The sequence below is a fragment of the Halomonas sp. LC1 genome (assembly GCF_030247125.1).
Lineage (GTDB): Bacteria > Pseudomonadota > Gammaproteobacteria > Pseudomonadales > Halomonadaceae > Vreelandella.
Genome location: NZ_JASSPG010000003.1, coordinates 288,358 through 344,613, shown reverse-complemented (window position 1 = coordinate 344,613; position 56,256 = coordinate 288,358). Strand labels below are relative to the sequence as shown.

Genomic DNA, 56,256 nt, shown 5'->3' with positions numbered 1-56,256 from the left:
TATGCAAATGAGCCAGTTGGCCTGTTAATCGAGAGACTTCGCCTGTAGGGAGAGCGAGTAAAAGTAGGCGTGTGAGCACAAAAGAAAACGAGCTGCCTATTGGAAAGGGGCAGCTCGTTGCGGGCCAGTAGCTTTAACCAGCGAACCTACAAATCATACTGCTCCCTGGCATAATCCCCCAGCCCTACCTCATCCAGCTTCGCGAGCGGCGCTAAAAACGTTACTTGGATCACCCCCGGTGCCCGGCCAATTTCAATTGCGCCGTTAACGGTGGCTCGGTTGCGGATCTCCGCCACGCTCACCTTCAGCAGTTTGGCTGCCCGTTCCAGGCCGTTTTCGATGGCGTCGTTCAGGTTGGCGGCGGTGCCGACTACTGAAATGGGCGCTAGCGGTTCAATATGAGAAACGCCCCATTTTTCCGCAAGCCGCTGCCCTTTGGCCTTTTCCGAGGCGCTGAACGGTTTGGCTAGGGGTGGCAAATCTTCCAGTAGGGGAAAGAGTACCGGGCCATCTAGCGGGTAGTGTTTGACGACTTCTACCTGCAGGGTAACGCTGCCAGCCACGTCCATGGTGTGCCCGGCAATTTCACCATCGCCTTGGCCTGCGTGCATATCGCCCATATAGACGCCCGCGCCTCGCACTTTGACTGGCGCAATCAGAATGGCGCCTGCCCGTACGGCATCAATGTCCATATGGCCATCGGTTTTGTGCTCCGCTAACTGCTCGGGCGTGATCGCGTATTCATGGGGCGCGCCTACCAAAAACGCGCCGAAATCTCCGGCGTTGTGGCTATCCGGCATCGGCATGGAAGGGCACGTGCCTAGCTGGCCCATAAACGGGCGTGTGCGAATGAGCGTGCCCGGCATATCAGAAGGCGCATAGTTAAGAATCGAGTGCTGCTTGCTGCCGTCGGGTAGCGCCGAATAGTGATCAGCACGCTGTGCAAACGTGGAAGCAACATCGCTGGGCACGGTGAGGCCAACGGTGCGCGTGTCGTCAAACGTGACGGTATAGCCATGCACAATCTCGAAGGGTTTGACGGGGTTGTTGCATACATCACATCTCACCGCGTCTTGCCCGATACCTTCAATGTGCGTTTCAGGCCACACGGTATCGCAGGTAGGGCAGCGCGCTGCCACGTAGGGGTCGCCCAGGCAAAAGCCTTCCGGTGAGCTGTCGTGCCCGGAGGCCGTCGCAATCGAGGTGATGGTAATCTCGCGTATCCGTATTGCCACGCCATCGCCTACTTCTGCACCCTCGATAAACACAGGCGTAGTCACTTCATGCCCGCCACGCAAACGGGGCGTAATCATCGGCCCCCAGCAGCCGGGAGCCGTGTTCGCGATGATGGTGCCGCCACTCTCCACTGGCCCCAGCATCGGGGCGTTGGGGTCTAACACGCTGTTGGTGAACTCTTGAACAACAACGCTTCTGCGTACAGGGGTTGAGCTTTGATCATGTTGCATGTTGCTTATCCTTTTGTTTTTAATGCAATTAATGCGCTCTGGAGTGAAGCGTGCCCCGGCAAAGCCCGCCATGTAGAGATAGGAAGTTAGCTTGATTATTAACTATTAACTCAAAGTGGGTGGTGTGTACAAGGACTGTCTATAGAGACTGCGTTTTAATCCCGGAGCCTTGTGCCAGCTTAGCTCCGTCCAAGAGAAGTTTTGCCGCCTGATAGAAGGGCTAAAGAGCACTGCCCAACTGGTGGAATGGCTGGCAGGCGAAATGCTCAAGTACAACGTGAAGCCTGAAATTGCGGCGTTTGATCTCTCGCACATCCATCAGGCGGTAGCGCTTTCAAAGCAGGGCAAGTTAAAAGCGCCGCTTTACGTTCAGTTCGTCATGGGGGTTAAAAACTCAATGCCCGCCGACAAACACAGCTTTGACTTCTTTATTGAAACGCTCAAGCGACTAGCCCCCGACGCTCAGTGGTGCGGCGCAGGCATAGGAGCCAACCAATACCGGCTGAACGAATGGTCGATTGCAGCAGGCGGCCATACCCGCACCGGGCTTTAAGATAACGTGCGGATAGATCGCGATACGCTAGCCGCCTCTAATGCAGCGCTGGTCGAGAGAACCGTCGCGCTGCGCCCAGTCGCCACCTAGCAGCAAGCCCGCGACAGGCTGGGGCTGCCAATGGTGTAAGGATATGGGTAGGTGCTGCTTTAGAGGCGAAACAATGGCAGTAAGAGTAGTGTGCCGGTTTTATCTATCTCGAAAAGTCCATTCACGAAGGGCTTTTTCTTTTTTGCCTTATTTCTTCCAGCTAGCAGTGCTTAAGGCAGCGGACAAATGCGCGCGGCGGGCGTTTGCCCATTGGATTACACAATAAGCGTGACAGAGGCTGCTGACTTCGCTAATGTTGGTTAAGAATGGTGAGGCTTGAGTGTTTTGGCTGCTTGCGACCCTTAGCGGACATTTCGGAAAATGCAGCAGGCGCGCGAATTTTGATTATACAGCCTAATGGGAATTAATGTTCATAATAATCATAGGATTAGGGTAGTATGGCAGGCTGCATTTGCCGGAAGAAAGTGCCAACACGCTAATTCAATCATAGAACGCGCCGTCTAATACACTGTTAACTGTTTCAGGAAAGATTATGTACAAAGGTAGCTGTTTATGTGGAGCAGTGGTTTTTGATCTTCTATCGGAGCTAAAAGCTACAACTCACTGTCATTGCAAAATGTGCCAGAAGCAACATGGTGCTGCTTTTGCAACTTATGCAAGTCTACCGAAAGCAGATTTAAGATATGTTTCGGGTGAAGAGCATCTTTCCTCATACAACTCATCCGGAAACATTGTCCGCAAGTTTTGTAGTGTGTGTGGTTCCAGCATAGAATGGAGCGGTAGTGAAAAATTTCCAGACTGGGTATCTATTGCAGTCGCAACACTTGATACTTCGTTTTTCCCTAAGAATATCCAGCAAGCTCACCAAGAGTCCAGAGCCTGCTGGCTAGAAATCAGTTAACAAACCAAGGCAGCGGGACAAATTTTGTTTCGCTGCGCTCAAAACGCAAAATTTGCCCCTACTTGGGGTGTTATGCAGGTCGTGCATGAGCAGAGCTTTGAGTATCTCATTGTTGGTTCAGCTGCTCTTGGTCGTGGGGTTTCTGGGGCTTGCATGGCAAGCGGATCAAGTAATAGACAAATCCGGTATCGGGGACTTAGAAGCTTGGGGTCGCTTTAATACTTTCGCCGGCATTGCGTTCTATAGCTTCGCGTTTGTATGGTTGGCTACGATTATTCTGTCGCTTGCTGGGAGAGTGTTTCGAACAACAAAGGCGCAGCTCGCCATTAGGTTGCCGCCGTTGGCTCTGATTCTGGGCTGGTGCCTCTCGTGGGTGATCTAGCAATGCATAACAATCGCAGGCACAGCGACGGCTTTTCATTGCGGCTGTGCCTCCATTACAAAGCCGCGCGTGCTGCGGGCGTTATATCAGCACCACCTCAAAGTCCGCTCCTGGCCGAATGGGGTAGCTTCAGGCTATGCTGATGTAACGGCCGCAGCATCGGTCGCTGGAGCCGATCGGCCACCGATTATCGTCAGACCAAAGGATATTGGTGCCTGTGATATTTGAAACATTAGCAACTCGATTGGGTGGGTCCGCTTTCTTAGCGGGAGTCAAGTATCTTTACGGCCGACTCGTTCCCCATAGAATCAAAGCTAAGAAGACTCCGCGGAATTTTTTCGAGCACATAGGCCCTGGGGTTTCCAAAGAGTTCGTGGTTACATCACTAGGTCCGCCGCACCGGCAGTGCGAGGAGATATGGCAATATAATTTTGGGGACGCGCTAGCGCAGATCGAATTCTATGTGGATGGGGCTGCTCGCTCAGTGGCCCTTGCCATCACTAATGACAGCCCGAAGCAGGGCTTCAAGCTGCCGACTCTTGAGGTTCCACTCGGGAAGCTGACATTTAACGAATTTCTTGTTTGCCCAGAAGGACACTTTAGGTACCGATCGACATTGAGAACGTGTGAACTTCTATATGAAGTAAAGTTTCCACCTTCATGGACGAGCAACCATTACACTTTTGGAGCACTTTGCCTACTCACACCAGGAGCACTAGCGGAATCCGCTTTCAATACCCAACTGGCCGAGGCGAATGCGAGCTCTGCCGCGAAAGATGTCCGGGTAAACTGGATCGGTCTTTCTAGTAGCTCCGAGGAGCTTTGGTTTGATTGGTCTATTGCATTGCCGGTGTCGGCTTAACGATCGACTATGTTTAGATTAGGCTATGCTCAACGCTTGCTTTTGGCCGAAAAAAAAGCCAGATTAATTAAACTTTGAAGCTCAGAGAAATATATGACATATGGATACAGGCTCAATGTTGAGCAGCTCATGCTAAGGAGAGCAAACAATAGTTTTGATGAAGCTAAGAAGAAGATGGTTGAGGTTCCTGATTCTGTGCCAGAGTCTGGAAAACCTTATTCCTTTAAAGGTCCAGGGTTTGAAGATGATGAAACTATTGCTCTCTGCATTGAAGCTATTCTTGGCTGGGCAATTTCATTTGAGGCATTTGTAAATTTAGTTTGGCATGCTCATCCAATAGCTAAAGAAGAGAATGAGAGAAGCTATGGAAGCACAACAGCCAAGCTAAAAAAATTGTACAAAATCTCTCGATTACCTTATGGCGATTCAAGTTGGAGAGCTGGCATCCAGGATCTTTTTGATATGCGAAACTATCTTGTTCATTATAAGGATCCGGTAGTTTATATAGGTTTCAGTTTTGCAGCTAAGTTTCAACACGATTTCTCAGAAAGAAGCATGCAGAAGATTCAACGAGACGTTCTCTGTGCGATAAAAGAAATTGGAGTCCTGTTTGGTGTTGAATCTGGATTTATTGATGGTGATTATGATCACTTGGTGTATAGATATTAATTCAGTTTGGTAGCATGGCTGCGCAGGCCAAGATCGGCTATAGCGGGCGAGCAGCCTAGTGAACGACTGCGATTTAGCCCTAGCTTACAATTGCAGATAACGGTTTCGCTGTGGCTGTATTACTTGTTATTTCAGTTGTGCTGAATGTCTGCTCCTGGCCGTTAGCTGACTCAAATACAGCAGCTAACGGCTCGCCCCATATCCAACCACCCTAAAACCCACCCAACTAAGCTATCCTCCCAACCCTAACCCACCACCGAGACCTCTTCATGCACACAACACGCATCGCCATCGTGGGCGCTGGTTTGGCGGGGCTGTATGCCGCTTATTTGTTGGAACAGCGGGGCATCACCGATTACGTGGTGCTGGAAGCGCGGGAGCGGGTGGGTGGGCGGATTTCGTCGCTGGTGCCGGAGGCGGCCCGTGCTTCTGAGGCGTTTGATCTGGGGCCTTCGTGGTTTTGGCCGGGGTTTCAGCACGCGCTGGGGGCGCTGGTGGAGTCGCTGGGACTGCCGTCGTTTGCCCAGCATGAAACCGGCGATATGGTGGTGGAGCGCTCTCACCAGATGCCGCCTGTGCGTATGCAGGGCTTTGCGAATCAGCCGCCTTCGATGCGGCTACAGGGCGGCATGCAGGCATTGATAGATGCGTTGCGCCAGCGTGTTGAATCTTCGCGACTTCACACCGGGCAGGTGGTTAAGTCGATGTCGCTTACCGGCAGTGGCAATGTGGCACTGGAGTGTGCGAGCGGGCAGCGTTACAGCGCGCAGCACGTGCTGCTGGCGTTGCCGCCCAGGTTGGCGGCGCAGTCGATAGCCTTTACGCCGCCGCTGCCGGAGCGGCTTGCCCACCAGTGGGCCAATACCGCTACCTGGATGGCACCCCACGGTAAATACGTGGCGCTGTATGCCACGCCTTTTTGGAGAGAAGTACAGCTCTCAGGAGAGGCACGTAGCTTGATCGGCCCGCTGGGTGAAATTCATGATGCGTCCCACCCAGATGGCCACGCAGCGCTGTTTGGCTTTTTTAGCTTACCTGCCAGCGCACGGGCGCAGATAGGCGATGAGGCGTTGCGCCAGCACTGCCGCGCACAGCTAGCCAGGCTGTTTGGCCCGGAAGCGGCTAACCCAACGCGGGATGTGATTAAAGATTGGGCACAGGAGCCGTTCACCGCTACCCACGCCGATCAACAACCTAGCCAGCATCATGGCATGGCACCGCCCGTTCGCGCTGCTGATGGGCCTTGGCAGCCTTGCTTAACCGGCATTGGCAGCGAGTGGGGCGAGCAGTATGCCGGTTACTTGGCAGGTGCCATTGAAGCCGCCGAGCGCGGCGTGGCGGATGTGTTGGCGAAGTAGGGCGCTTGTGCGAAGCGCTAATCCAGCAGCGATTCGCCAGAGCGTGTGAGCAGCGCTTTTAGGCTGGGGGATTCAAACCGGCGCTGAATGGTAATGGCGTAGAACTCCTCCCATACGCCGGGCAGCGCGCCGTAATCTTTGAGCGTGCCGTTGTGCAGCTCGTCGCGCACAACCACAGGGGGCATAACGGCGATGTGCTGGGTATCCCGCGCCAGCAGACGCATCATGGCCATGTCGTCCACTTCGGCAGCGATCTTGGGCGTGAGGCGGTAGTGGCCGCATAGCTGATCGAAAGCGTGACGCGTGGCGTTTTCCACTCCGGGCAGAATGAAGGCGTGCCCGTTCAACGCGCTGGGAAATACCGGCGGTGGCGTGAGGTGCGGTGTTGCGATCAAACTCACCGGCTGGCGCGCCAAACGCTGTGAGCGCCAAGGATGCTCACTGTCTCCGCGAACGGGCTGGTTCGAGAGCACGACATCAAGCTTATGGGCTGACAGGCGTCTTAGCAGGTCGTCCAGCCCACCGCTTTGTAATATCAAATCTAGATCGTCTCGGCCTAGCAGCGGCCGCACGAACCCCTCCTGAAAGTTACGCGACAGCGTGGCGACGGCACCTACGCGCACCACCTCGCGGTGGGCGTGGCCACCTTCGGCAAACAGTGCGCTAAGCTCCTCGCCTTGAGTGAAAATGGCTTCTGCGTAGTCGAACGCGAGCCTGCCCGCTTCAGAAAGATGCAGCTGACGCCCCTCACGGATGAACAGCGCCTGGCCCAGGCGCTCCTCCAACTGACGAATTTGTTGCGAAAGCGACGACTGCGACACGTGCAGCGCCTCGGCCGTGCGGGTCAGGTGGCCCGATTTTGCCACCTGCCAAAAGTAGTAAAGATGGTGGTAGTTAAGCTTCATGGCAGCGTCGTCTCAGTAGCGATTGGGCTCTTCGTTCTGTTTTAGCGAACGTTTTATCAGATATAAACTATTTTTTATATGGTGGCGAGAACGGCATAGTCCCTGGCATACGACCAAGGGAGAACGGTTATGCCACATGTTATCGAGATCGCAGTGCTGTCACTGCTGGCGCTCTGGTTATTGATTCCGGTATCGCTGCTGGTAATGGCGGGTGCCAGCGCTCGCGCCAGCTCGCCTGCATCGCTTCAGCGCGCGTGGAAAGTCGGCCGCGTACTCACCGCCAGTGCGCTAACGGCCAGCCTGGCCGTAGGCGGCCTGCTGGTGCTGGATGCGCTGGGTTTGCCCACCGGCCTGCCTGAAGCGGCTCAGCCGCTGGGGCTATACCCCGATGGTTTGGCCGTGTGGATGGCACTGCTCATCAGTTTATTAGGCACCGTCTTGCTGCGCTTTGCCGAGGGGTACTTGCAAGGTGACCGTGGTGAACGTCGCTTTTTACCCTGGTGCTTGGTCGTACTCGCCAGTGTCATGCTGCTGGTGTTCACCCACCACTTGGTCGTCATGCTGATTGCATGGGTGGGCGTGAGCGTGGCGCTCCATCATCTTTTGACGCTCTACCCCGAGCGTGTCGAAGCCCAGCGGGCGGCGTGGCAGAAATTCGTCGTAAGCCGCATTGGCGATGCCGCCTTGATCGCAGCAGTGGCGCTGCTGTATGCCCGTTTTGGCACGTTCGAACTCCCCGAACTGTTCGCAGCGGCGGCGGTGGCAAGCGGTGGCTGGCAATTGGAAGCCGCCTCGGTGGCGCTGGCAGTGGCGGCGCTGTGCAAGTGTGCCCAGGTGCCGATGCATGGCTGGCTGATTAAAGTGATGGAAGCGCCCACACCGGTGTCTGCGCTGCTGCATGCTGGCGTGATCAACCTGGGTGGTTTCGTGTGGCTGCGCCTGTTTCCGGTCTTCGATGGCTTGACGTTGGGGCACTACCTGCTGATTGCCGTCGGCGGCTTTACAGCACTTGTAGCGGTGATGACGATGCTCACGCAAACGTCCGTCAAACACGCTCTGGCGTGGTCTACCTGTGCGCAAATGGGCTTCATGCTGTTTGAAATCGGCGTAGGCGCTTATACGCTGGCGCTGGCGCATTTGTTGGCGCACTCGCTCTACAAAGCGCACTCGTTCCTGGCATCTGGCCGTACCGTTCGCGCGGCACGCTGCGAACGCTTGCCACTGGCCCCGCTGCGTCAGCGCCTCTCCCTTGCGCTACCCGCAACAGCGTTGGCCGCTGTGCTGCTGGCCATCTTCCCGGTACTGGTGAGCCACAATCCACTGTTAGGCGCGCTATTGAGCTTGGCGGTTGGCAGTACGCTGCTGGGAATGCCGGTGGGCACGGCTAAACCCAAGCGTGTGGCGCTGTTCGCCATGGCGCTGGCACTGGTACCGCTGTATGCCTTGCTGCACAGCGTGTTGGCGCCTGCGTTGCCGAGTGCGTACGCACCTCTGACCCTCACGGCAGCCTTGCTGGGTACCTTGATGTTGGCAAGCCTCGTGCTCGCTGCCGGTGCCGTAACGCTCTTCCCTCAGGCAAGCTGTGTGGCGCGCTGGCGCGTTCACTTTAGCCAAGGCCTGTATCTGGCGCTGCCGTTCCAACGCGCGGTGGATGCGGTGGCCCCCATTCGCCCCTGGTCGCGCCCAGCCTCCTTGGCGCCTGGTTTGAAAGGAGAGTGGTCATGAATCAGTCACCGGTGTCAGAAACCGCGATGTCTTCCGCTCAGCAAACGGCGCCTTACCATGATGCGGTGACACGAGCGACCGATGCCATCGCCCCGGTATGGCCGTTGGATCAGTGGATTGCGGTCAACCCGTGGTGGGGAGTGAAGCATCAGCCTATCGAGCGGGTAAGCCACGCACTGAGCCGTCGCGCCGGGCAGCCGATGACCATGCCTGCCGAGTTCTATCGTCATGCCTGGGAAACGGGCCGAATCACGCGGCAAGATGTGCAGCAGGCGCTACGTCAGGGTGGATACGCCTACAGTGAGCAGAGCGTGATCGGTTATTTGACAGCGCCCCCGAAAGTGATCGCTTCGCTGCATAGCGCCTGGGATCGTCTGGAGGACCATACCGGGTTCGATCCGCTCGCGGAGAGTTGCGCCAGCTACTTCGATCAGCATCAGCAGCGCTGGTCGACGCCTGCTGGAGAGTCGCTGTATCACTACTGGAAAAGTATGGCGCAGCACGATCTACGCTGGCCCAAGGCCCTGCGCCAAGCGATGCAAACGCTGCCCGATGAGCCGAAGGCTGCAATCGAGCAGGTGGCGGTGGACTGGGCGCTTACGCCGGAAGCCTTCGAAGTGTTGACCCATACGCTCTTGCTGAGGGTGAATGGCTGGGCATCCTGGTGTCAGGGCATGGGTTGGCACAGCGCCCATCAGCAGGAGGCGGCCGGTATTCACCAACTGGCAGCGATGGCGCTGGCTTGGGAGTGGCTTGGTGTCAATCAACTCACCAGTATTCAGCAGAGTGAATGGCTTGCCCAATGGCAAGCCGATGAGGCGTCCACGCCTACCCAGCATGAAGCGCTGTGGTGCTGGCAGCACGCGTACGAGCTAGGCTATCAGCGGGTATTGGCGGCTTCGTTGGCAGCTCTAAGTACGACGCACACCACCACACCCGACGTTCAAGCTGCGTTTTGTATCGACGTTCGCTCCGAGCGCTTCCGTCGTCATTTAGAACATGCTGCTCCTACGGTCGCCACGCTGGGTGTGGCGGGCTTTTTCGCCATGCCGGTAGCCGATGCGGCCACGGGTCCAGAGCGTGCTCAGCCCCGCGTGCCCGGTTTGTTGAAACCGACCTATCGCGTGGGCTCACCAGATCCGACAACCCGGGGCGTGCAGCGCTATCAAAAAGAGAGCCAACGGCAAAGCGTACGCCACGCCAAGTACGCGCCGCTCTCCACCTTTACACTGGTCGAGACCACCGGCATTGCCTGGGGCTGGAAGTTGATCAAAGACAGCCTGCGTAAGTCGGCATCGGTGCCGCAATGCGAGGCGCCTGCCGGATTGTTCCACACCTACGACGGTGAGCCGATTGCCCGCCATGAAAAGGTGGCGTTGGCCAAGAACCTGCTCACGCTGTTGGGCAACCCGAGCGCGTCGCTATTGGTGCTGGTGGGCCACGATTCACAAAGTGACAATAATCCGCACCATGCCGGGCTCACCTGCGGTGCCTGTGGCGGGCAGGGCGGTGGTATGAACGCCCGGGTCGCGGCTGCGTTATTGAACGACCGAGACGTTCAGCAATCGTTGCAGCAGGCGGGCGTCGCGCTGCCCACCCCGTTCTTTGCGCTGGCGGCAACGCATTGCACGCTGACCGATCGGGTGCATGTTTACCGGGATGATCAAATGCCCAAGGCGCTGGAAAGCGCGTTGACCGCTTTCGAGAACGGCGCGCAGCGCGCTGGGGAGGCGACTCGGTTAGAGCGCGCATCTGATTTGGGCGTCAAAAGTGAGAGCGCGATCGATCGTTTGAAGGCCTTGGCCATGCGCGGTGCAGACTGGTCTCAGCCGCGGCCAGAATGGGGATTGGTCAATAACGCTGCGCTGGTGTTAGCCCCTAGGTCGCGCACGCAAGGCAAAGCGCTGGATGGCCGGGTCTTCCTGCATGAGTACCACCCTGACCAAGATCCGGAAGGCAGCGTGCTGGAAGGGTTGATGATGGCGCCGATGCTGGTCGCCAGCTGGATCAATCTGCAGTATTACGCATCCACCGTGGTGCCAGGACTTTACGGCGCGGGCAACAAGCTGCTGCACTCGGTCGTGGGAGGCCATGTAGGCGTCATTGAAGGTAACTCTCCTCAACTCCGCATTGGGTTACCGGAGCAGTCGCTGCGCGATGGCGACAAGCTTCATCACGAGCCGCTGCGTTTGACCGTGGTGATCGACGCACCCAGAGAGCGCATTGAGGCGATCATCGAGCGTCAGCCAGTGGTAGCGGATTTGATTCACCATCGTTGGCTGTGGCTGACGCGGCTGGGGGAAAGTGGTTTGGAGCGCTATTCACCCGAAGGGTGGCAGCCCATCCTAGAGGAGTACGATTAGTCGTTTACCTCGTAGCCGGTCATTTCGAGATAGCCCACCCCCAGAGCCTCTTGTGTGGCGGTGTCTCGCACCGTGACGTCGCCTTCCCAGTAGGGCACGGTGGTGGGCATCCAGCGATTAGGGTGGCGGGCCTCGATGGTGAGGTCCAAGCCCGCGTCAGGCAGCGTTAGCTGCCACGTGGTTGGAATATCCCGCCGTGCCACGCGCTGAATCTCAAGGGGTGTCAGGACAACGCCGTCGGTCCCTCGTTGCTGGGTCGTGCCCCGTGCGTCCATGAGGTGGGTGAACAGGTAGTCCCCGCCGTCCTCACCGCCGCCACGCAGCCGATACGCCATCAGCTTGCGTCCGTCGTTCAAATGCAGTGAAAACCAGTCCCAGCCGGTCTGCTCGGCGGTCAGCAGTTGGCTGCTCCACTCTCGGTCTAGCCAGCCCCTTCCCGTCACGGCTTTTTGCTCGCCGTGGAGCGTGACGCTTCCTTCGATACGTAAATAGGGCTGTGAGTAGTAGCGCGATCCCTGGCCTTGAACGGTTTTTGCGTTGAAACCATTGTCGCCGTGCCACACCAGTGGCCCGTCTGCGGTCAGAGAAAGTTCGTAGCCAAAGCGCTCCTCGCCGTCACCACTGTAGGCGCGAAGGGTGAATCGTTCGAAATTGTCGCTACCGGGGCTTTGAAGGTCCCAATCGTCGATCCACGCATGAAAGGGGAAGGCCGTGACCCCCGCTTGCCCCGGTGGCGGCTGGCTGTGGCTACGGGCAAACCGCTCGGCCGCAAGGTGAGTTTCCCCTTGCGAGAGCCCTAAGTGCGCCATCCATACCTGGTCGATAGTCCAAGGAGCAGGTGCTGGGCGTTCATCCGGTGGCATGAGCGCTTGACGAAACAGCGTCCATTGAAGCCCCAGCGGCTGGCCAGCACTGTCTTCCAGGTTGGCAGTGAGGTACCACCACTCGATGCGGTAATCGGGATGGGGGCCGTGATCGGTTGGAAAGGTTAGCGGCACGTCGGCGCTGGCCTGGGCGTAGCCCTCCGCCTGTGCTCCTAGCCCAGCGAAGCCCTCTTGCGATGGCGTAGTGCGTGGCTCGTCGCTGCATCCCGTTAAGATGCCGACTAGCCACCCGACGAGCATGGCGCGTTTCGCGTATTGGTTCATGTGTTTCCCTCACTCAGCAAAGCGCTTGGCCTGCTGCGCCACAGCCGCCAGCAAGGCAGAGCGGCTGCCAACAGGGCGACACCGACGGCGGTGATCATTAGGGTGGCGATCTCGCTGGGAAACAGCTGAAGCGGTAACCGCCAACCAAACGCTGCCACGTTGATGACGGCGACCAGCAGCCAGGTAATCGCGATGCCTAGCGGCAGGGCAAACAGCCCGGTTAACAAGGCGAGTCCGCCGAGCTGGATCAGCGGAAGAGCGACCAGCGTTTTGCGTGGCACCCCCAGCGCCCAGAGCGTGGCGAGGTGGCGTTGGCGCTGCTGGGCTTGGGCCAACAGCGTGGTCAGCAGAGCCAAGGCAGCCACGCCCAGAGTGAGGCCGTTCAGGGCGCGCGTGATGCTAAACGTGCGCTCGAAGATGGTCGTCGCTACCTGTTTGACCTCTTGCTGATCGACCAGCGCGTCACTGGAAAGGTTGAACCTCTCCATGAGCAGACGACGAAACAGGGCGACGTCGGCGCCTTCTCGCAAAGCGACGCCCACGGTGGCCAACTCGCCTCCATAGCGTTGGGTCAGCGTGTCGACGGTCATGACGATCTGCGGTTGGGGATTTCCGTAGTCGGGGTAGATCGCGGCGATGGTGGCTTCTTGGCTGCCCTGTGGACGAACGAGCGTCAGGGTGTCGCCGGGGGTGAGGTCGTGTGCGAACGCCATCTGCTCGTTGATGAACACGCCGTCGCGTGTGAGCGCCTGCCACGCGGTGGTGTTGCCGCTTTGGGTCTCTGAGAGAGGCCAGTGCTCGGTCAGGCGCGGTACAGGCTGAATGCCGAAAAGCGGGATGCTGCCCGGTGGTACGTCCTGGCTGCCCGATGCTCTGCGAACATTCACTACCTCGGTACTGCCTCTCGCGGTGGGTAACAGCGCCAGCACGCTCTCTTGGTCGCGTAGCCAGTCGTTGAGAGGCCCCAGAGTAGCCGGGGCCGCGTTGATGTAGAGTGGCGCACTCAGCCGCTGGTCCAGCCACTCCAGGAAGGTCAGCCGAAAGCCACCGACCATACTGCTCACGCCAAGATTCGTTGCGAGGGCAATCAGCAGCGCCATCATCGCCAGCGATAGGCGAGGAAGCTGTAGCTGTATATCCGCCACCGCCCACTGTAGCAGCGCCACGCGGCGAAAGACGGCCTGCAAACCGCGTAAGATGGCATCGAGCAACGGGGGTAAACAGAGCGCACAGGTGAGCAGCAGCGCAGCGACGAGCGTGAAACTCAGCATCAAACCACTGCCGGTGGGGAGCCTGCTAAGCCACAGTGCCAACCCAAGCGTCGATAGCACCGCTACCCCGCCCGCGATTCGCATGCGACGTAGCTGGCGCTGATAGGCACTGCGCCAGGCATGGGCATGCCCTAACGCGAGGACATCGAGAGTTGCGGCGCGCCATAGCGTGCCACTCGCGGCCAGCAATAACCCTCCTAACGTTATGGCAACGCTCCCCAGCCAGTAGTGCCACGGTAAGCTCAGCGCGTGTTGTACCTCGGCGCGATAGAGCGAATTGAGCGTGCTGGCAACGTCTGGTAGGAGGTTGCTCGCCAGCCACAGCCCACTGACCACGCCGGCGGCAGCCCCTAAGCCACCCAATATCAATAGCTCTATCGACATGGCCAGGGTGAGGCTGGCGGCCGGTACGCCCAGGGCACGAAGCGTGCGCATGGTCGACAGTCGCTGCTCCATGGCCAAGCCCAGGGCGGCCTGCACGATGAACAAGCCTACGACCAGCGAGAGAAACGCCAGTGCAGTGAGATTGAGGTGGAAACTGTCGGTCAACTGCTCGGGGGATGCCACACTGGCGGCCCGGGTCATCCGATAGCCGTTGGGCGGCCGCTCGATGGCATCGGGTTCGGTCACCAAGCGTAGCGTCGTCTGTTCCCCCATGAGCGCAGAGAGGGCGCCAATATCCATCACAAGCGTATCGGGCGGCAAGTCACTGCGCAGTTGAATCGGCGGCAGGGTGTAATCGCCAAGGGTGGGCCTCGTACCAGGGCCATCACCACGATTCAGCCCGAGGGAGGGCAACGTATCCGGGGCGAGCTGTGTTCGCCAAGGGGGTGTGATGAAGTCGATGAGCGAGCCGCTGCCTTCACCCGTGGGCAGCGTGAGGGGGTCGATACCCAACAGCGTCAGCGATACTCCTTCATGGGATATCGTGGCTTCCAACAGTGGGGAGACGGGTAGCCCAGCCCGGCGCAGAGCCAGGTAGTCATCCATGCGTAGCGGCTGACCATCCAAGCGGTCGAGCTGGTCGGTATCGGCGCTGAAGAGAGCGTTAGCGCGGGCATAACTCTCCTTTGCCGTGGCGTTAATCGCTTGAACGCTGCTCCATAGGGCGCTGGCGACCCACAGCCCCACCAGCAGCATCGCCAGTTGCGCAGGGTGGCGCGTGTAGTGGCTGAGTAGCGTGAGGAGGGCGCGCCCGATCATGAATGGGGATCCTGTAACTGCCCTCGGTGCAGGCGTAAGGTACGGTCCAGCGGAGCAGCAACGCGGGCGCTGTGCGTCACCACGAGCAGCGCACAGCGAGTTTCTTTGACCAGAGAGAGCAGCAACGTCAGGACGCCATCGGCGGTTTGCTCGTCTAAATTTCCGGTCGGTTCATCCGCCAGCAGTAACGCTGGGCGAACGGCGAGGGCCCGTCCGATCGACAGCCGCTGCTGCTGGCCGCCGGAGAGCTGTTCGGGGAAGTGCGCTTCCCTACCGGTTAGCCCTAATCGATCGATCAGATGGTGGCTCCACGCGGGGTCCTCCCTGCCCGCCAGCCGTGCTTGCAGGCGTAGGTTATCGGCCACATTCAGGCTAGGCACCAGATGAAACTGCTGAAAGACTAATCCTAACTGCTGTCGCCGCACCCGGGCGCGCTCGGCTTCGTTGAGCTGGGAGAGAGGTTGGTCGTTGATGATGACTTGACCGGTATCCGGGGTATCCAATCCGGCGGCTAAATGCAGCAAAGTCGATTTGCCGCTACCGGATTCGCCCATCAATGCCAGGCTACTACCAGGAGTGAGAGTGACGCTCACGCCATCGAGTACCTGAAGTTTGCCCTGTGGCGTGTGAAAGGCTTTGCTAAGCTGGTGTAGGGCAAGCATCGGCGTCTCCTGAGCGTGGCTAGGCCTCACTATAGCAAAACCAACCAGCAGAGAGGCATCCCCACGCCTGACGGGGGCGATGACAGATGTGTTAACAACCTCCACCAAGCGGGCCAACGAGGAGAGCACATGGAAAGGATTTACGCGTGGGATCATCGACACGAGCAGGTGGTGTATCGCATTCCTGGGCATACTCACAAGGATGGTCGAGAAGATAGTGATCTCTCACCGGTCTGGTTGCCGGCATCGCCCGACGAGTTACCTGAGGGCGTAGCCATCGACGATTTGCGCAAGGTCGATGTGAAAGAGGAGTGAGAGGTGCAAGCGCCTCAGGCACTGCGTTTTGTTAAAAGTTTGCTAAGCTAGCCTGCGATTTTCTTGGCGGGTACTCTTGGCATGCGCTTTTCAGACGTCCCTTTTCGACCGACGCGTTGGTTGCCCGGTGGGCACTTGCAAACGCTCTTTAGCCCACTGTTTCGTGCGAAGCCCTCCCTTGAGCGTCAACGTGAGCGGCTGACGCTAGACGATGGCGACTTCATCGATGTGGATTGGTACGGCCCTAAGGGGGACACGACGCGTTGCGCCGTTTTACTGCATGGCCTGACGGGCAGTTCTAATTCACTCTACATCCTTGGCCAACAGCGGGCGCTGGCGGCGCAGGGGTGGCAGAGCGTGGCGGTCAACTGGCGGGGGTGTTCCGGCGAACCCAATCATCGGGCGCGGGGCTATCATTCCGGCGCCAGTGAAGACCTTGCAGATATTCTCAAGCAGCTTGCCTCGCGCTACCCGCACAAGCTCCTGGTGGCCGTGGGTTACTCCTTGGGCGGTAACGTACTGCTGAAATATCTCGGGGAGACGGGGCAACACAGCCCGCTGCAGGCAGCGGTCGCGGTGTCGGTGCCGTTTCGTTTGGATCACTGCGCCGACCGTATTAGTCAGGGGTTCTCGAGGGTGTATCAGGCGCGTTTTCTGCGTGACTTGCGCCGCTATGTCGAATCCAAACAGCGCGCCTTTCAAGCACAGGGCCGTGCTGACGAGCTTGCGCGGCTGACGTCGCTGGAAACACTGGACGGCATGAAGTCCTTCTGGGATTTCGATGGGCGTGTCACGGCCCCTTTGCACGGCTTTGCCAATGCCGACGAGTATTACCAGCGCAGCAGTAGTGCTTTCTTCGTGCCCGCCATTCAGGTGCCAACGCTCATCGTCCATGCCAAGGACGACCCTTTTATTTACCCCCACAGCGTGCCAACAGCCGATGCGTTACCGGACTGCGTGACGCTGGAGCTTTGGGAAAGCGGCGGGCATGTCGGGTTTATCGAAGGCGCTCCCTGGCGGCCCCGCTATTATCTCGAGCATCGTTTGCCCGCTTGGCTGGGCGAGCAGGTGACCCCGACGGCGTTGGCGCACCCCGCGCAGGCGATAGCGTCGTAATCATGGTTGAGAGGTGTTGTATGTCAGGGTTCTATGAACGTTTGAAGGAAGTCGACTCGCCGCGTATCGGTCTCGGCTGTATGAATTTATCCCATGGCTACGGACACGTCGTGCCCGAAGATGCGGGTATACGCGCGCTAAACGATGCCTTCGAGATGGGCTATCGCCATTTCGATACGGCCACGCTGTACGGAGGGACGGCGAATGAACGCTTGCTGGGCAAGGCGCTCGCTTCCAAGCGCCAGGTATTTTTACTGGCCAGTAAGTGCGGCATGGCCATGGACCCAGAGAGCGGCAAACGCGTGATCGACGGGCGCCCTGAGACCCTCAAGCGCCAGTGCGAAGAGAGTCTTACGCGCCTGAAGACCGATCATCTGGATCTTTACTACCTGCACCGCATGGACCGTCAAGTTCCTATCCAGGAGAGCGTGGGAGCACTTGGGCGGCTGGTAGAGGAGGGCAAGGTGCGTGCCGTGGGCCTATCAGAAATTTCGGCCGATACCCTGCGTCAGGCGCATGCCGAGTACCCGATTGCGGCTGTGCAGTCGGAATACTCGCTATGGACGCGCAATCCCGAAATTGCCCTTAGTCAAGCATGCCAAGCGTTAGGAACGGCACTGGTCGCGTTTAGCCCGCTCGGGCGCGGCTTTCTGTCCGGTGCGATTCATGCCGCTACTGCGTTTGCAGAGGGGGACATGCGAGCGGGAATGCCGCGCTTCCAGAGTGAAAACCTTCGCCATAACCTGACGCTGCTGGCGCAGTTCCGGTCGGTGGCGCAGCGTTTGGAGATCACGCCAGCCCAACTGGCGCTGGCTTGGGTAAAGGCGCAGGGCAGCCATGTGATTCCGATTCCCGGGACACGCTCCGCCGCGCATATGCGTGAAAATCTCCAGGCCGAGCAGGTCGTACTGAGCGCGCCGGACGTAGCCCTGCTGAACGATATGATGCGTCCCCATGAGGTGGCCGGTGCCCGCTACAATGAGGCCCAGCAGACGGATATCGACACTGAGGAGTTCGTCTAGCAGGCCAAGCCGTTTATTTTGAGCGCTGCGTTGCTTTCTGGTAGCCCTGCGCTACTATTCGAGACATTCAGGCGAGCGTTTCGCCTGTCAAAGGAACGTGATCATGTTAAAAGGTTTAATCATCTGTTTTGCGGTGCTGTTTGCTCAGTTGACCGTGCTGAACATCATCGATGCCCGGCTCTACAATGCTCAGGATGCTCGCCAAGTCACCTCGACGGTCGCCACCCCGCACAAAGATGAGGATGAGGACGACACCGAAGCCCCGCCACTGTAAGCGCTACGTGTCATACAGGATGTGCCTGTGGGCAACGATAAAGGGTAGCGTCGGCTACCCTTTTTGATACAGGCTCCGTCTGCCGTGTGGTTACAACATCTCTTCGAGCCACTGATTGAAAGTGGCCCAGGATTGCTCATCGGCACGCTGGTGGTAACGGTCGCTGCCAAAGACACTGAACGCGTGCGGCGCACCCGAATAGATGCCGACTTCATAAGTCACTCCCGCCGCTTCCAGCTCTTCTGCCAACGTCGCCACAGCGTCTAGGCTGACGGCCTCATCGGCACCGCCGTGGGCAATGAAGATGGGAGGTGTATCGCTGGAGTAGGACTGGCCTTCGGGTGTGTCCAGCCCGCCATGGAAGCTCGTATAGGCGGCAACGTCGCTGGCTTCCCCAGAACGTGCGATCTCTAACGCGACCGTCCCTCCAAAACAGTAGCCCATGATGACCGTTTCGGTAGCGGCTCCCGATGCTCGGGCTTGCTCCAGCCCAGCCAGCGTGAGCGTGCGCATGCGGTCGCGGTCCTGGTAAAGCGCTTGCGTAGCGGCTTGCTTGTCTTCGACGGCTTGTGGGCGATTGCCTGCACCAAACAGGTCGACAGCAAACGCATCGTATCCTTGCTCTGCCAGCATATCGGCGCGCTGGCGCTCGTAGTCATCCACGCCGTCCCAATCGTGGACGATGATGACGCTGCCTTTGGCATTGTCGCCCCCGGAGACGAAGTAACCCTCGAAGCGCTCGCCGTTCACTTCGTAGGAAATATCGTCACCGCTGGGTGTGAAACCGTAAGCCACCGTTGAAAGGGCTAGTGTAGAGAAGGTAAAAATACTCACACGAGAGAGTAAGGTAGGGATCTTATGATGCATGGCTCTGTCCAAGTCGTTGTGGAAGTTAAAGCATAGTCAACTTGTCCGTAGGAGGGGCACAAACGCATCTGGGGAACGTGGAAGACTAACACTTGCGTCTGGAACTAGGTAACGGCATGCTTGTCCGTTGATAGTATGACCACTAGGGAGCATAGATACATGGCTTTTAACGATTCGAATACGGCTAGAACGCAAGCTCACAGTACGGTGAGCGGTGTCAGTGCCAACAAAGTGTTACGTAATACTTACGCACTACTGGCCATGACGCTGCTATTTTCTGCCGTCACGGCTGGTGCGTCCGTGGCCATGGGTATCCAACAGATGAACATCTTCGTGTTCTTCATTGGGGCCTACGGCTTGATGTTCCTGGTCCACAAAACCGCTAACTCTGCTGCGGGCCTATTGGCCACGTTTGCCTTCACGGGCTTCATGGGGTTCACCTTAGGCCCGATCATCTCGGCTTACCTGACGCTGCCTAACGGCGGGGCGCTGATCATGAACGCGCTGGCCATGACGGGTCTGACGTTCATCGGTCTGTCCGCAGTCGCGTTGACCACCAAGAAAGATTTCAGCTTCTTGAGCAACTTCTTGATGGCCGGTGCCATCGTACTGATTCTGGCTATGGTGGCGGGCATCTTCTTCAATATTCCCGCGCTGTCACTGATGGTGTCGGCAGGCTTCGTGCTGTTTGCGTCTGCTGCGATTCTCTATCAAACGAGCGAAATCGTGCACCGTGCTGGCGAGACCAACTATATCCTTGCAACGGTGACGCTGTACGTTTCCATCTACAACCTGTTCGTCAGCCTGCTGTCTATCCTGGGCATCATGAGCAACGACTGATCGACATAAAGCAGGTGGTCACTTGACGTGACATCCATGACAGACCCTACTTGGTAGGGTCTGTTTTTTTTCGCGGATTCAGCACGAGACGACGCTATGGAGTACGGCTTATTGGTGATGGGCGCACCTTATGCAAGTGCGGCCCCACACTCTGCGCTTCGTTTTGCCAAAGCGGTCATTAGCAGCGGCCACCAAGTGGCGGGGGTCTTCTTTTATCGAGAGGGCATCCATAATGCCTCTCAGTTAATGACGCCTCCTCAAGACGAACTCAACATGCGAGAGGCCTGGGTCGCTCTGCACCAAGAGCATGGTGTGGCGCTGGATGTGTGTATTGCCGCGGCGCTGCGCCGTGGCGTGATGAGCGAGACCGAGGCCAAGCGCCATGGTCAAACGCACTTCAACCTGCAAGCGCCCTTCGAATTGACCGGCTTGGGGCAACTGCTGACACTTCAGCAGCGGTGCGACCGTTTGATCACGTTTGCTTAGGGAGCAATGCAGATGAGTCATGAACACGAGCGGCTGGTGATCATTCGTCATGCGCCGTATAGCTCCAATGCACTGCGAGAAGGGCTAGACGTTGCCCTGGTGGCTGCCGCGTTTGGCCAAGCGGTCAATCTACTGTTTCTTGGTCAGGGCGTGCTGGCGCTGGTCAAAGAGCAAGCCGTTGGAGCGCCAGGGCAGAAAGCAACGTTACCGACTATCGATATGCTGGACATGTATGACATCGACCAGTTGCTAGTGCCGCAAAGTGCGCTGGAGGCGTTGCATTTGCAGTTAGACCAGCTAGTGGACGGGGTAACGATGATGGCCGACGAACGATTGCCCGAACTGATCCAATGCCACTCTTATGTCATGAATTTTTAAACGGGCAGCGACATGTTACATATTCTGAACAAGCCCCCACACAGCGAAGCGGCTGCGCAAATGCTCTCTACGGTAACGGAGGGCGATAGCATTCTGCTGATTGAAGATGGCGTTCAGGCGTTATTGTACGTCGATTGGCCAGGCTGGAATGCTAAGGCTGATGTGAACGTATGTGTGCTAAAAGAGGATGCTGTGGCGCGCGGCCTAAGCGAGGTGGTCTTCCGTCATCACGCAACGCTGGTGGATATGAAAGGCTTTGTCGAACTGACCGAGCAGCATACTAAGATCCTGTCGTGGTACTGATCAATGAGTGATGAAAGTTTATACCGTTATCTTGATTATGATGAAAAAATTAAACTCGATCCCGAAGGCTATCTAGTAAAGCAGGAGGACTGGAACGAGCACGTAGCCGATTTGTTAGCCAAGGATGAGGAGCTAACACTGACAGAGGAGCATTGGGAACTCATTCGCGTGGTGCGTGATTTTTATGCGCGTTATGAAATGGCACCCGCGATGCGGCCGCTCGTCAAAGCCACCAAACAGGCATTAGGCGAGGAAAAAGGGCGCTCGGTCTACTTGATGCGCCTTTTTCCCGGCAGCCCGCCGAAGCGTTTGGCGAGGATTGCCGGGTTACCGAAACCGACGAACTGTTTATAGTCGGCCTCCGTCGCGTTAAACCAAATCCCCTCGAGTACACACCGAAAGTACGACAGCATCGTCTTGGCTGGTAGAGACTAGGGCGTGGCCCATGTCACTATCGAAGTAGATGCTGTCGCCTTCGGCCAGTACCAGCGGCGCATAGAACTCTGTATAGAGCATGATATCGCCGTACAGCACCATTAAAAACTCTTCGCCATCGTGACGCACCCACTGATGATACTCTTCAAAACTGCGTGCCCGGACGATGGTTTTGAACGGGATCATGCGTTTTTGGGCGAGCTGATGGCCCAGCAGCTCGTGTTCGTAGGTAGGGGTCGGGTGTAGCTGGCCTTTTCCTTTACGCGTGAGATCGCGGCGACCCATGGTGTAGCGTTCACGTTTGGGGGGTGTAAAGAGCTGGGGGAGGTCGATGTTGAGCCCGCTGATCAGTTTTTGCACCACGCTAAACGTCGGCGACACCTGGTCGTTCTCGATTTTGGAAAGCGTTGAGCGAGCAATGCCAGTACGCTGGCTGACATCTTCCAGCGTCCATTGGTTGGCCAAGCGAATTTGTTTGAGCCGCTCGCCCAAGCGTAACGGTTCGACAAAGGGTTTACGCCCTGACGCGATGCGCAGCGCTGCGTGCTCTTCAGAAGTAGCGGTCATAACGGTCACGTAAAATGGAGGGCAACATGGTGGCTGAATAGTACCACAGCTCCCTCCCTACCAGGGCCGCTAAGGCGCATTGGTGAAGGGCAGCCCCAAGAGGGCTTTCAGATGAGCCTCGGCACTGCTAGCCAGTGACGTTGGGTTGTAACCGCCTTCTAACACCGACACGACGCGGTTATCGGCGTAGAGTGCCGCAATTTCCATGGCAAGATGGGTCACCCAGTAGAAGTCTTCGTCTTCCAGGCAAATATCACCCATCGGGTCGTCTTTGTGGGCGTCAAAGCCTGCTGACAGCATCACGAGATCAGGTTTGAAGGCGTGTAGCGCTGGCAGCCAGTGGCGCTCGATGACGCGTCGATACTCTTCACTGCCGGTACCCGCCTCCAGCGGTGTATTCACTACGTTTTGCCACTCGCTGCGTAAGTATCGCCAGGGGTAAAACGGGTATTGAAAACTGGTGCAAATCAGCACGTCTGGGTCGTTTTTGAAAATGTCGATGGTGCCATTGCACTGATGAACGTCGAAATCGAGAATGGCGATGCGCTTAGCGCCATATGTGGCTCTGGCGTGGGCGGCCCCCACGGCAATGTTGTTGTAAAAGCAGAAGCCCATGGCATCGGATGCTTCGGCATGATGGCCAGGGGGGCGCACTGCACAGAAAACATTGTCTGCCTGACGTTTGAATACCTGATCCACACCGCGAACGACGGCACCGGCAGCCACGCGGGCAGCCTTTAGGCTGTCGGGGTTCATCATGGTGTCGCTGTCCAGCGTCACGATCCCTTCGCTGGGTAAGCACTTTTCCAATGCGTGGAGATGGCGCAGCGGATGGACTCTTGCCAGCGCTTCATCACACGCCTCTTTGGCATCCCCCTGCATGGTTTGTTGCAACAGCCCAGACAATGACAGCCGCGCGCGAATGGCCTCCAAGCGCAGAGGGCTTTCGGGGTGCTCTGGCCCCATGTGGTGCAATGCGCAGTCGGGGTGGGTAAGGTAGGCAGTGATCATTCAAGCGCTCCGGTAACGTTAGAGCCACCTTAATCGCCCCGGGGGCTTGCGCGACAGTGTCAATAAGTCGTACACAGTAGTCATTCATGTCAGGGGAGACGCATCCGTGAGCACACGCTTTTTGCATCATTTTTTCGAACCTCGCTCGGTTGCAGTGTTCGGTGCCTCTGAAAAACCGGCGTCTCTAGGTGGCTTGGTCTTGAGCAATCTCCAAGAGGGCGGCTTTCGAGGCAAACTCTGGGCCGTGAACTTGAAGGGATACGTATCGGTATTCGGTGTGGACTGCGTGCGCACCGTAGACGAATTACCCGAAATACCCGATCTCGCGGTGGTGTGTTCACCCATCGAAGGCGTCCCCAAGCTCATCAAAAAGCTCGGTAGGTATGGTGTGAAGGCCGCCTTGGTGCTCTCCGGAGGTGCCTACCTGGACCGAGAGGAGGGTAACAAAGGGTCGATTCGTCAGCGTATGCTCCAGGCCGCTCGTGAATCGGGGATTCGCGTGCTTGGGCCGGAGTGTATGGGGCTGATCGTGCCGGGTAAAAAGCTCAATGCCTCGTATGCGAGTCAGCCGGTCAAGGCGGGTCGCGTCGCGTATTTAGGCCAGTCGGGGATGCTGGCCAACGCGATGATCGACTGGGCTGCAGGCCGAGATGTGGGCTTCTCCCATTTGATTACCGTCGGGGACAGCGTGGATGTGCTGCTCCCTGATTTGATCGACTACGTGAATCAGTTTTCTCCTGCCCAAGCCATCTTATTGCACTTAGAGCGAGTCACGGACGCCCAGCACTTCATGACGTCCGTGCGGGATGCCTCCCGCAATCGCTTGGTCGTGGCGATCAAAAGCGGCCGCACGCCGCAGTCGGATATCTCCGGCATGCCCCCAACGCCAGGCATCGCTAACCGCGATGTCGTTTTCGATGCGGCCTTCGCCCGGGCGGGTGTCGTGCGGGTCAACGATTCAGATGAAATGCTCGATGCGCTGGAAACGCTATCCCGCATGAAGCCGCTGCGCGGCGACCGCTTGGCGATCGTTTCCAACGGCCTTGGGCCTGCCATGCTGGCTATCGATAAGTTGGTGAGCGCAGGAGGCAAACTAGCGGAATTTAGCCCGGAGACCCAGGCGGCGCTGCATAAAAGCCAGGTGGATATGAGTAAGCCGGGTGAGAACCCTGTGGACTTAGGCGGAAACGCAACGCCAGAGCGCTTTGTAGAGGCGCTGCAAATCGTCACCGCCGACCCTAACGTCGATGCCGTATTGGTCGTGCACGCCCCCACACGACTGGCGCCTTCCCAAGTCACGGCTCAGGCACTCATCGATCACCGCAAAACCTTCAAACGCAATTTACTCACCAGCTGGATGGGGTTGAAAGAGGCGCTCAATGCCCGCCATGTCTGCAACTTGGCCGGGATTCCCACCTACACCTCGCCCGAAAAAGCAGTGAAGGCGTTTATGCACATGGTGGATTACCAGCGCGTTCAGGCGCTGCTGCACGAAATTCCGCCCAGCCTGCCGTTTTCTACCAGCCCGGACATTCGCGCTGAGTGTCGCGCGCTGATCAAACAGGCAAAAGAGCAGGGCAGGCAGACGCTGACACACTCTGAAACGGCCCGAGTGCTGGAGGCCTACGGTATTCCCACTGCCACCAGCGCCTACGTGCACTCGCCCGAAGAAGCCTTGGTGGTCGCCGAACGCTTTCCTGGGCCAAAGGCGCTGAAAGTCGTCCACGAGGGAAACTGCCGGCCGTATCGCTACCGCAAGCATCCGCATAAGATTTCCGCTGGGCTGCTCCAAGACTTGGAAACGCCGGAGCAAGTCGCTGAGGGCGTTCGGCGGTTGGGCGATAAAGTGCAGGAGAAGTTTCCCGAACATGCCATTCGTGAGTACTGCCTCCAGCCCATGCAGCGTGGCAAACACTCGATGCAAATTTGTGCAGGCATCACACGGGACCCCGTGTTTGGGCCGCTGATCGTGTTCGGTATTGGGGGCTACAAGGTCAACGTACTGGCAGACCGCCAGGTGGCGCTGCCGCCACTCAACATGAGCCTCGCCTCGGATGTGGTAGGGCGCACCCACGCGGCGTCGTTGATCCGCGAGCACTCTGCCGACCCCGAACGTGATATCCAGCATCTGTGCCAATTATTGGTCAAACTTTCACAGATGGCCTCGGATTTGACCGACCTGCGCGGCCTGGAGCTCAATCCCTTGCTGCTAAATCGCGATGGCATGTTGGCCGTGGATTTTGCCATGGACTTAGGACACCCCGCTCGTTTTGCGATCATGCCGTACCCAGAAGAGCTTCGACAGTGGGTGACGTTGAAAAATGGCTGGCAGGTAGAAGTGCGGCCCATTCGCGCAGAGGATGCGCCACTGATCACGACCTTTCACCGGCAGCTCTCAGAGGAGAGCATTCGGTTTCGCTACTTCCATAACAAGTCGAACCTTACCCAGCGCGACCTATCGATTCTGTCGCACATCAACTATGACCGTCAGATGGCCTTTATTGCCGAGCATCAGCACGATGATGGCAGTAAGGAGATGCTGGGAGTGGTGAGGGTTTGGAACGATCCAGACAATATTCGTACCGAGTTCTCGATCATCATTCGCGATGATTTGCAGGGCCTGGGGATCGGTAGCCTGCTGATGAAGAAGATGATCGATTACTGCACCAGCATCGGCACGCTCGAAATGATCGGCAAAATCATGGTGGATAACCACCCGATGCGGGCACTGATGAAGCATCTTGGCTTCCGATGCCGTTACAACATGGAAGAGCAGGTGATTGATGCCGTGCTACGGCTAAACGAACCCGACAGCGAGTGGCAGCGGCACCGCTTGGAGAGTCAGCCGGATTAACCCTGTTCAACACCATGTCCAATAAAATGGCCTGCTGGTCAACACCGGCAGGCCACTTGCTGGATGCCGTCTTGCGCGGGATGATTAAGGCGCTAAACGGAAGCGGCTCCACTCACCGCCATCACGTCGCTCATAGCGCAAGCGGTCGTGCAAGCGGCTGGGTTGCCCTTGCCAAAACTCGATCATTTCTGGATGGACACGGTAGCCGCCCCAATGGATGGGGCGCGGAATATCCTGACCCTCATAGGCTTGTTCAAAACGTTTTTGACGCTCTTCGATCCAGTTGCGATCAGGAATCACCACGCTCTGGGTCGCAATCCAAGCCCCCAGTTGGCTACCACGCGGGCGGCTGGCAAAGTACTCGTCCGACTCCTCGGCAGATACTTGCTCCACCGCGCCTTCGATACGTACTTGGCGGGAGAGGGAGGGCCACCAGAACGTGAGGGCGGCGAAGGGGACGTTGTTCAGTTCGCTGCCTTTATGGCTGTGGTAGTTGGTGAAAAACACCATGCCGCGCTCATCGAACCCTTTGAGCAGCACCACGCGGGCATGGGGACGGCCTTGGCTATCCACGGTGGCAAGTGTCATGGCATTACCATCTTTACCTTCGCTTTCGAGCGCCAGGCTGAACCACTCATCGAACATCACGAACGGATCGTCAGGAGTGTGCGTTTCATCCAAACGCCCACCCTCGTAGTCACGCCTGACGTCGGCAATATTACGTGTCATCGGTGAAGCTCCCTTGCGGTGATAAGTTGCATTAGTGTCATGTTCGCTGGTCTACCGATAAAGCTCAAGTGTTGTTCGGTGGATGACCCAAAACGGTTGGTGCAGTGACACAGCGTTGGTGAGTGGGTGGAATCCTCCTAGGAGAACCCGTCAATAAATGAGAAACTCTACCAGTACGAGGATTGAGGATCGTCAGATGCAGAGCCGCACGACACGCATAGCCGTATGGGATACGTTCATTCGTTTGTTTCACTGGTCCCTGTTGGCAGCCGTGGTGATTTCGTTCTACACCACCAAAACGTCGGGCCAGCCGTTTCTATTTCCGCTGGAAGTGCATGCCCAGTCGGGCTATTTGATCATTGGGTTATTGGTGTTTCGCGTGATCTGGGGCCTGGTGGGCACGACGTATGCCCGCTTTGGCACGTTCTTGTACGGGCCAACTGTCACCGCACGTTATACCAAAGCGCTGATGACACGACGCGCACCACACTATGCTAGCCATAATCCGCTTGGCGGCTGGATGGTCGTATTGCTACTGGCGTCGTTGGGGTTTCAAGCGCTCAGTGGCTTGTTCTTGAGCGATGATATTTTCTTTCAAGCGCCGCTGTATGGGCTGTTAGGGGCAGGGGTAGGCGATTTATTGGGCCAACTGCATGCGCTGAATAGCGACTTACTGTTGGTATTGATCGGTGTGCACGTTCTGGGGCTGATGTGGCATACGCTTCAAGGCGAGCGGTTAGTCACTGCCATGCTTACGGGCGTCAAAAAATTTGACCGCCCCCCCGCGGATACCACTCCTGCCGCGTCTCGTGCGCAAACCCGCTATGCCATAGGTGCACTGCTGATCGCGGCAGGTGTGAGTGGCTGGTTGTGGTTCTACTGATACACTCAGCCTTTGAGGCGCTGTTGGCGGCTGCGAAAACGGGCATACCCCATGCAGCCTGTAAATAGCGCCAGCGATACCAGCGCTTCCAACACTCCGCGCATGCCCTGGCCGGGCAGCGTCGCCAGCATGACGCCTTGTGTGAAGTAGAGCAAGCTGACGAAGGCAAGCCATGCGTGCCCACGGGCACGTTGGCCAATGATCGATGGCAAGAACAGCACCAGGGGTAGGACGAACGCGACGACGGGGCGCCAATTGAACGTCTCGCCTTGCACGAAGAACCCACGATAAATTACCAACAGCAGCAGCACGCCAAAGCTAACGAGCACCAGCAGGCGTGCTTGTCGCGTCAACGTATCGAGCCCGTGTTTCTCTTCCAGCGTCTCTAACCACTGTCTCATGAAGACACCTCCTGGCGCATTTTATGTAATGCCAGCGCGAGTTTGGCGAGCCGCCTGCCTTGTGCTTTGCATAACGCTCGTTCGTGCTCGTCCACCGGGCGATCGCTGCGCGCGCCAGCCATGTGGCTGGCCCCGTAAGGCGTGCCGCCATGCTGCGTGCTCAATAACGCGGGCTCGCTGTAGGGGATGCCCGCATAGACCATACCGTGATGTAGCAAGGGCACTAGCATGGTCAATAAGGTGCTCTCTTGGCCGCCATGCAAGCTAGAGGTCGAGGTGAACGCGCAAGCGGGCTTATCGATGAGCGCGCCATTCATCCAAAGGCTGCTGGTCGTGTCGAGAAAATACTTGAGCGGCGCAGCCATATTGCCAAAGCGCGTTGGGCTACCCAACGCCAGCCCGCTGCAGTGACGCAAATCGTCCAGATCGGCGTACACCGCTCCTTCGGCGGGAATCTCGGGGTCGACGGCTTCACAGGTGGGGGAGACCGCAGGCACCGTGCGCAGTCGCGCTTCGATACCGGGAAGGCTCTCGACACCCGCCGCTAATTGGCGGGCCATGTCTGCCGTGGCTCCTGAGCGGGAGTAGTACAGTATCAAGACAAAGGGCGTGGCTTCACTCATGGCGTATCCTAAGTGGTGGGCAGGGCGACCAGGCGTTGAGCGGTCACTGGCAACGTGTCATATGGTACCAGAGCTATCCCCTGGGCAGGAGCGCTATCGAGCAAGCTGACCTCTGGAAGCCGAACGTAGATCCAGGCAGTGCTGCCATCGGCCAGCGTCTGCGTCACGCGCTCATAGCGAACGCCAAGCCGTTCATAACGATCGAGGCGCGCCAGCACACGGGGCGAAACGGTTAGCAGGAGCCCATCGACGTGGCTATCCGCACGGGCCGCAAGATCCAACCCCTGACGCTCGAATCCTTCTAGTCGCGCAGGCTCAGGGGAACCTGACGTCCCCATGACGATCCAGCGGATAGGCCAGTAGCGCAGCGTGCCGTACACGAACACTTGGTGGGTGCGCTGTTCGATGTCGGGTAGTTCTTCGGGGCGCTCATAGAACCAAGGGCTGAGCATGGTCAGCCAGAGCCAAGCGGCAATGCCCATCAATCCAGCCAACAGTGACCATACCAATCGCTTTGCCCAAATCATGCGTCATTCCTAGGTAACGTGTGGCTGTGTAGAGTGAAGAACGTCATGCCACAAGACAAGTCTTAAGCAGTGTCGGTGATTTTGCTACGATACGTAGCGTTGTCTAGGCCTTAGACCCTATCGGAGGAGCCTGTTATGAGCCAGTCACTTCGTGATGATATGGACTTCCGCGCGTTAGTGGGCGATGTGAAGCCATTGCCCAAGCGCAACCGCGCAGATACAGGTCCCCACCGTCAACGGCCATCAGAAGCCCAATTGGCCCGGCGTGAGAGCGCAGAAGAGCGTTTGGATGAGCGTAACTTTCTCTCGGACGATTTCGTCGATTTACTGCCCCCCTTCGACCCTATCGAGTTCCGCCGTGAAGGCATTCAACAAGGCGTGGTCGATAAGTTGAAGCATGGCGGATACAGCGTGCAAGCACAGCTCCATTTGTTACGGCGCCCGTTGGTGGAATGTCGGCGTATGCTGTTCCCCTTCATTCAAGAAGCCTATGCCCATGACTTACGCTCAGTGCTGATCGTTCATGGACGTGGGCGGGAGCTGGATAGTCCGGCCAACGTGTTGCGCTCTTATATCGCCAAGTGGCTCACCCAGTTCGACGAGGTGCAGGCCTACGTCTCCGCACAACCTTCAGAGGGCGGTCTGGGTGCGACCTGGGTGATGTTGCGCAAAAGCGACCGCGCCAAAGCCAATAACCGCGAGCGTCAGCAGAAACGGCGCGGTTAAACGCAAAAACGCCGACAAGGGCAAATCCTTGTCGGCGTTGTCGATATGCTAGCGGGGTTACTGGCTAGCAGCTAGGCGCTTTTCGAACAGAGCTTGGCGCTCTTCCACGTCGGTCTGATAACGGACGCTGAACGCATTGAGGGCGCGCAGTGCATCCTCAGGGTGCTGATCGTCTCGTAACGCCATGGTCGAGAAGCCGCAGCGACGCATGTAATCCAACTGATCGACCAGCACGTCGCCGACCGCACGAATCTCTCCCGTGAACCCATAACGCTCTCTCAGCAAACGCGCAATGGTGTAACCACGCCCGTCGGTAAAGGCCGGGAAATCTACGGCGACGGCAGGGGCCATCTTGAGTTCGCTGGCCAGTTCGGCGTTGAGTTCGGTGTCGCTCGCCAGTAGCGGTGCCAGCTCTGCATCATCCTGATGGCTTTGCCACAGTGCGAGTGGCACGAACGCAGGGCGCTGCTCGGGCAGTGTTTGCGCATCGTAGGAGACGCACCAAGCATTTTCAGCAGCCAGCTCACCGTTGTCGATCAAGTGATCGACATGAACCGGCGTCTGTTCTACGGCCTCGGTTTGGGTATCATTGCTGGGCATAAACACGCTCCTTAAAGGGTTTTAGGCCAATACGGCGATACGTATCCAGGAAGCGCTCATCTTCGTGACGTTCAGCCACATACACTTCGAGCACCTTCTCGACCACGCCCGGCACGTCTTCGCGGAAGAAAGAGGGGCCTAGAATTTTACCCAGCGAGGCGTCGTCCGTTGAATTACCGCCAATCGAGACTTGGTAATACTCTTCGCCTTTTTTATCGACGCCAAGGATGCCGATATGGCCGACATGGTGGTGGCCGCAGGCATTCATGCAGCCTGAAATATTCAGGTCGAGCGGACCCAAATCGTATAGGAAATCCAGGTCTTCAAAGCGCTCTTGCAACGCCTGGGCAATGGGAATAGAGACCGCATTGGCAAGGCTGCAGTAATCGCCACCGGGGCAGCAGATGATATCGTTCAATGTGCCAACGGTGGGGTTGGCCATTCCCAGCGCATCCAGTTCTTTCCAAAGCGCTTCGAGCTCGTCGACCGGCACGTCTGACAGCACCAAGTTCTGCTCGTGAGTCACCCGCACTTCACCAAAGCTGTAGCGGTCCGCCAGATCGGCCACGGCTTCCATTTGGTCGGCAGTGACGTCTCCCGGAGCATGCTCGCGGCGCTTCAATGACAGCGTGACCGCTTTGTAGCCCGGCACTTTGTGGTCGGTCACGTTATTGGTGACGAAACGCGCGAAGCTGCGGTTTTCGCTACGTAGTTGGTCGAACGCTGCCACCGCGTTGTCGGCCACCGGGCGGCGCTCCGGCTCGGGGAAGTGCGCTTTGGCGGCATCGACGGCGGCTTGATTCAACGTCTGAGGTCCATCTTTCAGATGCGCCCACTCTTCGTCGACTCGACGGCGGAACTCGTCGATACCTAGCGCCTTCACCAAAATCTTGATGCGCGCCTTGAACTTGTTATCACGGCGACCGAACTGGTTATACACCCGTACGCACGCTTCGAGATAGGTCAGCAGGTGCTGCCAGGGCAGGTCTTCGCGTACCACGTCGCCAATCATCGGCGTGCGGCCCAAACCGCCACCTGCCAATACCTTGACGCGCAGCTCACCGTCAGCATTGCGCCACAGACGCAGGCCAATGTCGTGAACCTGAATCGCAGCGCGGTCTTGGGCGGCCCCGCTTACCGCAATTTTGAATTTGCGCGGCAGGTAAGCAAACTCCGGGTGCAAGGTAGACCACTGACGAATGAGCTCGCACCAAGGGCGCGGGTCTTCGACTTCGTCATTGGCAATGCCAGCAAACTGGTCACTAGTGGTGTTACGGATGCAGTTACCGCTGGTTTGGATTGCGTGCATCTGTACCTTGGCCAACTCGGCCAAGATATCCGGCACGTCTTCGAGTGCAGGCCAGTTGAGCTGCAGGTTTTGGCGCGTCGTGAAGTGGCCATAGCCGCGGTCGTAGCGGCGCGTAATCTCGGCCAGGGCACGCAATTGCTGGCCTGCCAGCATGCCGTAAGGAATGGCGATGCGCAGCATAGGCGCGTGTTTCTGGATATACAGGCCGTTTTGCAGCCGCAGGGGGCGGAACTCTTCCTCTCCCAAGCGTCCGGCTTGGTAGCGCTCCATCTGATCGCGGAACTGAGCTACGCGCTCGTCAACCAGCGTTTGGTCGTGAATATCATAACGGTACATGTGGCACGATCCTGCTAAAAGCGAAATGGTCACGTCGAGACGGATGGTAATGTGCCGTCACCTTAACGCGGGCGTCATATTCTACAAAAGAATATATAATTATCTTTTTATCGTTAAATGCTATTTCAAACGACTATCGAAACCCTTGGGCGAGCCAGCGTCGCCGCTGCCATACCCACAAAAAACCAGTAGAGCTGAGCAGTCGGTAAAAGAGCTGTGTCAACCAGACCCCGACCAACCCGTAACCCAGCCAAATACCCACCCACCAAGCCAGTGGTAAAAAGAGTAGCCACTGCATCCCTAAGGTGAGCAGCATGACGGTGCGCTGCGCACCAGCGCCCATCAGGGCCTGTGCCAATACCAGCGCAGCGGCGTCGAGCACGATCATTAGGCCGGTAATTTGCAGGGGCAGTCTCCCTAACTGCACCAGCGCCTCATCGGTAAAGAAAATGCCCAAAATCGGCTCGGGGATGACGAGCATGGGTAACGCTAGAACAGTCAGCAGCATACCGGCAACGCTCAAGGCGTCAATGCCCCAGCGGTGGGCGGCCTGCTGATCGTCGCGGCCCAAGGCTTCGCCGACAAGGCTCATAGCAGCGACTCCCACACCGACGCCCGGCAAAATCAGTAGCAAGGAAAGATTCACCAAGACGTGACCGACCGCCACGCTCGACGTGCCGAGTTGACCCAGCAGCCAAAAAAGCACCACGTAACCGGCGGCAAACCAAAGCTGTTGCAGCGAATGCGGACACGCAAGCGTCAGCGTCGATCTAACGTCTTCCCAGGAAGGCATTGAGGAAGTGCTGGGATGACACTGCCGCCAAGTGATGCTTCCCCAGATCCCCAGCCCCAGCAGAAGTGACAGCGTGGTGCCGATCGCAGCGCCGTTCACTCCCAACGCAGGCAACCCCGCGACCCCGTAGATGAGTGCCGCACTGAGCGCCACGTTAGCCGCATGGACCACGACGATGATACGTAGATAGAGATGCGTTTGCTGCCGTCCGTTCCAGTAGCCACGTAAGCAAAGGGTCAGCGCGATGGCGGTTAGCGCGATGACGCGCCAGCGGAAGTAATCGATAGCAAGCTGCGTGACGTCGTCTGCGGGGGATATCAGATGGATCAGCGCCGGGGCTTGCCACCATGCCATACAAGAGAGCGGCAACCCTACGGCCAAACCAATGACCATGCCTGCGCGCAGGGGTTGGGTAGGGCACATGTGATTAGCGCCCGTTGCATGGGCGGTTTGCGACTGCACGCTGGAGGATAGGCCAAACACCAGCGCCGTCATCATGAACATGGCATACCCACCCATACCCACGGCGGCCAGTGCCTCCTGGCCTAAATGGCCTATCAAGGCAGCGTCGATCAAATTGAGCACGCTCTGCGAGAGCATGCCCAGCATGATAGGAAAGGCCAAACGCATGACCTTACCTTGGCGGCGAACCACTGGCGACATCCGTTCGGACGAATCAGCTAGGGTCGTAGGAGAGCACCGGCGAGAGCCAACGCTCCATCTCGGCAAGCGACATCTGCTTTCGCTCGGCCAGTACCTCGACCTGATCACGAGTGATTTTGCCCGTGGAGAAGTACTTCGACTGCGGGTGGGCAAAGTACCAGCCCGACACGGCTGCCGCTGGCCACATGGCGAAGTTCTCCGTCAGCGTCAGGCCGGTATTCTCTGGGGCGTTCAGCAAACGGAACAGCGTGGCTTTTTCAGTGTGATCCGGGCAGGCCGGATAGCCTGGGGCAGGGCGAATGCCCTGATACTTTTCGGCAATCAGCGCGTCGTTGTCTAACGTTTCTTCAGGCACGTAGCCCCAAAACTCTTTGCGCACCCGCTCGTGCATGCGCTCGGCAAACGCTTCGGCCAAGCGGTCGGTCAGCGCCTGCACCATGATGGCGTTATAGTCGTCACCGGCAGCTTCGTAGGCTTTGGAGAGCTCGTCCACACCGTGCCCCGTGGTCACCGCAAAGCCGCCGATCCAGTCGGGTTTGCCGCTCTCTTTAGGGGCGATGAAGTCAGCGAGGCTGTAGCAGATACCGTCACGGCCTTTGGTGGTTTGCTGGCGAATATGGTTTAGACGCTCGACCACCTCGGTGCGGCTCTCGTCGGCGTAGACTTCGATCACGTCATCATCCACGCTATTCGCAGGCCACAGGCCAATCACGCCGCGCGCTGTCACGTGCTTTTCATCGATCAACTTGCGCAGCATCACTTGCGCGTCAGCAAACAGGCTCTGGGCGGCTTCACCCACGACCTCGTCGTTGAGAATCTTCGGGTACTTGCCAGCGAGCTGCCAGCTCATAAAGAAGGGGGTCCAGTCGATCCGCTCGACGAGTTCTTCCAAGTCGTAATCGTCGAAGGTCATCAATCCCAGCGTGTTTGGTTTGGCAGGGGTATGAGTCGCCCAATCGGTGCGAAAGCGCCGCTTACGCGCCTGGGTGTAATCCAGGTCGGCGGCTTTGGGGCGGCGCTTGGCATTACGCTCGCGCACTTTTTCGTACTCTTCGCGAATCTCGGCCACGTAAGCCGGTTTCAAGTTGGGGGCCAGCAGCTTACCGGCAACCCCCACCGCCCGAGACGCATCGGTGACGTAAATCACCGGATGATCGTACTGCGGTTCGATTTTGACCGCCGTGTGCGCTTTGGAGGTGGTGGCACCGCCAATCAGCAGCGGCAGGTCCATGCCGCGGCGCTGCATCTCTTTGGCCACGTGTACCATCTCGTCCAGCGACGGGGTAATCAGGCCAGAGAGGCCGATGATATCGGCATTGTGGTCAATGGCGGCCTGGAGAATTTTCTCGGTGGGCACCATGACGCCAAGATCGATCACTTCGTAGTTATTACACTGCAGCACGACCCCCACGATATTTTTGCCGATGTCGTGGACATCCCCCTTGACCGTGGCCATCACGATTTTGCCTTTGGCCTGGGTATCCTCACTTTTTTCCGCTTCGATGAAGGGAATCAGGTACGCAACCGCCTGCTTCATGACACGGGCGGACTTGACCACCTGGGGCAAAAACATCTTACCCGCCCCAAACAGGTCACCGACCACGTTCATGCCATCCATCAGCGGGCCTTCGATCACCTCGATGGGGCGAGCAGCTTGTGCACGGGCTTCTTCCGTATCGTCTTCGATATACGCTGTAACGCCTTTCACCAGCGCATGCTCGATACGCTTGTTGACCGGCCAGCTGCGCCACTCGAGATCCTCTTTCTTCGCGGCACCGCTGCCGTCACCCTTGTACTGGTCGGCGATGTCCAAGAGACGTTCGGTGCCGTCGCTGCGACGGTTGAGCACGACGTCTTCTACGGCTTCACGCAGCTCGGCGGGCAGATCATCGTAGACAGCCAGCTGCCCGGCGTTGACGATACCCATGGTGAGGCCCGCACGAATGGCGTGGTAAAGAAATACCGAGTGGATTGCTTCACGTACCGGGTTGTTGCCTCGGAACGAGAACGACACGTTAGACACGCCGCCGGAGATCATGGCGTGGGGCAAGTGTTCACGAATCCATTGGGTGGCTTCGATGAAATCCACGGCGTAGTTATTGTGCTCTTCGATACCTGTAGCGATGGCGAAGATGTTCGGGTCGAAAATGATGTCTTCGGGCGGGAAGCCGATCTCATCCACGAGCAGCCGGTAAGCGCGCTCGCAGATTTCGGTTTTGCGCGCAAAGGTATCGGCCTGGCCCTCTTCGTCGAACGCCATGACGACAATGGCGGCACCAAAGCGACGGCACTTGGTGGCCTGTTCGCGGAAGGCGGCTTCACCCTCTTTCAGCGAGATCGAGTTGACCACCGCCTTGCCCTGTACGCACTTCAGGCCCGCTTCGATGATGTCCCACTTCGAGGAGTCGATCATGATGGGCACACGGGCAATGTCCGGCTCGCCAGCAATTAGGTTCAGAAAGCGCACCATGGCTTCCTTCGATTCCAACATGCCTTCGTCCATGTTGATATCGATGATCTGCGCGCCGTTTTCGACCTGCTCTAAAGCCACTTCAAGTGCCGTGGTGTAATCTTCCTCTACGATCAGGCGCTTGAAGCGGGCCGAGCCGGTGACATTGGTACGCTCGCCCACGTTGACGAATAAAGAGTCGGCTTCGATGTTGTAGGGTTCGAGGCCTGACAGACGGCACGCTTTGCTGCGCTCGGGCACTTGTCGAGGCGCCATGGGGCGCACGGCCTCGGCAATGGCGCGGATGTGCTCTGGCGTCGAGCCGCAGCAGCCGCCAATGATGTTGACCAAGCCGCTTTGGGCAAACTCGCCGACGATCGCGGCCATCTCTTCTGGAGTTTGGTCGTATTCACCAAATTCATTCGGCAAACCCGCGTTGGGGTGGGCAGAAACGAACGTATCGGCTTTAACGGAGAGCTCTTCCAGATAGGGGCGAAGCTCTTCGGCTCCCAAGGCACAGTTCAAGCCTACCGAAAGCGGGTTCGCATGACGGATGGAGTTCCAAAAAGCTTCCGTGGTTTGCCCGGATAACGTACGTCCTGAGGCATCGGTAATCGTGCCGGAAATCATGACCGGCAAACGACGGCCGAGATCATCGAACAGCTCTTCCAACGCATAAATAGCGGCTTTGGCGTTGAGCGTATCGAAGATCGTCTCGATCATGATCAGGTCTGCGCCGCCGTCGATCAGGGCACTGGCCGCTTCGTAATAGTTTTCTCGCAGTTCGTCGAAAGTGACGTTGCGTTTGGCGGGATCGTTCACGTCGGGTGAGAGAGATGCCGTGCGTGACGTTGGCCCGAGAACCCCAGCCACATAACGCGGCACATCGGTTTCCGCGGCGACGGCGTCGCACACCTCACGCGCCAAGCGTGCCGATTCGCGGTTGAGCTCAGGCACCAGATCTTCCATGCCGTAGTCGGCCTGGGACAACCGGGTGCTGTTGAACGTGTTGGTTTCCAATATGTCCGCGCCAGCTTCCAGATAATCACGGTGGATACGGGCGACGACGTCCGGACAGGTTAGCGCCAGTAGATCATTGTTGCCTTTCAAATCCGACGGCCAATCGCGGAAGCGCTCTCCGCGGAAATCATCCTCGCTGAGTTGAGCATTCTGCAGCATGGTGCCCATGCCGCCATCCAGAATCAGAATGCGTTGGGCAAGGCGTTGGGTAAGGGAAGCAGTCAAATCGCTAGCAGCCATGGCAGGGGAAAATCTCCAGCGTCTCAGTCGGAAAGGGTATTTTTATCGTCGTCGTCAGTCATTGAGCGGCGGCTATCATACCAAAGGGCACACCATAGGGCAGCAAGCCTGGTCGTGAAGTTATTGCAGCATCTTTATTAGACGTGCTCATAAAGCGCGGGCAATAGCCGACTAAAACACTCGGGATTGTGTCGGCACGCGGTTTTGCTTACCATAGGCACAAATGACATGTGAAGTGGCCTTGCCACTACCACGGGAGGATAACATCCCTTATGACCACGACTATCGAAGCGCCTGGTATTGATATTACCGACAGTGCACAAACCTACCTCGCCGAGCTGCTGGAAAAGCAGAACGTCGAGGGGATTGCCGTACGCATTTTCATCACTCAGCCCGGCACACCTTATGCAGAAACCTGTCTGGCCTATTGCCGCCCTGGGGAAGAAGAGCCGACGGACGTCAAACTCGAACTCGAGAAGATCAATGTCTTTCTCGACAAGAACAGCCTCGCATTCTTGGAAGAAGCGGTGGTCGACTTCAATGCTGACCGCATGGGTGGCCAGCTAACCATCAAGGCGCCCAACGCTAAGATGCCGAAGGTCAATGCCGATAGTCCGCTCGAAGATCGCATCAATTACACGCTCTATAGCGAAATCAACCCTGGTCTGGCGGCCCACGGTGGTGAGATCAAGCTCGTCGAGCTGACCGAAGACAAAGTCGCGATCCTGGCCTTTGGCGGTGGTTGCCAAGGGTGCGCCGCAGTGGACCTCACGCTCAAAGACGGTGTCGAGAAAACATTGATGGACCGTATTCCCGAGCTTGCCGGTATCCGCGACGTGACCGACCACACGGATACCACGAACGCCTATTATCGCTAAGCCTATGGCTGCCCATTGGCTTGGTAGACACTGAGCTAAAGGCAGCAGAGCGTCGGTACAAAGCCCAGCAGAGCACTGCTGGGCTTTTTTATCGTTAGCGTTTCATCATTCGAGCCACTAAAGCGCCGTCTAGCGATCAACGATGATTCCATGTAAAACTATTGTAAAGCTATTCCCTGGGCGATGATGCCTAGCGGGTTCCTACAAAGTGCCATGGAGAGACGGCCATTAAACGCTCATCTGTGTTTTCTAATATTCATAAACCTATCTTTTTCGGATCGCTAGGCCTGCTGCTGGCGGTGACGCTGCCGCTCATTCTGTTTCCAGAGATGGGGCGGGTGTGGGTGATGGCGGCGCAAAGCTTCGTGACCACCAACTTCGGCGTGCTCTATCTCGCCATGGGCGTCGCATCGCTGGGCTTCATGTTCTACATCGTGTTTAGCGACATAGGACAGATCAAGTTAGGCGATGTCGATGCCGAACCAGAGTTTTCGCTGCTATCGTGGGGCGCGATGCTGTTTGCTGCAGGCATTGGTGGGGCGGTCGTCTTCTGGGGCATGGTGGAGTGGATGTATTACCTGCAAAACCCGCCTTTCCATGTCGCGCCTTTTTCCGAAGAGGCAACCGCCTGGGCGGCTACGTATGGCATGTTCCACTGGGGGCCGATTGCATGGTCGATCTATCTCGTGCCGGCATTGCCCATGGCGTACTTTCTTCACGTGCGTAAACACAAAGTGCTGCGTATCAGTGAAGCCATTCGCCCCGTGCTGGGTGAAAAGCTGGCTCGAAGCTGGTTGGGTAACATTATCGATATTCTGTTTATTTTCGGCATGCTGGGTGGCGGCGCGACGTCGCTGGGTATTTTGGTGCCTCTTATCAATGAAGGGCTTGGCAATCTATTCGCTTTCACGCCCAATGCCAGCAGCCAAATTGCCGTGCTAGTGGGCACAACGGCCATCTTTGCCGTGAGTGCCTGGCGTGGCCTGAAGGGCGGCATCGAAATGCTGTCGGACATCAATATGTGGCTGGGCCTCGCCGTACTGCTGTTCGTACTGGTAATGGGACCAACGGTGTTCATCCTGGATACGGGCCTGAATTCCATCGGCTTAATGCTCAGCAACCTGATCGAAATGGCGACATGGACCGAGCCGTTTGGCGCGTTGGGTGGATTCGAGGACACTGGTTTCCACCAGTCATGGACGATTTTCTACTGGGCGTGGTGGCTGGTGTTCGCGCCGACCGTGGGGCTATTCATTGCGCGTATTTCGAAAGGGCGCCGTATCAAGACCATGGTGGCGGGATCGATTTTCTTTGGCTCGCTGGGTTGTGCGCTATTTTTCATCATCCTCGGCAACTACGGCCTTTATCTGCAGCTATCCGGCACGCTGGACGTCATTCAAGTGATGAACGAACAGTCGGCGAATGCAGCCTTCTATGCCGTGCTTAGCCAGTTGCCGCTGTCTTGGCTCGTCACGCTCGCGGTGGTGATACTGCTGTCGATTTTTACCGCCACCACGTTCGATTCCATTGCCTACATTCTTTCGTCCGCGGCCGAGAAGAAACTCGATAAAGAACCTGCGCGCTGGCATCGTCTGTTTTGGGCCTTTACGCTATCGCTACTGCCAATGTCACTGCTGTTCTTGGGCGGACTGCAAACGCTGCAGACCGCCAGTATCGTTAGCGGCGTACCGCTACTGTTGATTGCCGTGCTGTTGATGATTTCCATGGTGCGCGCAGCGCATTACGATCTGCGTTATCAGCCCGATTACGATGACCCTGAGATCAACATCGAAGAGTTTCCAGAAAACGACCCCTGGACGGAGAAGGGTACGTGGGAACTACCTGAGGAACAGAGCGGCGAGCCGAGCCAGTCTTAACACGGCTACGGACCCTCGTCGCTCCCATCCTCGAGTCATGCTTGGCCATCCCGCTTATCGGGATGGCTTTTTTGTGTCTGACGTATCATCGCTGCTACTGATCAGCGTGTTAGGCAGATCCGCTAGCTGTGCTTGCAGTGACGCCATGCGCTGCCATAACTGCTCTTGCCAATGGTCACTGTCTCGCGCCTGTTGTTGATGTGCTTCCAGCGCCTGCGTAGCTTTGTCCAGGCTCGCCTGCAGCTCATTGCGCTGTGTTAGTAGCTCTGCATTGTGGCGTTCCAGCTCTGTCAGGCGCTGCTTATGAGCGCTGTTTTCTTGCTGGTAGTGATGAATCGCATCGTTTTTTTGCTGCAACTCCTTGGTGAGTGCCTCTGCACGCTGCTCCCATTGCTGTAAGCGCTTTTGTAGCGCTTTCTCTTCTTGAGCGCGCTCTTGTCGCAGCGTGTCCAACAGCGCCATCAATTTACCTTCCGACGCTTCGTTGCGCTGCTCCTCTTGGGCCAGACGCTGCTCCCAAGCCGTTTGCTGCGCGGCCTGTTGCTCACTAAAGCGTTGTTGATCCGTTTTGAGCGCGCGCTGTGCTTGATCGAGCTGCTCGCGGTAGTGGATGACTTCCTGAGCCGCTTTTTCTGCCTGCTGCTGCCAATGACGCTCATGGGTCTGGCTCTCGCCAAGCTCGCGGTGCAGCGCCTCTAGGCGCTGTTCGGTGTGGCGAAGGTGCTCGGCCAGGGCGCTTTCACGCTGTTCGGCATTGGCGGCCTGTTGAAGCGCTTCGGCGGCTTCTTGCTGTGCGCTCTCCACCTGACGATTGGCATCTTCTCGGTAGTGCACAAGTGCTTGATTGGCTACTTCTTGCGCTTCGCGCCATAGCTCGCTGGCTACATTGACCACGACTTCCGGCACGCCTTTGGGTGGTGGTACGTCGCGATTCTGCTCGCGCTCAGTTCGCCATAGCCGGAAGTGTTCGCTGATGGTCGTAAAACTGCCGGTGCCGAGCACCTCCCGAATACGCTGCACGCTGGGGGTATCCCCACGGGCCAGTAGCGTATCGATAGCTTGTTGAACATCACTGTACTGAATTCCGCTGCGCGCCATGGCGTGATCCTTATGCGTTGAGTGACATTGCTTGAACGGCATTGTCCTGACTTTACAAGCAAAACACAATTATTACATATTACATAAAACGTAATTTTATTTATTTAACGGCAGTGAAATTCAAGATTACGCCTATTATCTTGAATTTATAGAATCGTAGCGTCACACTTAACGCATTGAATGGATGACGACTAAAAGGGCGCTGAGATGCCATTAGAAACGACAAAGAATGGGCACAGCCTCGATCTCTCCTCTGCAATGCCAGTGAGGGAGGAGGGGCACTGGCTGACAAGCCAATCTGTCTCAGCGCCTACCCAGCCCCCACGTATCGAGGCAGAAAACGACCATCAGGCCGTGTTGCTGTGGCTTACGGAGTATCGTGACAGCCCGCAAACGCTCAAAAGCTATCGGCGAGAGGCCGAGCGACTGCTGCTTTGGCTAGCCAGCCAAGGTAAAGGGTTGCGTGATATGAACCGTGAGGCGCTGCGCCAGTTCGAAGCTTTTCTAGAAGACCCTCAGCCACGGGCAGCGTGGGTAGGGCCGTCAAAACCTCGTGAGCATCCTGAATGGCGCCCCTTCAGAAGCGGTCTGTCACCCGCGAGTCGTCGGCAAAGCCTGATCATTCTGCAGGGCTTGTTTAGCTGGCTGGTGGAGGCTGGCTGGGTAGGGCACAACCCTTTCGTGCTGATGCGTGACAAAGCGCGGCGCATGAACAATCAGTCGCAGGGCATAGAGCGCTACCTGGAGCAACCGCTGTGGGCCTGGTTTTGGCAGTGGCTGAACCAGCCTCCGCAGAGCGATGACGCGCGGCTCGTTTACGAGAGTTCACGAAGACGCTTCATCTTTAGCTTTGCCTATCTTTTGGCACCACGCATTAGCGAGATGGCCAACGCCCGCATGGATGACTTTCATCGGATAGAAGGGCGCTGGTGGTGGAGGGTAGTCGGCAAGGGCAGTAAGCAGGCTCGCATACCCGTGCCTGCGGACATGCTGGAGAGCCTGCAAGCATGGCGAGTGGCGCTAGGGCTCAAGGCAGAGCCAGGCTACGACGAGCCAACCCCGGTGATTCGTGCGCTGGATAAGCGCAGAGGCATTAGCGATAACCAGCTCTATCGATTGATGAAAGACACCTTTGCCAACGCCGCGAATGCGCTCGAAATGCAGGATGGCCAGCCTGCCTATATCGAAGCACTTCGACGGGCAACGCCTCACTGGCTGAGACATACAGCGATCACTCATCAGGCCCAGTCCGGCGTTAGCCTACGCTACTTAGCGGAAAGTGCTCGCCATGCCAAGCTAGATACCACCAGCCGCTACTTACATACCGAAGCCGATGAGTGGCATCGAGAGCAGCAGCGCCACCGCTTGAAAACGCCGCCAAAAACAGGGGCTGAAACGTTATAATAGCCCCGACTGTGATTCATTAACCCAAAGGATACGTCATGGCAACTTCAGGCGCAGAGCTAGCCCAACAGGAGCTAGTCGAAGAGTTTGAGATGTTTGATAACTGGATGGATCGTTATCAATACATTATTGATATGGGCAAGCAGCTGCCTGACTTTCCGGAAGAGCGTCGTACCGACGAGTTTAAAATCCAAGGCTGCCAATCCAACGTGTGGATGTGCCATGAACAGGCAGGCGACAAGCTGGTGTTCAAGGCTACGTCGGATGCGGCTATCGTATCAGGGCTGATTGCCGTGCTGCTGCGTATCTACAGTGAGCGCACAGCCGAAGAGATCAATCAGACCGAACCGCACTTCTTGAAAGATCTCGGGCTGGATAAACACCTATCGCCTACGCGCAGTAATGGCCTGCATGCGATGTTAGAGCGTATTTATCAGGTGGCTAAGCAGGGGTAAGCATTAGTGGCGGCAGGAGGACGAACCGCAGCGGTTCGCAGGGCAGTCGTCATCATCTTGGCATAGCGTTTCGCTGCGCCCGCCAGGCACCGGGTCCATGCCCCCCGGATGGCCGGGGTGGCATTTCACGATGCGCTTGGCGGCCATCCAGCCGCCTTTGAGAGGGCCATGCACTTGGATGGCCTCGATGGTATAGGAAGAGCAGCTTGGCCAGAAACGACAGCGCGGACCCAACAAGGGGCTAATGGTGTATTGATAGACGCGAATGCAGCCCACCATCAGTGCGGTCAGCAGCCTGCGACCGCCTCGCTGCAGGGCCTGCCATCCGTTTTTCACGACGTTTTTGGACCATATAGCGTTGCCGGGTCGATCATCGGCTCACTGGTGATTTCTGCGCTTTCTACCCCTAGTGCGACATAGAAACAGCTGCGGCGGCCGGTGTGGCAGGCAGGCCCTGTTTGATCGACCTGCACGAGCAGAGTATCGCCATCACAATCCAGGGCGGCGCTCACTAGGTGCTGCTGCTGACCGGACGTTTCCCCTTTACGCCAGAGCGTTTGGCGAGAGCGGGAGAAGTAGCACACTCGCTGGGTGAATAGCGTCTCTTCCAGGGCTTCTCGATTCATCCACGCCATCATCAATACCTCACCGGTATCGTGCTGTTGGGCGATGGCGGGAATCAGGCCGTCGTCATTGAAACGCACGGCATTCAAGAGCACGTCCATTGAGGGCAGGGTGTCTTGGGGGGAAGCAGACTCCAGCGCTTTGAAAAGCTGCTGAGGCGCCAGTTGGTCAAAGTGAGACATTAGGCATTACTCGTGGGTCGGCACGCTTGGCACAAGCCCTGAAGCTCGATGGTTTGGCGCTCGACATTGAAACCTTGACGTTTCGCAAGCGCGGCCAGCTGATCGCTAATTTCATCCAAGTGCAATTCTTCGACGTAGCCACACTGGCGACAGATGAGCAGCTGGAAGCCATGGGTGTGCTCCGGGCACGCGCAGGCCACGTAGGCATTCTGCGACTCGATACGGTGCACCAACCCCTGCTCGATGAGAAACTCCAGCGCACGGTAAACGGTGGGCGGACGAGCAGCGGCGTGCTCGGTAGAGAGCTGATCCAGCAAGTCGTATGCTTTGAGCCCTCCGCCATTTTCTGCGATAAGCTCGAGCACCCGGCGGCGTATCGGAGTAAACCGAACGCCGCGCGTGTGGCACTGAGATTCTGCTTGCTGCAATAGCGTATTGGCTTCAGTCATTAGATAACTCGTTGAACGTCACGGGTGTAGTCTACGCCGTTGCCGAAGGTGTGTCAGGGGTCTCGACCAGCTCACTCTTGCGCGCAAAGTGGTGTTGAGCAAAAGCAACACGCTTCGCCACTGGTACGTTATCAGGCTGACGCTCAATCAAGTCCAACCGACGCCGTAAGCCTTCGCCGTTGGTCATCTGAATCGCCAAACCGGGGCGGGCGTTGAGCTCCAGTAGCATTGGCCCGTGTTTACGGTCCAACACCATGTCGGTGCCCAGGTAGCCAAGTCCGGTCATCTCGTAGCAGCCCGCCGCCAGATGCAACAGCGTTTCCCACTGGGGTACGACCAGACTGGCCAAGTCGTGCCCCGTATCGGGGTGACTGTAACAGGGGCGGTCAAACTGCACACCACGCAGCGCTGCACCGGTGGCAATGTTCAACCCCACTCCAACGGCTCCTTGGTGAAGGTTCGCCTTGCCATCGGAGGCCGCCGTAGAGAGGCGCATCATCGCCATGACTGGATACCCTTTGAAGACGATGACGCGAATATCGGGCACACCTTCGTAGGTGTACTCAAGCAGGCTTTCATCAAAATTGATCAGCGTTTCGATCACGGCCACGTCGGGGGAACCACCGAGGGAGTAGAGCCCCGAGAGGAGGTTGGAAACGTGGCGTTCTATATCGCTGATCGTCAGGCTAGCACCGCTGGGCTTGTAGAACAGGCCATTCTCTACCTTTTCAATGACCAAAATCCCTTTACCACCGCTGCCTTTGGCGGGTTTGATCACGAATCCCGCATGGCCTTCCAGCATGTCGCTGATATGTTGAACGCCAAACTGTGTCGTGACCGTGCCAATCAGTTCAGGGGTGGTGATGCCGTACTGCTGAGCCAGTAGCTTCGTCTTTAGTTTGTCGTCCACGAGCGGATAGAGCCGACGCGCGTTATACCGCCCGATGTAGCGAATGTTGCGCCGGTTCATACCCACGATGCCTTTATCCCGAAGACGGGTAGGCCACGTCCAATTTTTCAGCCAACTCATGACGGCTTCTCATCTTCGGTGATGGGTTTGAAACGACGCAGCTCCAGCAAGCGGTAGCCCGTGTAGTTCCCCAGCAGCAGGATGAACGCCATCAAAATGAGCTGCACACCCAAGAAGTTGAACGTGATATGGCGTACCCACGGGTTATTCATCGCCAGGAACGCCAGTACGGCGGTCAACAGGCTGCCACCCCCTTGGATGAGTACCTGTTTCGGGCCTTCCTCTTCCCACAGGATCGACATCCGTTCGATGGTCCACGCCAAGATGATCATCGGGAAGAACGTGACCGTCAATCCGGCGCTCAAGCCCATACGATAGGCCAGCACGGTGAAGATGGAGATGATGGCGATGACCGTAATGATGACTGCCGACACCCTCGCCACCAGCAGCAAATTCAAATAAGAGAGGTAGTTACGAATGATCAAGCCGACGGCAACGATCAGCAGGAAGCCAATCAAACCGGTCAACAGGGTGGTTTGGATGAAGGCCAGTGCAATCAGTACCGGCATGAACGTCCCTGATGTCTTCACACCCACTAGCACACGTAGGAACACCACGACCAGCGCGCCAATCGGAATCAAGAGAATCGTTTGGAACAGTGCTTGCTCTTCTAGTGGCAGGCTGTGGATCGAGAAGTTCAGCAGCGTGTCGTCCGAGTAGTGGTTACGGACCGCCGCTGACGCCGGCTGGTAATGGGTTAGCATCGAGAACGAGACGCGAGAGTTGGTGCCGCCTTGCACTTCGAGTACCGCGCGGCCGCCGGTTTCCCATAGCAGCAGGTTATCGGGCTGACCCTGCTCGCCCGTGGCGGGATTGAACAGCGTCCATTCTTCAGCGTCTTGGTCGAATACTTGGATCCAACTGCTCAACGTTTGACGACGGCGACCGTCCTCGAGCAGCAGGCCGCTGACTTCTCTAGCTTGCACGCCTGCCTGGTTCAATAGGCGAACGATCAATGCGGAAGGCTGCATTTGCGTCAGTAACAAGCGTGCGTTTTCACCTTGCCGCTCGCCGTTGATATCGAGGATCAGCTCTCGAGCAAAGGTAGCGTTATTAGCGCTGCGATCCCAGGCGCGGTCGATCAACTGGGTAGCCGCCGTATCATAGGGGCTTTCCCAAGGAGTCACCGACGGAATACCCGGCGGTGTTTGCACCGGCGAACGAGAATCAGGTGATACCAGCATTTGGACCGAGTAGTAAAGCTGCTGGCTGCCCGCAGCGTCACGAATGGTCCACTGGGCTTGGCGGCCAAGCTCATCGGCTTGATAAGCCAGCCCGTAGCCAGAGGACGCCGTATTTTCGGTTAACACACGGAACCCTGCTTGGTGAGACGGCAAGGCTAAATCGACTTGCACCGGGCCATTTTGGGCGTTGAAGTTAATGACGGCTTCGATTTCCCATACTTGGCGCTGCTCGCCTGGAAACCAGGGGATCTCAAACTGCAAATGGCGATGCACGCTGGCAACGATGCCAACCAGCAGCAGCAACCCAACGATAAAATAAAATGGCAACCGTGACATGGTGATTCCTTTCAGCGTAAAGCGGCAGGGGAGTGATATTACTCTTCGGTATCGTCTTGATCGGCCGCTTCATCGTCAGCCGCGTCTTCAGAGGGCGCGCCACCCGGGAATTCAGGGCGGTCATGCAGGTACGTCTCAGCTACATCGATGGTGGCAATGTCCATCATGAAGCGACGTCCTAGCAGCACGGGATAATCTAGGTGCGTGCGATCGTTTAGGGTGAATTCGACGTTTTCACGAATGGGGCCCAGCGTCATCAGTAATGAAATGACCGGGCGTGACTCTTCGCCAGAGGCCTGGACGATTTTGACGCGGCGCTCGATAGGGGCTTCGATCCACTCGTCGCGCACTTGCTCGACGACGATATCGTCGTCATTGAGCGCCAATTTGAAGCGCACCCAGTCCTCACCATCACGCTCGAAACGAGTGATCTCGGCAGCAGAGAGCGACGAGGTGTTGGCGCCAGAGTCCACCCGCGCCTTTAAATAGGTGCCAATGCTGGGTAATCCCACCCATTCGCTACGGCCCAGCAACGTCTTGTTATCTTCCGGCTCCTCGACACGGCACTCTTCACGAATGATGACCGGCTCTTCGCCACGCGCTTCCAGGCTAGCCATGTCTTGACGCAGTTGGCGCAGCAGACTGCCGACTTCACGAACATCTGCGGTCAGCACTTGCTGCTGGTTGAGCTGCTGCTCGTTCATGCTAGTAGAGGCCTCGCATCGTTGGGCAAGGGAGGACTCTAGTTCAAGGATACGGGTATTGAATGAAGCCTCGCTTAGCGGCGGCGGCTCATTTGACTCTGGCTGTGTCACCGCGCAGCCTGCAAACGACATCGACAAACCGGCCATTAGCCATAAAACACCTGAGCGCATAACGAGGGATATCCTTGGACAATAAGAGCACGAATGATAAGGAGAAGGGAGACCGCTTGTCCAACATGGTAGCGGTTTTTCATCGGACCCGTTTATCTGATTTAACATAATATATATTATGCGAACTAAAGGGCTGGTTATTTTTGAGCCATGACTACTGAAACAGTCACGCTTCTCCTACAATAGCTATACGGCTTATCTGAATGATAAAGGAATGACTCAATGAATACCCTTCGCAAGCGTCTCTTGGCCCTATCGCTCGTTTCGAGCTTTTTCTTGCTCGCTGGCTGTGCCAGCGTCAAGGTCGAGGAGTATGCCAATACCACGCCCCGCTTGGATATTGCAGAGTATTTCACTGGCCAAACTCGCGCCTGGGGAATGGTGCAGGACTACTCGGGTGAAGTACAGCGACGTTTTACGGTAGATATTACAGGCACATTCGAGGGCGATACGTTGACGCTGGATGAGTCGTTCGTGTTTGCCGATGGTGAAACCGACCAGCGCGTTTGGGAGTTCGAGCGTGTCGACGAACACCACTGGATTGGCACAGCCAATGACGTCGACGGTCAAGTCGATGCTCGGCAATATGGCCACGCGTTTCACATGCGCTATCCCCTCGACATCGATGTGGGCGGACGCACGTTAAGCTTTACCATGGACGACTGGATGTACCTTCAGCCGGACGGTCGGCTCATTAACCGCACCGCCATGCGGAAATTTGGCCTGACGCTGGGTGAAATAACGCTGGTATTCGAACAAGTTGGCCGCTAGGCAGCCCGTCTCGCTATCAAAAAAAGCAGCCTAGCGACGATGCTAGGCTGCTTTTATCCGCACTCAGTTAGCGCAAGCGCTTATTCATCGGCTGGTGCGTAAGAACCATCTTCACGGTGAACTTCGTTGCCAGTGATCGGCGGCGTGAAGACACACGCAAGGTGCATCGTTTTATGGGCGCGCAGCAGATGCTCATCGTGCTGGTCTAAGATATAGATATCGCCTGGTTTGATGGGCCAAATTTTGCCATCTGCCAGGGTTTCAACCTCACCTTCCCCTTCGATGCAGTAAACGGACTCATAGTGGTGCTTGTAGTGGATATGCGTCTCGGTGCCTTCAAAGATGCGCGTAATGTGGAACGAGAAGTTGCCACCATCGTTGGCCAACACCAAGCGAGTGCTGTCCCAATTGCCATTTTCAGCGGTAACGAGACGGTCAGTTTGACGAGCTTCTTCAATATTACGAACGATCATATAACGTGCTCCGTTGCATGGCAGCCACATACTGGCTGCCTGTTCCTGTGAGGGACGTAATGGCGCTAGGCCACTTAGACTAACGCTAAACTACTCGTTTATAACAGACTTAACTGACGCTTCCAGAATATCCAGCGCTTCCAGCAGGTCCGCATCCGGAATGGTCAGAGGGCACAAACATTTCACCACTTCCCCGTCCTGACCGCTGGTTTCGATGATAAGACCATGCTCGAAGGCCGTGCTGGTGATTTTATCGGCAATATCACCAGATACGACGTCGATACCGCGCATCAAACCGCGACCGCGCTCCGTTGCTGGCATGCCATGTTCGGTGAGCAGTGCCGCCAGCTTCTGAAAACGCTCTTCGACGATTCGCGCCTTGCGCTGCACGTCGCGAGCAAAGGTGTCGTTCGACCAATACTTTTTCAGGGCTGCCGTCGCTGTCACCATGGCTAAGTTAAAACCGCGGAACGTACCGTTGTACTGACCGGGCTTCCACTTATCCAACTCCGGGCGCATCAATACATGAGCAAATGGCAGCCCAAAGCCTGACAGCGATTTCGAGTTTGTGACGATGTCCGGTGTGATGCCCGCATGCTCAAAGCTAAAGAATTTCCCCGTACGACCACAGCCTGCCTGGATATCATCGACGATCAGCAGGATGTCATGGGCGCGGCAAATGCTTTCTAAGCGCTTGAGCCACTCCAGTCCTGCGACGTTGATACCGCCCTCGCCTTGCACGGTTTCGACGATCACGCCTGCGGGAATGTCCAAACCGCCTGACTTGTCATTCAGCAGTTTTTCAAAGTAGTCCAGCGTGTCTGCGTGCTCCCCCATGTAACCGTCGAACGGCAGGAAGCTGGCACCTTGCATGGGAATGCCCCCGGTGGCTTCACGGAACTTGCGGTTGCCCGTGGTAGCCAGTGCGCCCATGGTCACTCCGTGGAAGCCGTTGGTGAAGGTCACAATATTATGGCGACCTTTAGCAACACGCGCCAAACGGATGGCTGCCTCGACGGCGTTCGTTCCCGTCGGACCCGGCAGATGCACTTTGTAATCGAGCCCACGGGGCTTGAGGATGACATTTTCCAGTGTTTCTAAATAGTCACGTTTGGCACTGGTCCACATATCCAGGCCGTGAACGACACCGTCGCTAGACAGGTAGTCAATCATGGCGTCCTTCAAGTGCGGATTGTTGTGGCCGTAGTTCAGCGTGCCGGCACCGGCGAGAAAATCGATGTACTCACGACCATTCTCATCGGTCAAACGTGCGTTCTGTGCCTTCGTAAAGACAACAGGGAATGAACGTGAATAGGTACGAACATTGGATTCCATGCGTTCGAGTGTCTGGGTCTGCATTTGCGACCTCCTTATCAGTGTTATGAGCCAAGCAAGAAAAGCAGCTAGGTCAACACGAGCGGGAAAACGCTCGCTCAAGACGCCCCGTTAGAGATGGTTCGTCTGAAACGGCCCGATGCGGACGAGGTTTTCCGGGTCGTGCTCTCCCCCTAACTGCTCGGTAGAGAAGTATTCCCGGCTATTGAGGGGTGCCTGCCAGCGTGCAGCCAAGCGGCGGAACAGTCCCCAGGAAGCCTGGTTATCGGGTGTGATGGTGGTTTCGAGGTGGTGGACGTCGTCCAGTTCGGGACGCGACATGATCGCCTCTACCAAGCGGCGCGCAAGGCCCGTTCCCCGGGCTTTTTCACCCACGGCGACCTGCCATAAAAAATAGGTATCCGGTGCGTTGTCTTTGACATAACCCGAGACGAATCCAACGACCTCTCCTTCTTCATTAGTGGCGACGGCGCAGGTATCGCGGAACTGGGTCGCCAATAATAAATAGGCGTAAGCGGAATTTACGTCTAGCGGCGGGCACGCTTTGATCAGCTCGTAGATGCCCCAGCCATCGTCGGCGTTGGGCTTACGAATGAACAGTGGCGTTTCGGCGTGGCCTACTACGGCATCCGCGACGGTAGGACGTGCCAGCTCGGCAGAGGGTGTAAACGGCTTGATCGGCGTACTCATGGTTATGCTTCGCTGTAGCGAATTTGAGTTTCATTATAACAGCTGATTATGAGCAATTCAAAAGCCATATTATTCATCTCCCTGTTTTCCATAAATTCTAGTTATAAAATCGGATCATCAACGAGCCGAGGCCCCGCTGGGCTGGCGTTTCATGACGTCACTCACTGAGTTTAGATCAGGCTGCCCGCTGCGCGAGACAAAAAAGGCGAGCCGAAGCTCGCCTTGAATATTGATAGAATTTCTTAGTAGCGTGATGGGGTTCTCATGGTCACGAACTCTTCCGCTCCGGTTGGGTGAATGCCCACGGTGCGATCGAAATCTTCTTTCGTCAGCCCCGCGCGCACCGCGATAGCGATGCCCTGAATCAGTTCACCAGCCTCTTCGCCCACCATATGAGCGCCCACCACCACATCGCTGGCATCATCGACGATGAGTTTCATCAACATGCGCTCTTGGCTTCCAGAAAGCGTATGTTTCATGGCCCTGAAGTCGGTCCGGTAGACCCGTATGCGATCGAATTTCTCTCTCGCAGCCTCTTCCGACAGCCCGACCGTGCCAATGTTAGGGTGGCAAAAAACAGCCGTAGGAATGGTGTCGTAATCTAGCGGTCTTGGCGTTTTTTGGTGGAAGTGAATGTCCACCAGTTGCATGGCTTCTGCCAGAGCCACCGGGGTTAACTCAGGCCCTTCGATCAGATCTCCCAAGGCTAAAATCGACGGCACAGCGGTTTCATAACGGTCATTAATCGGCACTTTGCCGTCGCTGTTCAACGTGATGCCTAAGGAGTCTACGCCAAGCCCGCTGACGTTGGCGCGACGGCCGGTGGCCGCCAAGACGGCATCGACGTCGAGTGTCTCGCCTGTGGTGAGCTCTACCTGGAGCGCGTCGCCCACCTGTTCGATGCGGGCGATGTTGGCAGAGAAATGTAAATGGACACCTTTTTTAGCCATCTCATCTCGAGTGAACTCACGCACCTCCTGATCGAAGCCTTTCAAAAATAGATCCCCACGGTAGATGAGATGGGTCTCACTGCCTAAACCGTTGAAGATGCTGGCAAACTCGACCGCTATATAGCCACCGCCCAACACTAGGAAGCGTTTGGGGAACGTTTCCAAGTCAAACACTTGGTTCGAGGTCAAGGCAAGGTCGCTACCGGGGAATTCAGGCACCCAGGGCCAACCGCCCGTGGCCAGCAGGATTTTATCGGCACTCACGCTCACCTCGCCTTCGGCATTGGCCAAGGCGACGGTGTGTGGATCAGTCACGCGGGCGCGTGCATTGAAAAGCGTGACGCCTGCGCCTTCTAACATGCGCTGGTAGATACCGTTGAGCCGTTTGATCTCGCTGGTTTTGTTATCCCTCAACGTCGGCCAATCAAAAAGTGCTGGCGACGCCAATTGCCAGCCAAAACCAGCCGCATCATCGAAGCTGTCATGAAAATGTGCCGCATACGAATAGAGTTTTTTGGGCACACAGCCCACGTTGACGCAGGTGCCGCCCAGGTAGCGATCTTCTGCGATCGCTACCCGAGCACCGGCGGCGGCGGCCATACGTGCAGCGCGCACGCCACCGGAACCGGCGCCAATGACGAATAAATCGAAGTCATATGCAGCTTCTGCTGACATGGTTATCTCCTATCCAGTGCCGTACTTACCTCGGCTGGGTAAGCGCTAAGATTGACCTTCTAAGCAAGGGAGGTTAAAAACGCCTACCTTGTGTTTAAAACGCTATTGCGCGCCCTTGAGCAAGCCCCACCTCAATGTACTCTCTGGAGACTCGATGTCTGACCAAATTGCAACGCTGCTAGATAACAATCGCGCATGGGCAGAACGTATGTGTGAAGAGGATCCGGACTTTTTCAAGCGCTTGGCGAACCAACAATCTCCAGACTATTTATGGATCGGTTGCTCAGACAGTCGCGTCCCGGCTAACCAAATCATTGCTCTTCCCCCAGGCGAAGTGTTCGTTCACCGTAACGTCGCCAACCTGCTCCACCATACCGATATGAACGCGCTCTCGGTGGTGCAGTACGCGGTGGATGTGCTCAACGTGAGTCATATCATGATCGTGGGACACTACGGCTGTGGTGGCATCAAAGCAGCCGTGACCGGTGGTGAGTGTGGCGTGGTGGACTATTGGCTCCACTCGGTACGCGAGCAGTACAACCGCCATCGCGACACCTTGGAACACCTGCCACTGGCAGATCAAATTGACCGCATGTGTGAGCTGAACGTCAAAGCCCAGGTCAATAGTCTTTGCCGCACGAAGATTCTGCAGCGTGCTTGGCAGCGTGGCCAATCGATCTCGGTGCATGGCTGGGTCTATGGGTTAAGCGATGGCCGCGTGAAAGATTTGAACTGTACCATCCGCGGCCTTGATCAGGTAGAAACGCTTTATCGCATCGACCGCGTGCAGCCTAGCGATTGATCTTTTAACCGCCTATCGCTGCCCATTAATCGTAGCGGTAGGCACGATGACAACTGCGGCAGCTGAGCCCCACGTCAGAAAATGCGCGCGTGGCTGCCCGATAATCCTCTTGCTCCGCCGCTTCGACCAGGATGCTCACCTTCTCCTCCAAGTCGGTGAACCCCGCTGCAAACTCATCCCACTCTTCCCAAATGTCGGGCTTGGCATCGGAGCCAGGTCCATGCGTACCTGCAATGAAGGCAGGAAGAAAGTGGGCCTGGGTCGCCTTCTCTTGTAACTCCGCCAAACGCGGTGCGGCGCCTCGCGCATCCTGGTTGTTGACCAGGTCGAAACGTAGTTGGCGTAGCAGCCGCTCTAGATCTTTCAGCTCGTCCTGACGCCAAATGACGGCCTCACGGTCACTCGCAAACGGTGTGTCGGCCGCGCTTTGCGGCATGGCCGGTGTCGTTGGTTGCTCTGCATTCACGCCAGTGCTGAAGAGCCCCAACAGCGCCACTGAGAGAGCCCAATGAGGGGCTCGACGCCCCTTTGAAGATGGTTGTTGCATCCTGTTCGTCCTTCAGCCAATGGCGCAGGTCACGCCGGTGCCTTTCAATCCGCAGTATCCGCCCGGGTTCTTATCGAGATACTGCTGGTGGTACGCCTCGGCATAGTAGAAAACGTCCAGCGGTTTGATTTCGGTCGTGATGCGTCCTTTGCCCGCCTGGGTGAGCGCCTGCTGAAAGGCCTCTGCACTTTTCTGAGCAGCGGCAAGCTGTGCGTCCGTCGTGGTGAAAATCGCCGAGCGGTACTGGCTGCCGATATCGTTGCCCTGGCGATTACCCTGCGTGGGATCATGCTGCTCCCAGAAAATTTGCAGCAGCGTCTCTAATGTGACCTGGTGCGGGTCGAAGACAACGCGCACCACTTCGGTGTGCCCGGTCAGGCCAGTGCAGGTCTCTTTGTACGTTGGGTTGGGCGTTGTGCCACCCGCATAGCCAGCCGCAGTGACATACACACCGGGCTGTTGCCAGAAAAGGCGCTCTACTCCCCAAAAACATCCCATACCCAGCACGATTTCTTCATACCCCTCTGGAAATGGGGGGTGAATGGAGTGCCCGGTGATGGTGTGAAGGTCGCTGGTCTCGATGGGTGTATCGCGCCCTTCTGGTGCTGTCGTTTTCGTAAATAGCGTCATAACACCCTCTCTATTGCTGGGGGTAAATGTAAGGATCGCCTGAGCGAGTGAATCGATAAATTAAATCCACTGCCTGGTTAGCACCAGACACTGCCTGAACATACAGGTTCCGCCAAAGCGTGTAGCGTAGCGTGAGCTCTGCAATGGGCGAAAAAATACCCACACCGTAACTGATTCGCAGATCGTCGGTGAGCTGACCACTCACCGCAACCTGACTGTCGTCACCGGCACCGGTGGTATCCAACGTGAGATCATCGATCCCAAATGCTTCGCCGATAGAGCCCACGGCACCGCCGGTCCGACCCAGCGACATACCGATGAGCGCCGTCGTCAGCGCACTGTCGACACCGCCTCCTGACGCATCTGGCGCACGGCCTCGCAGCAAATACGACAGCGAACGGGTTTCGTCCATCGCAGGCTCCGAGAAGATCATCACATTGGGCTGCTCGGCGTTGCCGGTGATACGCAGGCCGGCAATCACGTCATCTTCGGTCACTTCTGGGTTACGAATGGCCTCAAAATCCAAGACCGGCAAGCCGGGAGGGCCGCTGAAAATGAGTTGCCCACGACGAATCAACAGATCTTGCCCAAAGGCTTGAAAACGCCCATTGACGAGATTGACGTCGCCAAAGAGCTGCAGCGCCCCGCTGTCCTGTCGAATTTCAAGGCTGCCCCCTAACCCAGATTCCAACCCATAGGCAGAAATTTGCATATCTCGCCCAAGATTGAGGGTGATCAACACATCGAGCGCCATGCCAGTGGATGCCAGCTCGTCGGCGGCACTCGGGTCATCGCCCGCTTCTGCGGCAAGGCGCGCTTGACGCTCGGCCTCTCGGTCATCGCGCTCGGTGATGATGATCTCATCCGGGCTAGGTGACGTTGCTGACGCTGGCAGATCGCCCACTTCCAATCGCGCCCAAGGAAGGTCAACGTCACCCCGCACCTGTAGGCGCTCGGGCGTAACACGAATACGAATGTCCGGCGCGGCTTCCAAGCGACCGAACTGCGGTAAAACGACCAGCAAAGGCTCTTGGGTGGCGTCGATATCCACGCCAATGCGCCAAGCGTCACCTGTGGGCCAGTAGGCATTACCGCTGATGTTCAGCCGTCCGCGTTCGGCAGCGACGAACCCCTCGATATCACCCTCTTCACCATCGAAGGCGACGGCCAGCTCACCATCCACGATCATTATCGGGATATCGGGACCACTCACCCGTAAGCGACGCAATGCCAGCTCACCCTGCAGGTCAGGCTGACTAGTCGAGCCGCCAATGGTGACGGTGCCGTTCAATCCCCCTTCTAGCTCCTCCATACCCACCACCATGGGGCGATATGGCGCCAGAGTGATGTTATTGGCGCGTAATTGGCCCTCCAAAGAGCCCTGTCCAAGAGGATCATTGACCGCTAGATCGAGCGTCAGCTCACCTGCTTCGGACAGGGACAGCGACACGTCGGCCTCCGCTTGCGCTTGATTAGCGTCGATTTGAGCATCCAAGTTGATTCTGGGAAGCTCGACCGGTTGACCGTAATCATTCACCGCCGTAATAGCCAGTTCACTCAACAATTGAAGATTGGCCTGCCACTGAGCGCCGCCTTGACGCCAGCTAGCGACTAAATCAGCCGTGGTATCCCCTTCAAAGCTCCACTCTTCGGGTAGAAATGGCTCCAGCATCTCCATTGGAACCTCGCGCACGCTGAGTACGGC

At 57.1% G+C, this 56,256-nt stretch carries 54 protein-coding genes (1 of these 54 only partly in view); 24 read left to right on the top strand and 30 right to left on the bottom strand.

Annotated elements, in window-relative coordinates:
• Nucleotides 1–146 precede the first annotated feature (146 nt).
• Nucleotides 147–1,466, bottom strand: coding sequence for an acetamidase/formamidase family protein (locus QIT27_RS07330; protein ID WP_284453630.1), 1,320 nt, complete (start codon nt 1,464–1,466; stop codon nt 147–149).
• Between the two features lie 169 nt (nt 1,467–1,635).
• On the opposite strand from QIT27_RS07330, the gene QIT27_RS07325 reads away from it, so the two are divergent.
• The 4 genes from QIT27_RS07325 (at nt 1,636) to QIT27_RS07310 (ending at nt 6,242) form a co-directional block, all read left to right on the top strand.
• Nucleotides 1,636–2,019 carry a 3-keto-5-aminohexanoate cleavage protein gene (locus QIT27_RS07325; RefSeq protein ID WP_285263340.1) on the top strand — a complete coding sequence of 128 codons (384 nt, stop codon included), beginning with the start codon at nt 1,636–1,638 and terminating at the stop codon, nt 2,017–2,019.
• 583 nt (nt 2,020–2,602) lie between these two features.
• Nucleotides 2,603–2,971, top strand: a complete 369-nt coding sequence (locus tag QIT27_RS07320; RefSeq protein ID WP_285263339.1) for a GFA family protein — start codon at nt 2,603–2,605, stop codon at nt 2,969–2,971.
• A gap of 1,337 nt (nt 2,972–4,308) precedes the next feature.
• Complete coding sequence (locus QIT27_RS07315; RefSeq protein WP_285263338.1) at nt 4,309–4,884, top strand: hypothetical protein; 576 nt, start codon at nt 4,309–4,311, stop codon at nt 4,882–4,884.
• Between the two features lie 269 nt (nt 4,885–5,153).
• The gene (locus QIT27_RS07310; protein WP_285263337.1) at nt 5,154–6,242 is read left to right on the top strand and encodes a flavin monoamine oxidase family protein; all 1,089 of its coding nucleotides are present in this window, start codon (nt 5,154–5,156) and stop codon (nt 6,240–6,242) included.
• A 17-nt stretch (nt 6,243–6,259) separates the two neighbouring features.
• Here the strand turns inward: QIT27_RS07310 and QIT27_RS07305 are convergent, their stop codons facing one another.
• The gene (locus QIT27_RS07305) at nt 6,260–7,147 is read right to left on the bottom strand and encodes a LysR family transcriptional regulator (RefSeq protein WP_285263336.1); all 888 of its coding nucleotides are present in this window, start codon (nt 7,145–7,147) and stop codon (nt 6,260–6,262) included.
• A gap of 129 nt (nt 7,148–7,276) precedes the next feature.
• Here QIT27_RS07305 and QIT27_RS07300 point away from each other — a divergent pair, with 129 nt between their 5' ends.
• Together QIT27_RS07300 and QIT27_RS07295 are read left to right on the top strand one after the other, a co-directional pair.
• A complete protein-coding gene (locus tag QIT27_RS07300) occupies nt 7,277–8,872 on the top strand; it encodes an NADH-quinone oxidoreductase subunit L (protein WP_285263335.1) in 1,596 nt (531 codons plus the stop codon).
• Nucleotides 8,869–11,235, top strand: a complete 2,367-nt coding sequence (locus tag QIT27_RS07295; RefSeq protein WP_285263334.1) for a putative inorganic carbon transporter subunit DabA — start codon at nt 8,869–8,871, stop codon at nt 11,233–11,235. The genes QIT27_RS07300 and QIT27_RS07295 overlap by 4 nt, the downstream gene beginning before the upstream one ends.
• Here QIT27_RS07295 and QIT27_RS07290 read toward each other — a convergent pair.
• From QIT27_RS07290 to QIT27_RS07280, 3 genes are read right to left on the bottom strand one after another with little or no spacing between them, the layout of a single operon-like run.
• Nucleotides 11,232–12,383, bottom strand: a complete 1,152-nt coding sequence (locus tag QIT27_RS07290; RefSeq protein WP_285263333.1) for a lipocalin-like domain-containing protein — start codon at nt 12,381–12,383, stop codon at nt 11,232–11,234. The two genes, QIT27_RS07295 and QIT27_RS07290, sit on opposite strands and share 4 nt — an antisense overlap.
• Nucleotides 12,380–14,857: an FtsX-like permease family protein gene (locus QIT27_RS07285; RefSeq protein ID WP_285263332.1), complete on the bottom strand. Its 2,478-nt coding sequence runs from the start codon at nt 14,855–14,857 to the stop codon at nt 12,380–12,382. The genes QIT27_RS07290 and QIT27_RS07285 overlap by 4 nt, the downstream gene beginning before the upstream one ends.
• On the bottom strand, nt 14,854–15,519 hold the full coding sequence (locus QIT27_RS07280) for an ABC transporter ATP-binding protein (RefSeq protein ID WP_285263331.1): 666 nt from the start codon (nt 15,517–15,519) through the stop codon (nt 14,854–14,856). Before QIT27_RS07280 ends, QIT27_RS07285 begins: the two co-directional genes overlap by 4 nt.
• A gap of 129 nt (nt 15,520–15,648) precedes the next feature.
• Between QIT27_RS07280 and QIT27_RS07275 the strand changes: the two genes are divergently transcribed.
• From QIT27_RS07275 to QIT27_RS07260, 4 genes are all read left to right on the top strand, one after another.
• Nucleotides 15,649–15,834 carry a hypothetical protein gene (locus QIT27_RS07275; protein ID WP_159342161.1) on the top strand — a complete coding sequence of 62 codons (186 nt, stop codon included), beginning with the start codon at nt 15,649–15,651 and terminating at the stop codon, nt 15,832–15,834.
• Nucleotides 15,835–15,915: 81 nt separating this feature from the next.
• Nucleotides 15,916–16,950 carry a hydrolase gene (locus QIT27_RS07270; protein ID WP_285263330.1) on the top strand — a complete coding sequence of 345 codons (1,035 nt, stop codon included), beginning with the start codon at nt 15,916–15,918 and terminating at the stop codon, nt 16,948–16,950.
• Nucleotides 16,951–16,970: 20 nt separating this feature from the next.
• Nucleotides 16,971–17,972 carry an aldo/keto reductase gene (locus QIT27_RS07265; RefSeq protein ID WP_285263329.1) on the top strand — a complete coding sequence of 334 codons (1,002 nt, stop codon included), beginning with the start codon at nt 16,971–16,973 and terminating at the stop codon, nt 17,970–17,972.
• A 103-nt stretch (nt 17,973–18,075) separates the two neighbouring features.
• Nucleotides 18,076–18,246, top strand: a complete 171-nt coding sequence (locus QIT27_RS07260) for a hypothetical protein (RefSeq protein WP_167520877.1) — start codon at nt 18,076–18,078, stop codon at nt 18,244–18,246.
• A gap of 90 nt (nt 18,247–18,336) precedes the next feature.
• On the opposite strand, the gene QIT27_RS07255 is transcribed toward QIT27_RS07260, so the two are convergent.
• Nucleotides 18,337–19,113, bottom strand: a complete 777-nt coding sequence (locus tag QIT27_RS07255; RefSeq protein WP_285263328.1) for a dienelactone hydrolase family protein — start codon at nt 19,111–19,113, stop codon at nt 18,337–18,339.
• A gap of 159 nt (nt 19,114–19,272) precedes the next feature.
• On the opposite strand from QIT27_RS07255, the gene QIT27_RS07250 reads away from it, so the two are divergent.
• The 5 genes from QIT27_RS07250 (at nt 19,273) to QIT27_RS07230 (ending at nt 21,474) form a co-directional block, all read left to right on the top strand.
• Nucleotides 19,273–19,953 carry a Bax inhibitor-1/YccA family protein gene (locus QIT27_RS07250; protein ID WP_159342168.1) on the top strand — a complete coding sequence of 227 codons (681 nt, stop codon included), beginning with the start codon at nt 19,273–19,275 and terminating at the stop codon, nt 19,951–19,953.
• A gap of 96 nt (nt 19,954–20,049) precedes the next feature.
• On the top strand, nt 20,050–20,439 hold the full coding sequence (tusD, locus tag QIT27_RS07245) for a sulfurtransferase complex subunit TusD (protein ID WP_159342170.1): 390 nt from the start codon (nt 20,050–20,052) through the stop codon (nt 20,437–20,439).
• Between the two features lie 12 nt (nt 20,440–20,451).
• A complete protein-coding gene (locus tag QIT27_RS07240; protein WP_285263327.1) occupies nt 20,452–20,817 on the top strand; it encodes a DsrE family protein in 366 nt (121 codons plus the stop codon).
• 12 nt (nt 20,818–20,829) lie between these two features.
• Nucleotides 20,830–21,120, top strand: coding sequence for a sulfurtransferase complex subunit TusB (gene tusB, locus QIT27_RS07235; RefSeq protein ID WP_159342172.1), 291 nt, complete (start codon nt 20,830–20,832; stop codon nt 21,118–21,120).
• 3 nt (nt 21,121–21,123) lie between these two features.
• Nucleotides 21,124–21,474: a TusE/DsrC/DsvC family sulfur relay protein gene (locus tag QIT27_RS07230; protein ID WP_159342173.1), complete on the top strand. Its 351-nt coding sequence runs from the start codon at nt 21,124–21,126 to the stop codon at nt 21,472–21,474.
• A gap of 15 nt (nt 21,475–21,489) precedes the next feature.
• Here QIT27_RS07230 and QIT27_RS07225 read toward each other — a convergent pair whose 3' ends face one another.
• Together QIT27_RS07225 and QIT27_RS07220 are read right to left on the bottom strand one after the other, a co-directional pair.
• Nucleotides 21,490–22,122, bottom strand: a complete 633-nt coding sequence (locus QIT27_RS07225) for a helix-turn-helix domain-containing protein (RefSeq protein ID WP_159342174.1) — start codon at nt 22,120–22,122, stop codon at nt 21,490–21,492.
• 69 nt (nt 22,123–22,191) lie between these two features.
• Complete coding sequence (locus QIT27_RS07220) at nt 22,192–23,133, bottom strand: histone deacetylase family protein (RefSeq protein ID WP_159342175.1); 942 nt, start codon at nt 23,131–23,133, stop codon at nt 22,192–22,194.
• 106 nt (nt 23,134–23,239) lie between these two features.
• On the opposite strand from QIT27_RS07220, the gene QIT27_RS07215 reads away from it, so the two are divergent.
• Nucleotides 23,240–25,987, top strand: coding sequence for a bifunctional acetate--CoA ligase family protein/GNAT family N-acetyltransferase (locus QIT27_RS07215; RefSeq protein WP_285263326.1), 2,748 nt, complete (start codon nt 23,240–23,242; stop codon nt 25,985–25,987).
• An 84-nt stretch (nt 25,988–26,071) separates the two neighbouring features.
• On the opposite strand, the gene pdxH is transcribed toward QIT27_RS07215, so the two are convergent.
• The gene (gene pdxH / locus QIT27_RS07210) at nt 26,072–26,716 is read right to left on the bottom strand and encodes a pyridoxamine 5'-phosphate oxidase (protein ID WP_159342177.1); all 645 of its coding nucleotides are present in this window, start codon (nt 26,714–26,716) and stop codon (nt 26,072–26,074) included.
• Nucleotides 26,717–26,912: 196 nt separating this feature from the next.
• Between pdxH and QIT27_RS07205 the strand changes: the two genes are divergently transcribed.
• Entirely contained in the window at nt 26,913–27,599 is a 687-nt protein-coding gene (locus QIT27_RS07205) for a cytochrome b/b6 domain-containing protein (protein ID WP_285263325.1), read from the top strand.
• A gap of 5 nt (nt 27,600–27,604) precedes the next feature.
• Here the strand turns inward: QIT27_RS07205 and QIT27_RS07200 are convergent, their stop codons facing one another.
• The 3 genes from QIT27_RS07200 to QIT27_RS07190 are packed head-to-tail and all read right to left on the bottom strand — an operon-like array spanning nt 27,605 to nt 29,150.
• Nucleotides 27,605–28,000, bottom strand: a complete 396-nt coding sequence (locus QIT27_RS07200; protein ID WP_159342179.1) for a DUF2069 domain-containing protein — start codon at nt 27,998–28,000, stop codon at nt 27,605–27,607.
• Entirely contained in the window at nt 27,997–28,623 is a 627-nt protein-coding gene (wrbA, locus tag QIT27_RS07195; protein ID WP_285263324.1) for an NAD(P)H:quinone oxidoreductase, read from the bottom strand. Before wrbA ends, QIT27_RS07200 begins: the two co-directional genes overlap by 4 nt.
• Nucleotides 28,624–28,631: 8 nt before the next feature.
• Nucleotides 28,632–29,150 (bottom strand): gamma-glutamylcyclotransferase family protein, encoded by a 519-nt coding sequence (locus tag QIT27_RS07190; protein WP_285263323.1) that lies wholly within the window; start codon nt 29,148–29,150, stop codon nt 28,632–28,634.
• A gap of 135 nt (nt 29,151–29,285) precedes the next feature.
• Between QIT27_RS07190 and smrA the strand changes: the two genes are divergently transcribed.
• Nucleotides 29,286–29,876 carry a DNA endonuclease SmrA gene (gene smrA, locus QIT27_RS07185; RefSeq protein WP_253016391.1) on the top strand — a complete coding sequence of 197 codons (591 nt, stop codon included), beginning with the start codon at nt 29,286–29,288 and terminating at the stop codon, nt 29,874–29,876.
• Between the two features lie 57 nt (nt 29,877–29,933).
• Here smrA and QIT27_RS07180 read toward each other — a convergent pair whose 3' ends face one another.
• From QIT27_RS07180 to metH, 4 genes are all read right to left on the bottom strand, one after another.
• Nucleotides 29,934–30,476: a DUF934 domain-containing protein gene (locus QIT27_RS07180; protein ID WP_253016389.1), complete on the bottom strand. Its 543-nt coding sequence runs from the start codon at nt 30,474–30,476 to the stop codon at nt 29,934–29,936.
• Nucleotides 30,463–32,121: a nitrite/sulfite reductase gene (locus QIT27_RS07175; protein ID WP_159342184.1), complete on the bottom strand. Its 1,659-nt coding sequence runs from the start codon at nt 32,119–32,121 to the stop codon at nt 30,463–30,465. Before QIT27_RS07175 ends, QIT27_RS07180 begins: the two co-directional genes overlap by 14 nt.
• Nucleotides 32,122–32,254: 133 nt before the next feature.
• Nucleotides 32,255–33,544 carry an MATE family efflux transporter gene (locus QIT27_RS07170; RefSeq protein ID WP_502875192.1) on the bottom strand — a complete coding sequence of 430 codons (1,290 nt, stop codon included), beginning with the start codon at nt 33,542–33,544 and terminating at the stop codon, nt 32,255–32,257.
• A 46-nt stretch (nt 33,545–33,590) separates the two neighbouring features.
• On the bottom strand, nt 33,591–37,286 hold the full coding sequence (gene metH, locus QIT27_RS07165) for a methionine synthase (RefSeq protein ID WP_285263321.1): 3,696 nt from the start codon (nt 37,284–37,286) through the stop codon (nt 33,591–33,593).
• 272 nt (nt 37,287–37,558) lie between these two features.
• Here metH and nfuA point away from each other — a divergent pair, with 272 nt between their 5' ends.
• Together nfuA and QIT27_RS07155 are read left to right on the top strand one after the other, a co-directional pair.
• Complete coding sequence (gene nfuA / locus QIT27_RS07160) at nt 37,559–38,164, top strand: Fe-S biogenesis protein NfuA (protein WP_159342187.1); 606 nt, start codon at nt 37,559–37,561, stop codon at nt 38,162–38,164.
• 242 nt (nt 38,165–38,406) lie between these two features.
• The gene (locus QIT27_RS07155; protein ID WP_253016383.1) at nt 38,407–40,041 is read left to right on the top strand and encodes a BCCT family transporter; all 1,635 of its coding nucleotides are present in this window, start codon (nt 38,407–38,409) and stop codon (nt 40,039–40,041) included.
• Between the two features lie 54 nt (nt 40,042–40,095).
• Here QIT27_RS07155 and QIT27_RS07150 read toward each other — a convergent pair whose 3' ends face one another.
• Complete coding sequence (locus tag QIT27_RS07150; protein WP_285263320.1) at nt 40,096–41,139, bottom strand: DNA-binding protein; 1,044 nt, start codon at nt 41,137–41,139, stop codon at nt 40,096–40,098.
• Between the two features lie 207 nt (nt 41,140–41,346).
• Here QIT27_RS07150 and QIT27_RS07145 point away from each other — a divergent pair, with 207 nt between their 5' ends.
• The gene (locus QIT27_RS07145; RefSeq protein ID WP_285263319.1) at nt 41,347–42,543 is read left to right on the top strand and encodes a tyrosine-type recombinase/integrase; all 1,197 of its coding nucleotides are present in this window, start codon (nt 41,347–41,349) and stop codon (nt 42,541–42,543) included.
• Between the two features lie 38 nt (nt 42,544–42,581).
• Entirely contained in the window at nt 42,582–42,998 is a 417-nt protein-coding gene (locus QIT27_RS07140; RefSeq protein WP_159342189.1) for a SufE family protein, read from the top strand.
• A 3-nt stretch (nt 42,999–43,001) separates the two neighbouring features.
• Here QIT27_RS07140 and yidD read toward each other — a convergent pair whose 3' ends face one another.
• From yidD to QIT27_RS07110, 6 genes are read right to left on the bottom strand one after another with little or no spacing between them, the layout of a single operon-like run.
• Complete coding sequence (gene yidD / locus QIT27_RS07135; RefSeq protein ID WP_217353005.1) at nt 43,002–43,277, bottom strand: membrane protein insertion efficiency factor YidD; 276 nt, start codon at nt 43,275–43,277, stop codon at nt 43,002–43,004.
• A 53-nt stretch (nt 43,278–43,330) separates the two neighbouring features.
• On the bottom strand, nt 43,331–43,804 hold the full coding sequence (gene hisI, locus QIT27_RS07130; RefSeq protein WP_285263318.1) for a phosphoribosyl-AMP cyclohydrolase: 474 nt from the start codon (nt 43,802–43,804) through the stop codon (nt 43,331–43,333).
• Nucleotides 43,804–44,253 carry a transcriptional repressor gene (locus QIT27_RS07125; RefSeq protein WP_159342192.1) on the bottom strand — a complete coding sequence of 150 codons (450 nt, stop codon included), beginning with the start codon at nt 44,251–44,253 and terminating at the stop codon, nt 43,804–43,806. The genes hisI and QIT27_RS07125 overlap by 1 nt, the downstream gene beginning before the upstream one ends.
• Before the next feature lie 31 nt (nt 44,254–44,284).
• Nucleotides 44,285–45,283 carry an alpha-L-glutamate ligase-like protein gene (locus QIT27_RS07120; protein ID WP_253016375.1) on the bottom strand — a complete coding sequence of 333 codons (999 nt, stop codon included), beginning with the start codon at nt 45,281–45,283 and terminating at the stop codon, nt 44,285–44,287.
• On the bottom strand, nt 45,280–46,803 hold the full coding sequence (locus QIT27_RS07115) for an inactive transglutaminase family protein (RefSeq protein ID WP_159342194.1): 1,524 nt from the start codon (nt 46,801–46,803) through the stop codon (nt 45,280–45,282). Before QIT27_RS07115 ends, QIT27_RS07120 begins: the two co-directional genes overlap by 4 nt.
• Before the next feature lie 38 nt (nt 46,804–46,841).
• Nucleotides 46,842–47,678 carry an ATP-dependent zinc protease family protein gene (locus QIT27_RS07110; RefSeq protein ID WP_159342195.1) on the bottom strand — a complete coding sequence of 279 codons (837 nt, stop codon included), beginning with the start codon at nt 47,676–47,678 and terminating at the stop codon, nt 46,842–46,844.
• Between the two features lie 222 nt (nt 47,679–47,900).
• On the opposite strand from QIT27_RS07110, the gene QIT27_RS07105 reads away from it, so the two are divergent.
• Complete coding sequence (locus QIT27_RS07105; protein ID WP_159342196.1) at nt 47,901–48,449, top strand: DUF3833 domain-containing protein; 549 nt, start codon at nt 47,901–47,903, stop codon at nt 48,447–48,449.
• A gap of 80 nt (nt 48,450–48,529) precedes the next feature.
• On the opposite strand, the gene QIT27_RS07100 is transcribed toward QIT27_RS07105, so the two are convergent.
• The 4 genes from QIT27_RS07100 to gorA form a co-directional block, all read right to left on the bottom strand.
• Nucleotides 48,530–48,922, bottom strand: a complete 393-nt coding sequence (locus QIT27_RS07100; RefSeq protein ID WP_139527592.1) for an ectoine synthase — start codon at nt 48,920–48,922, stop codon at nt 48,530–48,532.
• Between the two features lie 90 nt (nt 48,923–49,012).
• Nucleotides 49,013–50,281 (bottom strand): diaminobutyrate--2-oxoglutarate transaminase, encoded by a 1,269-nt coding sequence (gene ectB / locus QIT27_RS07095; RefSeq protein WP_285263317.1) that lies wholly within the window; start codon nt 50,279–50,281, stop codon nt 49,013–49,015.
• Between the two features lie 87 nt (nt 50,282–50,368).
• The gene (gene ectA / locus QIT27_RS07090) at nt 50,369–50,947 is read right to left on the bottom strand and encodes a diaminobutyrate acetyltransferase (protein WP_159342198.1); all 579 of its coding nucleotides are present in this window, start codon (nt 50,945–50,947) and stop codon (nt 50,369–50,371) included.
• 242 nt (nt 50,948–51,189) lie between these two features.
• Nucleotides 51,190–52,572 (bottom strand): glutathione-disulfide reductase, encoded by a 1,383-nt coding sequence (gene gorA / locus QIT27_RS07085; protein ID WP_285263316.1) that lies wholly within the window; start codon nt 52,570–52,572, stop codon nt 51,190–51,192.
• Nucleotides 52,573–52,726: 154 nt separating this feature from the next.
• Between gorA and can the strand changes: the two genes are divergently transcribed.
• The gene (gene can / locus QIT27_RS07080) at nt 52,727–53,374 is read left to right on the top strand and encodes a carbonate dehydratase (protein WP_159342200.1); all 648 of its coding nucleotides are present in this window, start codon (nt 52,727–52,729) and stop codon (nt 53,372–53,374) included.
• 25 nt (nt 53,375–53,399) lie between these two features.
• On the opposite strand, the gene QIT27_RS07075 is transcribed toward can, so the two are convergent.
• The 3 genes in view from QIT27_RS07075 to tamB are tightly spaced (at most 12 nt apart) and all read right to left on the bottom strand, a layout consistent with a single transcriptional unit that may run on beyond the window.
• A complete protein-coding gene (locus QIT27_RS07075) occupies nt 53,400–53,921 on the bottom strand; it encodes a c-type cytochrome (RefSeq protein WP_285263315.1) in 522 nt (173 codons plus the stop codon).
• Nucleotides 53,922–53,933: 12 nt separating this feature from the next.
• Nucleotides 53,934–54,551: a peptide-methionine (S)-S-oxide reductase MsrA gene (gene msrA / locus QIT27_RS07070; RefSeq protein ID WP_285263314.1), complete on the bottom strand. Its 618-nt coding sequence runs from the start codon at nt 54,549–54,551 to the stop codon at nt 53,934–53,936.
• A gap of 10 nt (nt 54,552–54,561) precedes the next feature.
• Nucleotides 54,562–56,256, bottom strand: partial view of an autotransporter assembly complex protein TamB gene (tamB, locus tag QIT27_RS07065; protein WP_285263313.1) — the 3' portion only. It continues 2,418 nt past the right edge of the window; the window shows 1,695 of its 4,113 coding nt (coding positions 2,419–4,113); its start codon lies off the right edge, out of view; the stop codon is at nt 54,562–54,564.

Bases quoted from the DNA above. Each gene is read 5' to 3' on its own strand.
- QIT27_RS07075 (WP_285263315.1), bottom strand. From the start codon at position 53,921: ATGCAACAACCATCTTCAAAGGGGCGTCGAGCCCCTCATTGGGCTCTC.
- can (WP_159342200.1), top strand. From the start codon at position 52,727: ATGTCTGACCAAATTGCAACGCTGCTAGATAACAATCGCGCATGGGCA.
- QIT27_RS07315 (WP_285263338.1), top strand. From the start codon at position 4,309: ATGACATATGGATACAGGCTCAATGTTGAGCAGCTCATGCTAAGGAGA.
- smrA (WP_253016391.1), top strand. From the start codon at position 29,286: ATGAGCCAGTCACTTCGTGATGATATGGACTTCCGCGCGTTAGTGGGC.
- QIT27_RS07255 (WP_285263328.1), bottom strand. From the start codon at position 19,113: ATGCATCATAAGATCCCTACCTTACTCTCTCGTGTGAGTATTTTTACC.
- QIT27_RS07100 (WP_139527592.1), bottom strand. From the start codon at position 48,922: ATGATCGTTCGTAATATTGAAGAAGCTCGTCAAACTGACCGTCTCGTT.
- QIT27_RS07265 (WP_285263329.1), top strand. From the start codon at position 16,971: ATGTCAGGGTTCTATGAACGTTTGAAGGAAGTCGACTCGCCGCGTATC.
- yidD (WP_217353005.1), bottom strand. From the start codon at position 43,277: ATGGTGGGCTGCATTCGCGTCTATCAATACACCATTAGCCCCTTGTTG.
- QIT27_RS07250 (WP_159342168.1), top strand. From the start codon at position 19,273: ATGGCTTTTAACGATTCGAATACGGCTAGAACGCAAGCTCACAGTACG.
- QIT27_RS07240 (WP_285263327.1), top strand. From the start codon at position 20,452: ATGAGTCATGAACACGAGCGGCTGGTGATCATTCGTCATGCGCCGTAT.
- QIT27_RS07225 (WP_159342174.1), bottom strand. From the start codon at position 22,122: ATGACCGCTACTTCTGAAGAGCACGCAGCGCTGCGCATCGCGTCAGGG.
- pdxH (WP_159342177.1), bottom strand. From the start codon at position 26,716: ATGACACGTAATATTGCCGACGTCAGGCGTGACTACGAGGGTGGGCGT.
- nfuA (WP_159342187.1), top strand. From the start codon at position 37,559: ATGACCACGACTATCGAAGCGCCTGGTATTGATATTACCGACAGTGCA.
- QIT27_RS07175 (WP_159342184.1), bottom strand. From the start codon at position 32,121: ATGTACCGTTATGATATTCACGACCAAACGCTGGTTGACGAGCGCGTA.
- QIT27_RS07190 (WP_285263323.1), bottom strand. From the start codon at position 29,150: ATGATTTGGGCAAAGCGATTGGTATGGTCACTGTTGGCTGGATTGATG.
- wrbA (WP_285263324.1), bottom strand. From the start codon at position 28,623: ATGAGTGAAGCCACGCCCTTTGTCTTGATACTGTACTACTCCCGCTCA.
- QIT27_RS07150 (WP_285263320.1), bottom strand. From the start codon at position 41,139: ATGGCGCGCAGCGGAATTCAGTACAGTGATGTTCAACAAGCTATCGAT.
- QIT27_RS07105 (WP_159342196.1), top strand. From the start codon at position 47,901: ATGAATACCCTTCGCAAGCGTCTCTTGGCCCTATCGCTCGTTTCGAGC.
- QIT27_RS07300 (WP_285263335.1), top strand. From the start codon at position 7,277: ATGCCACATGTTATCGAGATCGCAGTGCTGTCACTGCTGGCGCTCTGG.
- ectB (WP_285263317.1), bottom strand. From the start codon at position 50,281: ATGCAGACCCAGACACTCGAACGCATGGAATCCAATGTTCGTACCTAT.
- QIT27_RS07310 (WP_285263337.1), top strand. From the start codon at position 5,154: ATGCACACAACACGCATCGCCATCGTGGGCGCTGGTTTGGCGGGGCTG.
- QIT27_RS07280 (WP_285263331.1), bottom strand. From the start codon at position 15,519: ATGCTTGCCCTACACCAGCTTAGCAAAGCCTTTCACACGCCACAGGGC.
- metH (WP_285263321.1), bottom strand. From the start codon at position 37,286: ATGGCTGCTAGCGATTTGACTGCTTCCCTTACCCAACGCCTTGCCCAA.
- QIT27_RS07330 (WP_284453630.1), bottom strand. From the start codon at position 1,466: ATGCAACATGATCAAAGCTCAACCCCTGTACGCAGAAGCGTTGTTGTT.
- QIT27_RS07140 (WP_159342189.1), top strand. From the start codon at position 42,582: ATGGCAACTTCAGGCGCAGAGCTAGCCCAACAGGAGCTAGTCGAAGAG.
- tusB (WP_159342172.1), top strand. From the start codon at position 20,830: ATGTTACATATTCTGAACAAGCCCCCACACAGCGAAGCGGCTGCGCAA.
- ectA (WP_159342198.1), bottom strand. From the start codon at position 50,947: ATGAGTACGCCGATCAAGCCGTTTACACCCTCTGCCGAGCTGGCACGT.
- QIT27_RS07270 (WP_285263330.1), top strand. From the start codon at position 15,916: ATGCGCTTTTCAGACGTCCCTTTTCGACCGACGCGTTGGTTGCCCGGT.
- QIT27_RS07220 (WP_159342175.1), bottom strand. From the start codon at position 23,133: ATGATCACTGCCTACCTTACCCACCCCGACTGCGCATTGCACCACATG.
- msrA (WP_285263314.1), bottom strand. From the start codon at position 54,551: ATGACGCTATTTACGAAAACGACAGCACCAGAAGGGCGCGATACACCC.
- QIT27_RS07275 (WP_159342161.1), top strand. From the start codon at position 15,649: ATGGAAAGGATTTACGCGTGGGATCATCGACACGAGCAGGTGGTGTAT.
- QIT27_RS07285 (WP_285263332.1), bottom strand. From the start codon at position 14,857: ATGATCGGGCGCGCCCTCCTCACGCTACTCAGCCACTACACGCGCCAC.
- QIT27_RS07170 (WP_502875192.1), bottom strand. From the start codon at position 33,544: ATGCGTTTGGCCTTTCCTATCATGCTGGGCATGCTCTCGCAGAGCGTG.
- QIT27_RS07320 (WP_285263339.1), top strand. From the start codon at position 2,603: ATGTACAAAGGTAGCTGTTTATGTGGAGCAGTGGTTTTTGATCTTCTA.
- QIT27_RS07120 (WP_253016375.1), bottom strand. From the start codon at position 45,283: ATGAGTTGGCTGAAAAATTGGACGTGGCCTACCCGTCTTCGGGATAAA.
- QIT27_RS07305 (WP_285263336.1), bottom strand. From the start codon at position 7,147: ATGAAGCTTAACTACCACCATCTTTACTACTTTTGGCAGGTGGCAAAA.
- QIT27_RS07145 (WP_285263319.1), top strand. From the start codon at position 41,347: ATGCCATTAGAAACGACAAAGAATGGGCACAGCCTCGATCTCTCCTCT.
- QIT27_RS07110 (WP_159342195.1), bottom strand. From the start codon at position 47,678: ATGCGCTCAGGTGTTTTATGGCTAATGGCCGGTTTGTCGATGTCGTTT.
- QIT27_RS07260 (WP_167520877.1), top strand. From the start codon at position 18,076: ATGTTAAAAGGTTTAATCATCTGTTTTGCGGTGCTGTTTGCTCAGTTG.
- tusD (WP_159342170.1), top strand. From the start codon at position 20,050: ATGGAGTACGGCTTATTGGTGATGGGCGCACCTTATGCAAGTGCGGCC.
- QIT27_RS07230 (WP_159342173.1), top strand. From the start codon at position 21,124: ATGAGTGATGAAAGTTTATACCGTTATCTTGATTATGATGAAAAAATT.
- QIT27_RS07200 (WP_159342179.1), bottom strand. From the start codon at position 28,000: ATGAGACAGTGGTTAGAGACGCTGGAAGAGAAACACGGGCTCGATACG.
- hisI (WP_285263318.1), bottom strand. From the start codon at position 43,804: ATGTCTCACTTTGACCAACTGGCGCCTCAGCAGCTTTTCAAAGCGCTG.
- QIT27_RS07125 (WP_159342192.1), bottom strand. From the start codon at position 44,253: ATGACTGAAGCCAATACGCTATTGCAGCAAGCAGAATCTCAGTGCCAC.
- gorA (WP_285263316.1), bottom strand. From the start codon at position 52,572: ATGTCAGCAGAAGCTGCATATGACTTCGATTTATTCGTCATTGGCGCC.
- QIT27_RS07180 (WP_253016389.1), bottom strand. From the start codon at position 30,476: ATGCCCAGCAATGATACCCAAACCGAGGCCGTAGAACAGACGCCGGTT.
- QIT27_RS07295 (WP_285263334.1), top strand. From the start codon at position 8,869: ATGAATCAGTCACCGGTGTCAGAAACCGCGATGTCTTCCGCTCAGCAA.
- QIT27_RS07115 (WP_159342194.1), bottom strand. From the start codon at position 46,803: ATGTCACGGTTGCCATTTTATTTTATCGTTGGGTTGCTGCTGCTGGTT.
- QIT27_RS07290 (WP_285263333.1), bottom strand. From the start codon at position 12,383: ATGAACCAATACGCGAAACGCGCCATGCTCGTCGGGTGGCTAGTCGGC.
- QIT27_RS07205 (WP_285263325.1), top strand. From the start codon at position 26,913: ATGCAGAGCCGCACGACACGCATAGCCGTATGGGATACGTTCATTCGT.